The organism is Amycolatopsis pithecellobii (assembly GCF_009707865.1).
Lineage (GTDB): Bacteria > Actinomycetota > Actinomycetes > Mycobacteriales > Pseudonocardiaceae > Amycolatopsis_E > Amycolatopsis_E pithecellobii.
In genome coordinates this window covers 1-45598 of record NZ_WMBA01000062.1, presented here as the reverse complement: position 1 = coordinate 45598, position 45598 = coordinate 1, and the positions used below count along the sequence as shown (strand labels likewise).

43 protein-coding genes are annotated in these 45598 nt (G+C 67.1%); 21 read left to right on the top strand and 22 right to left on the bottom strand.

Annotated elements, in window-relative coordinates:
- Positions 1–33 precede the first annotated feature (33 nt).
- The 3 genes from ald to GKO32_RS30175 form a co-directional block, all read right to left on the bottom strand.
- On the bottom strand, positions 34–1149 hold the full coding sequence (ald, locus tag GKO32_RS30185; RefSeq protein WP_312868793.1) for an alanine dehydrogenase: 1116 nt from the start codon (positions 1147–1149) through the stop codon (positions 34–36).
- Positions 1150–1302: 153 nt separating this feature from the next.
- Positions 1303–2019 carry an MOSC domain-containing protein gene (locus tag GKO32_RS30180; RefSeq protein WP_154760302.1) on the bottom strand — a complete coding sequence of 239 codons (717 nt, stop codon included), beginning with the start codon at positions 2017–2019 and terminating at the stop codon, positions 1303–1305.
- Between the two features lie 19 nt (positions 2020–2038).
- Positions 2039–3553 carry a PucR family transcriptional regulator gene (locus GKO32_RS30175; RefSeq protein WP_154760301.1) on the bottom strand — a complete coding sequence of 505 codons (1515 nt, stop codon included), beginning with the start codon at positions 3551–3553 and terminating at the stop codon, positions 2039–2041.
- Between the two features lie 100 nt (positions 3554–3653).
- On the opposite strand from GKO32_RS30175, the gene metX reads away from it, so the two are divergent.
- On the top strand, positions 3654–4772 hold the full coding sequence (gene metX / locus GKO32_RS30170) for a homoserine O-acetyltransferase MetX (protein WP_312868792.1): 1119 nt from the start codon (positions 3654–3656) through the stop codon (positions 4770–4772).
- Positions 4773–4778: 6 nt separating this feature from the next.
- On the opposite strand, the gene GKO32_RS30165 is transcribed toward metX, so the two are convergent.
- Together GKO32_RS30165 and GKO32_RS30160 are read right to left on the bottom strand one after the other, a co-directional pair.
- Positions 4779–5252, bottom strand: coding sequence for a hypothetical protein (locus GKO32_RS30165; protein ID WP_154760300.1), 474 nt, complete (start codon positions 5250–5252; stop codon positions 4779–4781).
- A 47-nt stretch (positions 5253–5299) separates the two neighbouring features.
- Positions 5300–5884 carry an SACE_7040 family transcriptional regulator gene (locus GKO32_RS30160; RefSeq protein WP_154760299.1) on the bottom strand — a complete coding sequence of 195 codons (585 nt, stop codon included), beginning with the start codon at positions 5882–5884 and terminating at the stop codon, positions 5300–5302.
- 241 nt (positions 5885–6125) lie between these two features.
- Here GKO32_RS30160 and GKO32_RS30155 point away from each other — a divergent pair, with 241 nt between their 5' ends.
- From GKO32_RS30155 to GKO32_RS30130, 6 genes are all read left to right on the top strand, one after another.
- Positions 6126–6905 (top strand): SGNH/GDSL hydrolase family protein, encoded by a 780-nt coding sequence (locus tag GKO32_RS30155; protein ID WP_154760298.1) that lies wholly within the window; start codon positions 6126–6128, stop codon positions 6903–6905.
- 69 nt (positions 6906–6974) lie between these two features.
- A complete protein-coding gene (locus GKO32_RS30150) occupies positions 6975–8558 on the top strand; it encodes a carboxyl transferase domain-containing protein (protein ID WP_154760297.1) in 1584 nt (527 codons plus the stop codon).
- A gap of 19 nt (positions 8559–8577) precedes the next feature.
- On the top strand, positions 8578–10509 hold the full coding sequence (locus GKO32_RS30145) for an ATP-binding protein (RefSeq protein WP_154760296.1): 1932 nt from the start codon (positions 8578–8580) through the stop codon (positions 10507–10509).
- On the top strand, positions 10506–11657 hold the full coding sequence (locus GKO32_RS30140) for an acyl-CoA dehydrogenase family protein (RefSeq protein ID WP_154760295.1): 1152 nt from the start codon (positions 10506–10508) through the stop codon (positions 11655–11657). The genes GKO32_RS30145 and GKO32_RS30140 overlap by 4 nt, the downstream gene beginning before the upstream one ends.
- A gap of 141 nt (positions 11658–11798) precedes the next feature.
- Positions 11799–12626, top strand: a complete 828-nt coding sequence (locus tag GKO32_RS30135) for an SDR family oxidoreductase (protein ID WP_154760294.1) — start codon at positions 11799–11801, stop codon at positions 12624–12626.
- 23 nt (positions 12627–12649) lie between these two features.
- The gene (locus GKO32_RS30130) at positions 12650–13660 is read left to right on the top strand and encodes an alpha/beta fold hydrolase (protein WP_246244940.1); all 1011 of its coding nucleotides are present in this window, start codon (positions 12650–12652) and stop codon (positions 13658–13660) included.
- Between the two features lie 53 nt (positions 13661–13713).
- Here the strand turns inward: GKO32_RS30130 and GKO32_RS30125 are convergent, their stop codons facing one another.
- The 3 genes from GKO32_RS30125 to GKO32_RS30115 all read right to left on the bottom strand — a co-directional run bounded on the left by GKO32_RS30125 (position 13714) and on the right by GKO32_RS30115 (position 17495).
- Positions 13714–14925 (bottom strand): acyl-CoA dehydrogenase family protein, encoded by a 1212-nt coding sequence (locus tag GKO32_RS30125; protein ID WP_312868791.1) that lies wholly within the window; start codon positions 14923–14925, stop codon positions 13714–13716.
- 12 nt (positions 14926–14937) lie between these two features.
- Complete coding sequence (locus GKO32_RS30120; RefSeq protein WP_154760309.1) at positions 14938–16236, bottom strand: acyl-CoA dehydrogenase family protein; 1299 nt, start codon at positions 16234–16236, stop codon at positions 14938–14940.
- A gap of 77 nt (positions 16237–16313) precedes the next feature.
- Positions 16314–17495 (bottom strand): TetR/AcrR family transcriptional regulator, encoded by a 1182-nt coding sequence (locus GKO32_RS30115; RefSeq protein ID WP_154760292.1) that lies wholly within the window; start codon positions 17493–17495, stop codon positions 16314–16316.
- Positions 17496–17612: 117 nt separating this feature from the next.
- On the opposite strand from GKO32_RS30115, the gene GKO32_RS30110 reads away from it, so the two are divergent.
- Both GKO32_RS30110 and GKO32_RS30105 read left to right on the top strand, forming a co-directional pair.
- Positions 17613–18824 (top strand): acetyl-CoA C-acetyltransferase, encoded by a 1212-nt coding sequence (locus tag GKO32_RS30110; RefSeq protein WP_312868790.1) that lies wholly within the window; start codon positions 17613–17615, stop codon positions 18822–18824.
- A gap of 2 nt (positions 18825–18826) precedes the next feature.
- The gene (locus tag GKO32_RS30105) at positions 18827–20986 is read left to right on the top strand and encodes a 3-hydroxyacyl-CoA dehydrogenase NAD-binding domain-containing protein (protein ID WP_154760290.1); all 2160 of its coding nucleotides are present in this window, start codon (positions 18827–18829) and stop codon (positions 20984–20986) included.
- A 193-nt stretch (positions 20987–21179) separates the two neighbouring features.
- Here the strand turns inward: GKO32_RS30105 and GKO32_RS30100 are convergent, their stop codons facing one another.
- The 4 genes from GKO32_RS30100 to GKO32_RS30085 all read right to left on the bottom strand — a co-directional run bounded on the left by GKO32_RS30100 (position 21180) and on the right by GKO32_RS30085 (position 26511).
- The gene (locus tag GKO32_RS30100) at positions 21180–22748 is read right to left on the bottom strand and encodes an acetolactate synthase large subunit (protein ID WP_154760289.1); all 1569 of its coding nucleotides are present in this window, start codon (positions 22746–22748) and stop codon (positions 21180–21182) included.
- 11 nt (positions 22749–22759) lie between these two features.
- Positions 22760–24130 (bottom strand): FAD-binding oxidoreductase, encoded by a 1371-nt coding sequence (locus GKO32_RS30095; protein ID WP_154760308.1) that lies wholly within the window; start codon positions 24128–24130, stop codon positions 22760–22762.
- Between the two features lie 615 nt (positions 24131–24745).
- Positions 24746–25246 carry a DUF3830 family protein gene (locus tag GKO32_RS30090; protein ID WP_312868788.1) on the bottom strand — a complete coding sequence of 167 codons (501 nt, stop codon included), beginning with the start codon at positions 25244–25246 and terminating at the stop codon, positions 24746–24748.
- Positions 25247–25254: 8 nt separating this feature from the next.
- On the bottom strand, positions 25255–26511 hold the full coding sequence (locus GKO32_RS30085; RefSeq protein WP_154760287.1) for an aspartate aminotransferase family protein: 1257 nt from the start codon (positions 26509–26511) through the stop codon (positions 25255–25257).
- 61 nt (positions 26512–26572) lie between these two features.
- Here GKO32_RS30085 and GKO32_RS30080 point away from each other — a divergent pair, with 61 nt between their 5' ends.
- Both GKO32_RS30080 and GKO32_RS30075 read left to right on the top strand, forming a co-directional pair.
- Complete coding sequence (locus tag GKO32_RS30080) at positions 26573–28066, top strand: NAD-dependent succinate-semialdehyde dehydrogenase (RefSeq protein WP_154760286.1); 1494 nt, start codon at positions 26573–26575, stop codon at positions 28064–28066.
- On the top strand, positions 28063–29139 hold the full coding sequence (locus tag GKO32_RS30075; protein ID WP_312868787.1) for a tartrate dehydrogenase: 1077 nt from the start codon (positions 28063–28065) through the stop codon (positions 29137–29139). The genes GKO32_RS30080 and GKO32_RS30075 overlap by 4 nt, the downstream gene beginning before the upstream one ends.
- Before the next feature lie 100 nt (positions 29140–29239).
- Here GKO32_RS30075 and GKO32_RS30070 read toward each other — a convergent pair whose 3' ends face one another.
- The 3 genes from GKO32_RS30070 to GKO32_RS30060 are packed head-to-tail and all read right to left on the bottom strand — an operon-like array spanning position 29240 to position 31388.
- Positions 29240–29914 (bottom strand): GntR family transcriptional regulator, encoded by a 675-nt coding sequence (locus tag GKO32_RS30070; RefSeq protein ID WP_154760285.1) that lies wholly within the window; start codon positions 29912–29914, stop codon positions 29240–29242.
- Complete coding sequence (locus tag GKO32_RS30065) at positions 29911–30618, bottom strand: maleate cis-trans isomerase family protein (protein WP_312868786.1); 708 nt, start codon at positions 30616–30618, stop codon at positions 29911–29913. The genes GKO32_RS30070 and GKO32_RS30065 overlap by 4 nt, the downstream gene beginning before the upstream one ends.
- Positions 30619–30647: 29 nt before the next feature.
- Positions 30648–31388, bottom strand: a complete 741-nt coding sequence (locus GKO32_RS30060; RefSeq protein WP_154760283.1) for a maleate cis-trans isomerase family protein — start codon at positions 31386–31388, stop codon at positions 30648–30650.
- A gap of 153 nt (positions 31389–31541) precedes the next feature.
- Here GKO32_RS30060 and GKO32_RS30055 point away from each other — a divergent pair, with 153 nt between their 5' ends.
- The 4 genes from GKO32_RS30055 to GKO32_RS30040 all read left to right on the top strand — a co-directional run bounded on the left by GKO32_RS30055 (position 31542) and on the right by GKO32_RS30040 (position 34558).
- Entirely contained in the window at positions 31542–32459 is a 918-nt protein-coding gene (locus GKO32_RS30055; protein ID WP_154760307.1) for a D-2-hydroxyacid dehydrogenase, read from the top strand.
- 84 nt (positions 32460–32543) lie between these two features.
- Positions 32544–33941 carry an amidase gene (locus GKO32_RS30050; protein WP_154760282.1) on the top strand — a complete coding sequence of 466 codons (1398 nt, stop codon included), beginning with the start codon at positions 32544–32546 and terminating at the stop codon, positions 33939–33941.
- 33 nt (positions 33942–33974) lie between these two features.
- On the top strand, positions 33975–34175 hold the full coding sequence (locus GKO32_RS30045; RefSeq protein ID WP_154760281.1) for a hypothetical protein: 201 nt from the start codon (positions 33975–33977) through the stop codon (positions 34173–34175).
- The gene (locus GKO32_RS30040) at positions 34175–34558 is read left to right on the top strand and encodes a type II toxin-antitoxin system death-on-curing family toxin (RefSeq protein WP_312868784.1); all 384 of its coding nucleotides are present in this window, start codon (positions 34175–34177) and stop codon (positions 34556–34558) included. The genes GKO32_RS30045 and GKO32_RS30040 overlap by 1 nt, the downstream gene beginning before the upstream one ends.
- Positions 34559–34560: 2 nt before the next feature.
- Here the strand turns inward: GKO32_RS30040 and GKO32_RS30035 are convergent, their stop codons facing one another.
- Positions 34561–35910 carry a WS/DGAT/MGAT family O-acyltransferase gene (locus GKO32_RS30035; RefSeq protein WP_154760280.1) on the bottom strand — a complete coding sequence of 450 codons (1350 nt, stop codon included), beginning with the start codon at positions 35908–35910 and terminating at the stop codon, positions 34561–34563.
- Between the two features lie 61 nt (positions 35911–35971).
- On the opposite strand from GKO32_RS30035, the gene GKO32_RS30030 reads away from it, so the two are divergent.
- Both GKO32_RS30030 and GKO32_RS30025 read left to right on the top strand, forming a co-directional pair.
- Positions 35972–36964: a glutathione S-transferase family protein gene (locus tag GKO32_RS30030; protein WP_154760279.1), complete on the top strand. Its 993-nt coding sequence runs from the start codon at positions 35972–35974 to the stop codon at positions 36962–36964.
- Between the two features lie 50 nt (positions 36965–37014).
- Positions 37015–38655: a thiamine pyrophosphate-binding protein gene (locus tag GKO32_RS30025; protein WP_312868783.1), complete on the top strand. Its 1641-nt coding sequence runs from the start codon at positions 37015–37017 to the stop codon at positions 38653–38655.
- 3 nt (positions 38656–38658) lie between these two features.
- On the opposite strand, the gene GKO32_RS30020 is transcribed toward GKO32_RS30025, so the two are convergent.
- The gene (locus GKO32_RS30020) at positions 38659–39078 is read right to left on the bottom strand and encodes a VOC family protein (RefSeq protein WP_154760278.1); all 420 of its coding nucleotides are present in this window, start codon (positions 39076–39078) and stop codon (positions 38659–38661) included.
- A gap of 101 nt (positions 39079–39179) precedes the next feature.
- On the opposite strand from GKO32_RS30020, the gene GKO32_RS30015 reads away from it, so the two are divergent.
- Positions 39180–39374: a DUF2795 domain-containing protein gene (locus GKO32_RS30015; protein WP_154760277.1), complete on the top strand. Its 195-nt coding sequence runs from the start codon at positions 39180–39182 to the stop codon at positions 39372–39374.
- 1 nt (position 39375) lies between these two features.
- Here GKO32_RS30015 and GKO32_RS30010 read toward each other — a convergent pair whose 3' ends face one another.
- Positions 39376–40206 carry an alpha/beta fold hydrolase gene (locus tag GKO32_RS30010; protein WP_154760276.1) on the bottom strand — a complete coding sequence of 277 codons (831 nt, stop codon included), beginning with the start codon at positions 40204–40206 and terminating at the stop codon, positions 39376–39378.
- Positions 40207–40227: 21 nt separating this feature from the next.
- Positions 40228–41058, bottom strand: a complete 831-nt coding sequence (locus GKO32_RS30005) for a PaaX family transcriptional regulator (protein ID WP_166459782.1) — start codon at positions 41056–41058, stop codon at positions 40228–40230.
- A 519-nt stretch (positions 41059–41577) separates the two neighbouring features.
- Here GKO32_RS30005 and GKO32_RS30000 point away from each other — a divergent pair.
- Positions 41578–42432, top strand: a complete 855-nt coding sequence (locus GKO32_RS30000) for a DUF2127 domain-containing protein (RefSeq protein WP_312868781.1) — start codon at positions 41578–41580, stop codon at positions 42430–42432.
- Here the strand turns inward: GKO32_RS30000 and GKO32_RS29995 are convergent.
- Positions 42412–43521, bottom strand: a complete 1110-nt coding sequence (locus GKO32_RS29995; protein WP_312868779.1) for a DUF1015 family protein — start codon at positions 43519–43521, stop codon at positions 42412–42414. The genes GKO32_RS30000 and GKO32_RS29995 overlap by 21 nt on opposite strands.
- Complete coding sequence (gene pepE, locus GKO32_RS29990; RefSeq protein ID WP_154760274.1) at positions 43518–44234, bottom strand: dipeptidase PepE; 717 nt, start codon at positions 44232–44234, stop codon at positions 43518–43520. Before pepE ends, GKO32_RS29995 begins: the two co-directional genes overlap by 4 nt.
- 87 nt (positions 44235–44321) lie before the next feature.
- Between pepE and GKO32_RS29985 the strand changes: the two genes are divergently transcribed.
- Positions 44322–44747, top strand: coding sequence for a TIGR03667 family PPOX class F420-dependent oxidoreductase (locus GKO32_RS29985; protein WP_154760273.1), 426 nt, complete (start codon positions 44322–44324; stop codon positions 44745–44747).
- 27 nt (positions 44748–44774) lie between these two features.
- On the opposite strand, the gene GKO32_RS29980 is transcribed toward GKO32_RS29985, so the two are convergent.
- Positions 44775–45062, bottom strand: coding sequence for a helix-turn-helix domain-containing protein (locus GKO32_RS29980; RefSeq protein WP_154760272.1), 288 nt, complete (start codon positions 45060–45062; stop codon positions 44775–44777).
- 66 nt (positions 45063–45128) lie between these two features.
- Here GKO32_RS29980 and GKO32_RS29975 point away from each other — a divergent pair, with 66 nt between their 5' ends.
- A complete protein-coding gene (locus tag GKO32_RS29975; protein ID WP_154760271.1) occupies positions 45129–45398 on the top strand; it encodes a GntR family transcriptional regulator in 270 nt (89 codons plus the stop codon).
- The last annotated feature ends 200 nt before the right edge of the window (positions 45399–45598 follow it).

Here is a 45598-nt window from a genome sequence, read left to right as displayed (position 1 = left end):
GCGTTGCTGTCCAAGCACTTTGTTGTACGGCGTTTATTTCAGGGTTGTTTCTATTGGGGTGTGGGGGAGGGTGTGGGCGGTGGCGACTGGGGCGTTTGTCAGGGTGTGTTGGTGTGTGTTCAAGCCTTTTGCCAGGGACGGGTCTGTGGTCAGGGCTTGGTGCCAGCCTTTGTTTGCCAGGGCTTCGGCGTAGGGGAGGGTGACGTTCGTCAGGGCTTGGGTGCTCGTGTTGGGGACAGCGCCCGGCATGTTGGCGACGCAGTAGAAGATCGAGTCGTGGACTTCGTAAGTGGGGGCATCATGTGTGGTGGCGTGGGAATCGGCGAAGCAGCCGCCTTGGTCGATGGCGATGTCGACCAGGACGCTGCCTGGTTTCATGTGGCGGACCAAGCTGTTCGAAATCAGTTTCGGGGCCTTCGCACCCGGGATCAGGACGGCGCCCACCACCAAATCCGCTGCCACCGCGGCTTCTTCGATGGCGAACGGCGTTGAGGTGACCGTCCTGATGCGACCGTTGAACTCCTGGTCGATCTGACGCAGACGGTCCACATTGGTGTCCAGGATTTCCACATCGGACCCCAGACCCAGCGCCACCCGCGCCGCGTTCAGGCCGGCCACCCCGCCGCCGATCACCACGACCCGCGCCGGTCGCACCCCGGGGACACCACCGGGCAGCACACCACGGCCACCCGAGGGCTTCATCAACGCGTAGGCACCGACCTGCGGCGCCAGCCGCCCCGCCACCTCCGACATCGGTGCCAGCAAAGGCAAAGCGCCATTCGCAGTTTGCACGGTCTCGTACGCGATCGCGGTCGTACCGGCTTTCAGCAAGGCCTCCGTCAGGGGACGGTCCGCCGCAAGATGCAGATAGGTGAACAGGACCAGGTCGGAGCGCAACCGCGGATACTCCTCGGCGATCGGCTCCTTGACCTTCAACACCAGCTCACCCTCGGCCCACACCTCGTCCGCGGTGCTGAGGATTTTGGCGCCGGCTGCGGTGAAATCGTCGTCCGGGATGGCGGAGCCGACACCGGCACCGGTTTCGATGAAGACCTCGTGGCCATGACGGGTCAGGGCGTGCACACCGGCCGGCGTTATCGCCACGCGGTATTCGTGCTTCTTGATCTCACGCGGAACGGCGATGCGCACGGGGGTCTCCTGTTCAGTCGGGGGCATCCTGACCACCAAGGTGGTCCACCCGGACGGCGGTGTCATCGTGTGCCCACGACAATCCTCGCGCCGGTGGATAGTTCCCGCACGACAGCCCGTCGACGCATGAAATCCGCGTCCCAGCCGGGAAAGTTATTGCGGCTGCGCCCATACGGCGTCGCCGGCGCGGATCACCCCGGGCCGCGTGACCCGCATGATCAGACCGAACTTGTTCCCGTGCTGCTCGATCAGCCAGGTCTGGAGTTTCGGCCACCGTTCCCGCCCCGCCGGGTCCCAGCTCGGCACCGCGCAGCGCACGCACGGCCCGGCCCGGTCACCGACGACCTCCAGGATCACGTCGCCGACGGTGAAGGTGGTGCCCTCGCCCCATTCCTGCTCGGCGAACGCGGGCGCGTCCAGCCGCAGGTGCAGATTCGGCCGGAACCGGTCCAGTTCGACGCCGGCGCCCAGCTCGTTTTCGAGTGCGAGACGCGAGGTCTCGATCGTCACGTGCACGGTCGGCCCGCGGTCCTGCTGACCGTCCTCGGTCCGCAGTTCCACTGGCAGTCCAAGGGAATCGCTCAGCGCGGCGGGGAGCGCCGGGTCGCGCCACGACCAGGCCTGACCGTCCGGGCCGTACAGCGTCGGCGATTCCTCCGGGCTGCCGCGATAAGCGCTGCGCCACGACAACAGCTCCTGGTTCTGGCGCACCGTGAGCCTCTTGCCTTGCCGCTTCGGGCGCAGGTCGATCAGGGCGTGTGCGCGGTCGCCCACCATTCCCCGGTCATCGAACGGCGCGGCGCCGACCTGTTCGCCCCGCAAGGACTTGACCGGCCAGCGATGCAACTGCGCCACGGATCCCGAGAACATCCGCCCATGCTAAGGGGTTTCATGACCACCGAAGGGCCACGAGCTGTGTGATCAGAGCCAACCGCGTGTCCGGATCGTCCAGATCCACCGGCACCAGTTCCAGCAGGCGCCGGATCCGGTAGCGAAAAGTGTTGGGGTGGATTCGCAGCGCCTTCGCCGCCGACCGTGGATCGCCGGGGAAGCGGAGCCATTCGTACAACGTGCCGAGGTAGTCGGTGTGGTTGGCGACGTCGTACTCGCGCAGCGTCTGCAGCGGGCCCAGTTCCGTGATCCGTGCACTACCCGCCGCGGTCGCCGCGCGATGCAACACCAGCGCGGTCCACGCCCCGTCGTAGCTGCCGACGCCGCCCTGCAGCAGGCCGGCCCGGATGAGCCCCAGCATCTCCTCGGCCTCGGCGCGGGACCGGGTCAGCTCACCGAGCTCGACAGGGCTGCCCGCGGCAACGCGCGTCCGCAGGTCCGCCAGCGCCTTGCCCAGTTGCGGCCACGAGGAGTCCGGCACGATCGCATAGAGCAGGCCGGCGAGCTCGGTCGCGACCGGCCGCGGCCCGATGCCCTGCGAAATCCGTTCCAGCAGGGCCAAGCGCAGCCCTTCGCCGTCGGTGACATCACTGCCGCGGGTGTCCACGACCACCACCCGGTGCGGTTCCTCGGACAGCTCGAGTTCGGCCATTGCCTTGCGTGGCCCCACTTTTCCTTCGAGCAGCTCACGCAGCAGCTCCGCCGACGCGCGCCGCCGGGCATCCGCGTGCGCCCGCAGGCGCAACAGGTGCAGGGCGACGACGGGCGCGGTATCGGCGAACGCGGCCGCCCGCTCCTCGGGCACCGGGCCCGTCACCACCGCCCACATCGAGCCGAGCAGCTCACCGCCCATCCGGATCGGCACGATCAGCCGCGGCAGCGTGCCATCCTGTTGTGCGGGCACGAAAACCGTCTGCCGGCCACGGGAAAGCTCGCGGAACACACCCCGTGAGCGGAACCGGGCAAGCACGTCGTCCGGGATCCGGCGGCCCATGATCGTCGACACCCGCGCCGGGTCCGTGAGGTCCTGCCGCGCCGAGTAGGCGACCACGCGGGAGTTCGTGTCCTCGATGGTGACCGGCGCGTCGACCACGGACGCGACGACGTCGGCGAGGCGGAACAGATCACCCGAACCGGCGTCACCCACCGAGTCGTCGGCGTCGAGGACCGTCCGCAGCAGCCAGACCAGCTGCGCCCACGCCGTCCCCGCCTGCACCTCGACCAGCGCGATCTCCGCCGCCTTCGCCGCCCGCACGACGGACTGCTTCGCCGCGAGCGGACGCTTGAGCAGCACGGCGGCCGCCTCGCGCGACGCGCTGTGCGAGACGAGCGCGACCGCGTCCGCGGCGTTCGCCGCCGCGACACCGAGCACGAGATCACCCGCCGCGACGGGTACCGTCGCCCCCGGTTCGGCGATCACCACGTCGGCCACGGCCGGGCAGCGCTCGGGCAGCCACACGGCGTGCAGCAGCGTCGGGCCGACCCGCTCCACGACACTGCGGACTGACACCATTTCGGCAGCATACGGCTCGGCGGGTTTCAGGGACTGGGACGTTTACGCCGGTCGGCTCAGCCGGACTACGGTCGGACGCCATGTCGAGCAAGGCGGCTTCGTGAGCAGGGACCTCCCGCCCGTGACCGGTGCGTGGCGGCCGGGGGATCCGCCTGGCCGGCGCCGGTGGCTCCCCGTGGACGAGCCGTTCCGGTTCGAGGCCGGCGGCGAGTTGCCTGCCTGGGAGCTCGCGTACGAAACCTGGGGCACGCTGAACTCCGACGCGTCGAACGCGGTGCTGGTCGAGCACGCGCTCACCGGTGACTCCCATGCGGCGGGGGAGGCCGCGGCCGGGCACCCGACGGCGGGCTGGTGGGACGGGCTGATCGGGCCTGGCCGCGCGCTCGACACGGGTGAGTTGTTCGTCGTGGTGCCGAACATCCTGGGCGGCTGCCAGGGCAGCACCGGCCCCGCGTCGCCGGATCCGGACGGAATTCCTTGGGGCAGCAGGTTTCCGCGGATAGCGATGCGGGATCAGGTGCACGCCGAGGCGGTCTTGGCCGACGCGCTGGGCATCGAGCGGTGGGCGCTGGTGATCGGCGGTTCCATGGGCGGGATGCGTGCGCTCGAATGGGCCGTGACGCTGCCGGCACGGGTGGAGTCACTGCTCGTCGTGGCGGCGCCGGCGGCCGCATCGGCGGAGCAGATCGCGTGGGCATCCCCGCAGCTGCACGCCATCCGCTCCGACCCAGCGTGGCGCGGCGGCGATTTCTACGACGCGGCGCCCGGTGACGGGCCGCATCGCGGTCTCGGCATCGCGCGGCGGATCGCTCACGTCACGTATCGCAGCGAACTGGAGCTCGCGCGCCGATTCGGCCGCCACCGGCAGGGCGATGACGACGACCGGTTCGCGGTGGAGTCCTATTTGGACCATCACGCGGACAAGCTCGTCCGGCGCTTCGACGCGAACAGTTACCTGCTGCTCACCGAATCCATGAACACCCACGACGTCGGACGCGATCGCGGCGGCGTCGGGGAAGCGCTTTCCCGGATCACCGCCCGCACCGTTGTGGCCGGTGTGGACAGTGACCGGTTGTATCCGCTGTACCAGTCAAGGGATCTGGCGGCCGGCATCCTCCGCGCCGGCGACGCGGCGGTGATCTCCTCGCCGTTTGGCCACGATTCGTTCCTGATCGAGACGCCGCAGATCGCCGCACTCGTCAAGGGCCTGCTGAGCTGACCGGCTTCAGTCGGTGAGCGCGTCCTGCACCCAGTCGGGCACCGGCAGATCACGGTCGAGGCATTCGGTGGACAGCCGGATCGTCCACCGCAATGCCTGCAGGACGAGACTGTTCACCTCATCGGGCGCCGCACTGGTGAGGGCAATCTCCACCTGTTCCTGCGCGGCTTCGGTGTTGCCGTGCACCTCGGCGAGCAGCGTCCGGACGGCCGTGCGGACCGGGGGATCGGCCTCGTCGATCGGCACCTCTTCCCCGCTCTCGTCGAAGACCTGCACCTTGACCGGCGCGCTGCCGCCGTCACCGAGCACCGACACCATCGTGCTGCACTCCCCGAACAGCAGCAGCATCAGCGCGCGCATGTCCTCGGCCGACGACGGCGTCACCTCGTCGAGTGCTTCGTCGTCCCGCCCGAGCCGCATCGCGACAAGGGCACGCTGCGCCTTCTCCACGACGTTCCGCCCGGTAGTCACACACCCCATCAAACACCAGGAGCACACCGATCGCGCTAGTGGTAAATCCGGGTGACTCACGCGAGCGCGTGCAGAGCACCGAGTGCGAGCCTGCGCAGCAGGTCCGCCAGATCGGGTTCATCCAGGTAGCGGTTGTGAGGTGTCGAGTTGATCAAACCGAACACGGCGTGTGCGGCCGAGCGTGCCCGCCGTTCGCTCACCCTGGGTATGGCGTCGCGGATCGCCCGCACCCACACCTCGACGTAGCGCCGCTGCAAGGCGCGCACCTCCTTGCGATCCGAGTCGGTCAGGTTCGCGAGGCTGCGTTCCTGCACGGTGATCAACGACGGCTGGGTCAACGCGAACGTGACGTGGAAGTCGACCAGTTCGGTCAGCAGCTCCTCGGGATCCGTTGTCCGCTCCGCGCGCTGGGTGCCGCCGTCCAGCAGGTAGTGGCTGATCGAGTTCAGCATCTCGCCGAGCATCGCGTCCTTGCCGCGAAAATGCCGGTACAGCGCAGGACCGGAGATGCCGACCGCCGCCCCGATGTCGTCGATGCCCACTCCGTGGAACCCGTGCTGGGCAAACAGTTCGGCCGCCGCGGTGAGGATCTGCTCGCGGCGGCTTGCCTTCTCGCCGTTGACCAGGGGTGTGCCGGACATCCCGCCATGCTATCGGGCGCACGTTACCAATCCGACCGAAAGTAGGCGGATACGTTCCGCAGCCGACCTGCTCGTAGAAACCCGTTTCCGCCGTGGCTGCCGGCGGATTGGTAACCAATGGCGCAGCGCGACCGCTAACCTCTCGACCCTCTCATTACCACTTCCCGACTAATTACCGGTCCTCGTGAGCGAATGTCTTGCTACATCTAGATGTGGTTCGCCACTCACAGAAGGGCCTGAGATGTCCGTTCGTGCGGTCTTGAGCTCCCTCACCCTCGTAGTCGTCGCGTTGCTTGGCCTGACCACCGCCGCGGACGCGGCGACCGTCAGCTATGTCGCGCTCGGCGATTCGTACTCCTCCGGCCTCTGCGCCGGGTCCTACCTCGACTCGAGCAGCTGCAAGCGCAGCGCGAGGGCCTATCCCAAGCTGTACGCGAACGCCACCGGCGCCGCGCTGAGCTTCCAGGCCTGCTCCGGCGCCAAGACCACCGACGTGCTCAACGGCCAGCTCGGTGTGCTCAGCTCAGCGACGACGCTGGTGTCGATCACGGTCGGCGGCAACGATGCCGGGTTCGCCGGCGTCATGGAAAACTGTGTCCTCGGCGGCGAGTCACGCTGCCGCACGGCCGTGACCACCGCGGTGGACTTCGTCGAGACGACCCTGCCGGGTCTGCTCGACCGCGTGTACTCGGCGATCAGGAGCAAGGCCCCGCACGCCGCTGTCGTCGTGCTCGGCTACCCGCGGTTCTACAAGATCGGCGGCTCGTGCTCGGTCGGCCTGTCCGACACGTCGCGTGGTTACCTCAATGGTGGCGCCGATGCGCTCGATACGGTCATCGAGAAGGAAGCGGCGAACGCGGGCTTCACGTTCGCCGACGTCCGTCCTGCGTTCACCGGCCACGAGATCTGTTCCGGCTCGCCCTGGCTCAACAGCGTGACGTGGCCGATCGACGAGTCCTACCACCCGACCGCGACTGGTCAGGCGAGCGGCTACTACCCGACTTTCATCGCCGCTCGCTGAACCCTGGACAGCCATGTTAGTCACCGTTAACATCGTGGCGGCGGTTAACGACGACTAACATGGGCTGGGATGGACACACCGACGCTGACCACCGCGGTCGACCCGCGGAGTGAGAGTTACGCGCGCAACGTCACGGCGCACGCGGAGCTGGTCGAGGACCTGCGCAAACGGCTGGCGACCGCCAGGCTCGGCGGCCCCGAGAAGTCCCGCGCGCGCCACGTTGAGCGCGGCAAGCTGCTGCCACGCGACCGGGTGGACGCGCTGCTCGACCCGGGCTCGCCGTTCCTCGAACTGTCGTCGCTCGCGGCGAACGGCCTCTACGGCGACGAGGCGCCCGCGGCCGGGATCATCACCGGCATCGGCCGGATCTCCGGCCGCGAGTGCGTCATTGTCGCGAACGATGCCACGGTCAAGGGCGGCACCTACTACCCGATGACCGTCAAGAAGCACCTGCGCGCGCAGGAAGTCGCGCTGCACAACAACCTTCCGTGCATCTACCTCGTCGACTCCGGCGGTGCCTTCCTGCCGCGGCAGGACGAGGTGTTTCCCGACCGCGAGCATTTCGGGCGCATCTTCTACAACCAGGCCACCATGTCCGCTCGCGGTATCCCGCAGATCGCCGCGGTCCTCGGCTCGTGCACCGCGGGCGGGGCGTACGTCCCGGCCATGAGCGACGAGGCCGTGATCGTGCGCAACCAGGGCACGATCTTCCTCGGCGGTCCACCGCTGGTGAAGGCGGCGACCGGCGAGGTCGTCACCGCCGAGGAACTGGGCGGCGGTGACGTGCACGCCCGCCGGTCGGGGGTCACCGACCACCTTGCCGACGACGACGGGCACGCCCTGCGGATCGTCCGGTCCATTGTGGCCACTCTCGGCCCGCGCACCCCGCGGCCGTGGGAAGTCCTGCCCACCGAAGAACCAGCGATGGACCCGGAGCAGCTTTATGGTGTGGTGCCGACGGATTCGCGCACACCGTACGACGTGCGCGAGGTGATCGCGCGGATCGTCGACGGCAGCCGGTTCGCGGAGTTCAAAAAGGAATACGGCGCCACGCTGGTGACGGGTTTCGCGCATATCCACGGGCATCCGGTGGGGATCATCGCGAACAACGGCGTGCTGTTCTCCGAGTCCGCGATGAAGGGCGCGCATTTCATCGAGCTGTGCGACCGGCGCTCGATTCCGTTGGTGTTCCTGCAGAACATCAGCGGGTTCATGGTCGGTCAGGCGTATGAGGCCGGTGGGATCGCCAAGCATGGCGCGAAAATGGTCACCGCGGTCGCGTGCGCGCGGGTGCCCAAGTTCACCGTGGTCATCGGCGGGTCGTTCGGCGCGGGGAACTATTCCATGTGCGGGCGCGCGTATTCGCCACGGTTTCTGTGGATGTGGCCCAACGCCCAGATCTCCGTGATGGGCGGGGAGCAGGCGGCGTCGGTGCTTTCAGCGGTCCGCCGGGAAACCGAGGGCGAGGAAGAGTTCAAGGACGCCATTCGCGCGCAGTACGAGGAACAAGGCAATCCCTATTACTCGACGGCCCGGCTGTGGGATGACGGCGTGATCGATCCGGCCGACACTCGCACAGTGCTCGGGCTCGCCCTGTCCGTCTCGGCGAACGCGCCGCTGGAACCCGTCGGTTATGGCGTTTTCAGGATGTGAAGGGGCTGGGTTGACAGTCATGTTCGACACCGTTCTGGTCGCCAACCGGGGTGAGATCGCCGTCCGGGTCATCCGTACCTTGCGTGAACTCGGCGTGCGTTCGGTCGCGGTGTACACCGAAGCGGACGCCGACACGCGGCATGTGCACGACGCCGACACCGCCGTCCGCATCCCCGGCTATCTGTCCATTCCGGACATTGTCGAGGCCGCGCTGGGCACCGGGGCACAGGCGGTGCACCCGGGATACGGTTTCCTTGCCGAGAACGCGAAGTTTGCGCGTGCCTGTGCTGACGCGGGTCTGGTTTTCGTCGGTCCACCTGCCGAGGCGATCGAGGCGATGGGTGACAAGATCCACGCGAAGGCCACGGTCTCGGCCGCCGGGGTGCCCGTGGTCCCTGGTCTGTCCGATGTAGACGACTTTGCCGCAGCAGCCGCCGAGGTCGGTTATCCGTTGCTGCTCAAGCCTTCCGCGGGTGGTGGCGGTAAGGGTATGCGCCTGGTGACCGACCCGGCGGACTTGTCCGCGGCAGTCGAATCCGCCCAGCGCGAGGCCAAATCCGCGTTCGGTGACGACCGGCTGTTGCTGGAACGTTTCGTCACCACGCCGCGGCATATCGAGATCCAGGTGCTCGCCGACGCACACGGCACCGTGCTGCACCTCGGCGAGCGCGAGTGCAGTCTCCAACGGCGGCACCAGAAAATCATCGAAGAAGCGCCGTCGGTGCTGCTGGACGAGGCGACGCGGGCGCGGATGGGCGAGGCCGCCGCTGAGGCCGCGCGTTCGGTCGGGTACACCGGTGCGGGCACGGTCGAGTTCATCGTGTCGGACAAGGCGCCGGACGAATTCTTCTTCATGGAGATGAACACCCGGCTGCAGGTCGAGCATCCGGTGACCGAGCTGGTGACCGGGCTCGACCTCGTCGCCTGGCAGCTGCGGATCGCCGCCGGTGAACGACTTTCCCTTACCCAGCAAGACATCCGGCTCAACGGGCATGCGATCGAGGCGCGTGTCTACGCGGAGGACCCGGCGCGTGGCTTCATTCCCACGGGCGGCACCGTGCTCGCGCTGCGGGAGCCGGCAGGCGCCCGGGTCGATTCGTGGTTGCGGCCCGGCACGGTCGTCGGTTCGGACTACGATCCGATGCTGGCCAAGGTGATCGCGTGGGGGCCGGACCGGGCGGCCGCGTTGCACCGGCTCGACCGGGCGCTCGCCGACACAGCGGTGCTCGGACTGACGACGAACATTTCGTTTCTGCGCGCGTTGCTCGGCGATCCGGATGTCCAAAGCGGACAGTTGGACACCGAGCTCGTCGAGCGGCGACTGGACACTCTGGTGTCCGGTGGGGTTCCCGAGGAGTTCTTCGTCGCTGCGGCGCTCGACCGGTTGATCGGGCTGTTGCCGGTGAGCGATGTGGTGGACCCGTGGGAAGTGCCCAGCGGCTGGCGGCTCAGCGAGCGGGGCGGCGTCACGATGCGGTTGGAGGCAAGGGAATCCGGGGCACTGGTGCGGGTCGAGGGACTGCCCGATTCGGCCTCGGTCGTCGTCGACGACGGTCCGCCGGTCGAGGTTTCCGCGCGGCGCCAAGGGGACCGGCTGGACGTGCATTACGCCGGCGAGTTCCTGCGGTACGCGCGGGCCGGCGACTGGCTTGCCCGGGATGGTCGCGCGGTACTGGTCCGCGAACGGCCGAATCTCCTTGCCACACATGGAGAAACGAACGACGGTGGCCCGGTGGTGAGCCCGATGCCCGGTACCGTGCTGGTGGTGAAGGTGTCGCCAGGTGAGGTCGTCACGGCCGGCACCGCGCTGGTCGTGGTCGAGGCGATGAAGATGGAGCACACCGTGGTCGCGCCGGTCGACGGTGTGGTGCGTGAACTGCGTGTTCAGCCAGGCCAACAGGTCGCGCTGGACGAAACACTGGCCGTGGTGACCCCGGAGGCGGAACAATGATCGATTTCAGGCTGGATGAAGAATACGAGGCGCTGCGGAAAACGGTGCGGGATTTCGCGCAGCACGAAGTGGCGCCGGTGATCGGCGGGTTTTACGAGCGCGAGGAGTTCCCGTACGAACTGGTGGCCCGGATGGGGCAGATGGGCCTGTTCGGTCTGCCGTTCCCCGAGGAGTTCGGCGGGATGGGCGGGGACTATTTTGCGTTGTGCCTGGCACTCGAAGAGCTGGGCCGCGTCGATTCGTCGGTCGCGATCACGCTGGAAGCGGGTGTATCCCTTGGTGCGATGCCGATCTTTCGCTTTGGTAGCAAGGAACAACGTGAACGCTGGCTGCCGGCGTTGTGCTCCGGCGAGGCGCTCGCCGGGTTCGGGCTGACCGAGCCGGGCGGCGGATCCGACGCGGGCGCGACCCGGACGACGGCGAAACTCGACGGGGACGAGTGGGTGATCAACGGCAGCAAGTCGTTCATCACCAACTCGGGCACGGACATCACCCAGCTCGTCACAGTGACCGCGGTGACGGGGGAAGTCAATGGCCGCAAGGAAATCTCGGCGATCGCCGTACCGTCGGGCACACCGGGGTTCACTGTTGAGCCGAAGTACTCGAAGGTAGGCTGGAACGCGTCGGACACGCACGGTCTGTCCTTTTCGGACTGCCGGGTCCCCGCGGAAAATTTGGTCGGTGAGCGAGGCCGGGGGTACGCGCAGTTCCTTTCGATTCTCGACGAAGGCCGGATCGCGATTGCCGCGTTGAGTGTCGGCTTGTCGCAGGGTTGTGTGGACGAGTGCCTGCGTTATGTTCGCGAGCGCGAGGCTTTCGGGCACCAAATCGGGGCGTACCAAGCAATCCAGTTCAAGATCGCGGACATGGAGGTGCGGGCGCACACCGCCAGGCTGGCCTACTATCAGGCTGCGGCGAAGATGCTGCGCGGTGAGCCGTTCAAGAAGGAAGCCTCGATCGCGAAGCTGGTGGCCTCGAACGCCGCGATGGACAACGCCCGGGATGCGACGCAAATTTTCGGTGGGTACGGTTTCATGAACGAGTTCCCGGTCGGCCGGTTCTACCGGGACGCGAAGATCCTGGAAATCGGTGAGGGAACGAGCGAGATCCAGCGGATGCTCATCGCGAGGGAACTGGGCCTACGCTGAGCCCGGCGGCGACGCACTGCCCCGCGCCGTTCACGGCTTGCGGCGCCGCCGCGCGCCAGCCAAGCCGATCCACGGCGTTGCCACACAAGCCGTGCTGTGACATTGCTGGTAAATCTGTCCCGCTCGCGGCAGGATGGTGTCATGGCAAAGGAGCTGCGAGGCAAGGTCGTCGTGATCACCGGCGGTGCCCAGGGAATCGGCGCCACCACGGCGGCGGCGCTGGCACGCCACGGTGCGCGCGTCGCGATCGGTGACATCGACCAGGTGCTGGCCGAGAGAACGGCTGTGGAAGTCGGCGGGGACGCGATCGCCCTGCCGCTCGACGTCACGGACGCGAAGGCGTTCGCCGGTTTTCTCGACGAGGTCGAGCGGCGGCTCGGGCCCATCGACGTACTGATCAACAACGCCGGCGTCATGCTGCTCGGGCCGTTCGAGGACGAGGACGACGCGGCGACAACGCGGCAGCTGGAGATCAACTTGCACGCGGTCATCCACGGCACACGGGAGGCCGTGAAGCGGATGCGGCCGCGTGCCGCCGGGCATATCGTGAACGTGGCGTCGATGGCGGGCAAGGCTGGTTTTCCTGGCGCTGCAACGTATTGCGCGACGAAACATGCGGTGGTCGGACTGTCCGAGGCGGTACGGCTGGAGCTGCGTGGGTCCGGTGTGGACATTTCGTGTGTGATGCCGGCGGTGGTGCGCACCCATCTCGCCGACGGTGTGCTGGAGACGAAGATCTTCAAGTCGCTGCGGCCGGAGGATGTCGCGAAGGCGATCGTGGAAGTGTTGCGGGAGCCCAAGTTCGACGTGTTCGTGCCGAAGTCGCTCGAAGTCACCGGACGGATCGGGCGGCTCGTGCCGCGGTCGGTGTCGGAATGGTTCGTTCGCGCGGTAGGGGCGGACAAGGTGTTCGCGCAAGCGCGTTCGACGGCGCGCGCCGAGTACGAGACGAGGGTGCGGCGTTCTTGAGTGTTTCGTTGTCACCCGTGAGCCTGGCTGCTGCGGCGGCGAATGTGGTCGGCAAGGTTCGTGGCGGGCTCGCCGATCTGCGGTCGATGCCGCGCACGCTGATCGATCAGGGGCCGAACCGGTCGGTGTACCGGTTCCATGGCGAGTCGTCGGGTCCGCCGGTGTTGCTGGTGCCGCCTCTGGCCGCGCCGGCGCTGTGTTTCGACCTGCGGCGCGGGTGCAGCCTGGTTGAGCATCTGGTCGAGCAGGGGCGGCGCACGTATCTCGTCGACTACGGCGCGGTCGCGTTCTCCGACCGGCGGCTGGGGATGGAACACTGGATCGACGAGGTGCTGCCGCGGACGATCCGGAAAGTGAGCGAGGATGCGGGCGGGCAGGAGGTGCAGGTCATTGCCTGGTGCCTCGGTGGTCTGTTCTCGCTGCTGACCGCGGCGGACAAACCTGAGCTGCCGATCTCGTCGATCGTGACGGTGGCGTCGCCGGTGGATTTCACCGCGATCCCTTTGATGGCCCCGTTCCGTCCGCTGATCGAGATCACCGGTGGGTATCTGCTGACCCCGTTCTACCGGCTACTGGGCGGTGCACCGTCCTATGTGGTCGGTCGCGTGTTCTGGGCGGCGGGGATCGAGAAGGAGATCACGAAGCCGCTGGCGATCCTGCGGAATCTCGATGACCGGGACTACCTGGCGCAACTCGAGGCGGTGGACCGTTTCATGGGGCAGATGATGGCTTACCCCGGCCGCACGTTCGGGCAGCTGTACCACCGGCTTTTCCGCGCGAACGACCTGGCTGACGGTGCGCTCGATCTCGGCGGCCGGGTCGTGTCGTTATCGGGCGTGCGGGTACCGGTGCTGATCGTCGCGGGCGAAGCCGACACCATCGCCCCACGCCGCGCGGTCGAACGCCTGACCGGTTTGCTGCCGTCCTCGCCGAAGGTGGATTTCCACCTGGCCCCGGGCGGTCACCTGGGTGTCCTGACCGGCCGCCACGCGCGGACGACGACTTGGCCCCTTATCGACACTTTCCTGGGGTGAGTGGGCGGTCCCGCTGCGACCTGGCGACCGGGCGGATTCGGTTCCCGCACAGGCTATTTCAGCTCGGCTGACGTCTTCCCCAGCACCCGACGCGCCACAATGAGCTGCTGGATCTGTTGCGTCCCCTCGAAAATGTCCAGGATCTTCGAGTCGCGGGCCCACTTTTCCAGCAGTGAGTCCTCCGAGTACCCGAACGCGCCGGCCAGTTCGACGCACTTCAACGTGATGTCCACAACGGACCGTCCGGCTTTGGCCTTCGCCATGGAAGCCTGGAGTGAGTTCGGCTTCCGGTTGTCGGCCATCCACGCCGATTCCAGTGTCAGCAGGTAAGCCGCCTCGTAGTCGGCTTCCAGGTCCAGATAGGTGGCAGCTGCCGCGTGCTGGGTGTTCGCAGGCTTGTCGTAGTCCACCACCACGCCCGCCTCGCTCAGGATCCGTGCGGTTTCCTCCAGCGCCGCCCGGGCCACGCCGATGGCCATCGCCGCCACCAGTGGCCGGGTGTTGTCGAAGGTCTGCATGACCCCCGCGAAACCGTTCTTGGTGTCCACCTCCGGGGAACCCAGCAAGTTTTCCTTCGGCACCCGGCAATTGTCGAACCGCAGCACCGCCGTGTCCGACGCACGAATGCCCAGCTTGTGTTCCAGTCGGACGACCTCGAAACCCGGCGTTCCCTTTTCCACCACAAAGGACTTGATCGCCGCGCGCCCGGCCGATCTGTCCAAAGTGGCCCAGACGACCACCGCGTCGGCGCGCTGGCCCGAGGTCACGAAGATCTTCTCTCCATTGAGGACATACGAATCACCGTCCTCGACCGCGGTCGTGGTGATCGCCGCCGAGTCGGAACCGCAGTCGGGCTCCGTGATGGCCATCGCCGCCCACAACTTCCCGAACCGTGCCAGCTGTTCGTCGTTCGCGACTGACGCGATCGCCGCGTTGCCAAGGCCCTGCCGCGGCATCGACAGGAGCAAAGCCACGTCACCCCAGCACATTTCGATCGTGCCGAGCACCGTGCTCAGGTTCCGGCCATTGCGATTGCCGGAAGAGTCTTCTGTGGAAGATTCTCGCCGGACACCGGCCGCGCCCGCGCCGCCCTCGCCGGACGAGTTCAGCCCGTCCAGCACGGCGGCGAACATGTCCAGTTCCTTCGGATACGCGTGCTCGGCGCGGTCGTACTTGCGCGAGATCGGCCGCAGCACCTGTGACGCCGCCTGATACGCCTGGTTGATCAGCGCGCCGGCCTTCTTCGGTGGTTCGAGGTTGATCACGGCAAACCCTTTCTAGAGAAGGACGACACCCTCGGCGATGCCGATCGCACGCAGATCGCGGTACCACCGCTCGACCGGATGCTCCCTGGTGAACCCGTGCCCGCCCAGTAGTTGTACCCCAGCGCTGCCGATCCGCATTCCCTTGTCCGTGGCCAGTTTCCGGGCCAGCGCGACCTCGCGGGCATAGGGCTTGCCCTGCTCCGCTCGCGCAGCCGCGCGCAAGGTCACCAGGCGCATGCCCTCCAGTTCGATCGCGATATCGGCCACCGAGAACGCCACCGCCTGCCGGTGACTGATGGGCTCGCCGAACGCGGTCCGCTCGTTGACATACGGAATCACGTAGTCCAGCACGGCTTTCGCGGTGCCCGTCGCGAGCGCCGCCCAGCCCAGCCGGGAAAGCCGGACTACGTCGGCGTACATGTCCGGTGAGCCCAGCAACGCACCGGCGGGGACTTTTACCTTGTCCAGCAACAGTTTCCCGGTCGCTGCACCGCGCAGTCCCATCGCGGGCTCCGGCTCGATCGACAGCCCCGCCTCCGACGACTCGACGAGAAAAAGCGCCGGACAGCGTCCTTGTGACCCCTCGAGATCCGCGGACACCACGAACAGTTCGGCCTGCGTTGCGCGTGGCACCAACGATTTCACGCCGTCCAGCTGGTACCCCGACGGCGTGCGGCGGGCGCGTGTCGCCGGCTTGAACGGGTCGAACAACGGCCGCGCCTCGGCCAGCGCGAGGGCCGCGGCCGGCACGTTCTCGCCGACGAAGGCCGGCAGATAGTCGGCCTGCTGCTGCGCGTCGCCCCACAACACCAGCGCGGTGCTCACGGCGGACGGCGCCAGGACCGCCACCGCCAGCCCGAGATCGCCGTGCGCCAGCGCCTCCGCGATCAGCACGTTCGTCACGACGGACCGTTCGGCGCCTGCGCCGCCCAACTCCTCCGGAATACCGATAAGGCTGACGCCGAGTTCAGCCGAACGCGTGAGCAGGCCGTCTGGTGGGGACAGCCTCGCGTCGGCCTCGTCGGCGGCCGGGCGCAGCTGCTCGGCCGCGAACTCCGACACCGTCTCGACGATCATCCGCTGTTCTTCGCTGGGCGTCAGGTCGAACAGGCCCTTGTCGGCGGGCGTTGCGGGCCGTGCCGGTGAGCCGGACGCGCGCTTGCCGGAGAAGGCCCGCGACGCGGCGCCCGCCGCACGGAAACCGTTCTTCGTCGCCGCCCCAACCAGGTTCTGCACCGGGACGCGCAGGCCGGCCCGCTCCAGCGTCCTGCTGCCGGCGAGCTTGGTCAGTGCGGCGAGCCCGGCGCCCATCAAGTCCCGCTTTCGCTGGGGTGTTGCCACGTCGCGCTCCTTCGAACCATTACCTACTCGCCAGTAGGTTAACATGGTCACCCGAGATCGAGCACGGTACTGAGCAAGTTCTCCAGCTCGGCGGTGAGATTCCGGCGTGAGCTGATCCGCCGGGTGCGGACGAAATCATTCGCGATCGTCAGCGCCGCATGCACGGTGATCTTGGCTTCACGCTGCAGCAACGCGGGCTGCAGGGCGCACAGCAAATTCACCCAGCGTGCGACGTATTCGCGCTGGACGCGGAGTAGCTCCGCACGCTCCGCGTCGTCGAGATTCACCCCGTCGGTTGAGAACAACACGGCCAGCTCGCCCGGCCCAGTGAGGACCCGAACATACGAGGACACCAAGCGCCGCAACGCTTCCCGTTCGTCTGAGCTGCTGCGGGCGATCTCTTCGGCGGCGAACACGAGCCGGTCGTTGGCACGGCGGGCGATCGCGTAGATCAGGCTCGCCTTGCTGGGGAAATGCCGGTACACGCTCGGGCCGGCGATACCGGCGGCGGCCCCGATGTCCTCCATGCTGACGTCGTGAAAACCCCGCTGGCGGAACAGTTCCGTCGCCGCCGACAGCACCTGCTCGCGCCGTGAAGGGGTACCGACACCGAGCGTCCTGACGGGCTGGGGCAGCTCCGTCACGAGTGGCAGGTCCGCGCTGAGCACCCGCTTGGCCAACGCGGTGAGTAGCTCCACGAAACGACGTTTGCCCACTGTCGTGTGGTGCACGGACACGCTGCCGAACACGCTGAGTGCGGCCCAGCACAACAGCTCGGCGTCCTCGGCGTCGAGCTGTGGCCGCACCTCGAGCAGGACCTTCGCCCACGCGGTGAGAATTGCCGAGGACCGCTTGCCGACTTCGCGCTGGTCCTGCGGAGCGAGATGCCGGCCCTCCCAGCGCCACAGTGCCGCGATCTCCCGGCGTTCGACCGTGGCCGCGGCGACCCGGGCCAGAAGCTGGTCGACCTGCTCGCCGACCGGCTTCTCCAGCGTGGCCAGCGCGGCCGTGGTCTCGACTTCCATATCGCGTACGGCGGACAGCAGCACGTACGAGAGCACGGCCTGTTTGTCCGCGAAGTGGCGGTACAGCGCCGGGCCGGTGATGCCGGCCTCCGCGGCGATGTCGTTGATGCCGACCCCGTGGTACCCGCGGGCGCGGAACAGCTCGGCCGCGATTGCGGCCAGCTGGTTCCTCCGGTCGCCGTGGCGGCTTCGATGCTGCTGCATGGTGAGACCACTGTAGCGCGCTCACATCACCCCGCAAACGGTTGACACCTGCGGTTATGGGGGCAGTATGTTAGTGGCAATTAGCCAATTAGCTTGGACCAGGGAAAGGCCGTCGGTGTGAGCAACGAGGCATACATCTACGAGGCGATCCGCACGCCTCGTGGCAGGAACAAGGGCGGGTCCCTGCACGGGACCAAACCGATCGACCTCGTGGTCGGTCTGATCGAGGAGCTCAAGGCGCGCCATCCCGGGCTGGATCCGGCGAGGATCGATGACATCGTGCTGGGCGTCGTGAGCCCGATCGGTGATCAAGGCGGGGACATTGCGCGTGCCGCGGCGATGGCGTCCGGCCTGCCGGACACGGTCGCGGGCGTGCAGCTCAACCGGTTCTGCTCGTCGGGGCTCGAGGCGGTGAACCAGGCCGCGGCACGGGTTCGTTCGGGCTGGGAGAGCTTGATCATCGCGGGCGGCGTGGAGTCGATGTCGCGCGTGCCGATGGGCTCCGACGGCGGTGCGATGTACACCGACCCGGCCACGAACTACGACACTTATTTCGTGCCGCAGGGCATCGGTGCCGACCTGATCGCCACGATCGAAGGCTTTTCACGCGAGGACGTCGACCGGTTCGCGGTCCGCTCGCAAGAGAAGGCCGAGGCAGCGTGGTCGGGTGGGTACTTCGTGAAGTCCGTGGTGCCGGTGAAGGACATCAACGGCGTCACGATCCTCGACCACGACGAGCATCGCCGCCCCGGCACCACGGTGGAGAGCCTGGCGAAGCTCAAGCCGGCGTTCGAGACGATCGGCGAGTTCGGCGGTTTCGACGCGGTGGCGCTGCAGAAGTACCACTCGGTGGAAAAGATCGAGCACGTGCACACCGGCGGAAACTCGTCGGGCATTGTGGACGGTGCCGCGCTGGTGCTCATCGGTGACGAACAGGTCGGCAAGGATCTCGGACTGACGCCGCGGGCGCGGATCGTGTCGGGAGCGATCACCGGTTCCGACCCGACGATCATGCTCACCGGTCCCACACCGGCGACGAAGAAGGTGCTGGCGAAAGCGGGCCTGACCATCGACGACATCGACTTGTTCGAACTGAACGAGGCGTTCGCGTCAGTGGTGTTGAAGTGGATCAAGGACCTGAAACTGCCCGAGGAGAAGGTCAACGTCAACGGTGGCGCGATCGCGATGGGGCACCCACTCGGCGCGACCGGTGCGATGATCCTGGGCACCATGGTCGACGAGCTGGAGCGGCGCCAGGAGCGGCGCGCGCTGCTGTCGCTGTGCGTCGGCGGCGGCATGGGTATCGGCACGATCATCGAGCGGGTGTGAGCATGACCAATACCATCAAGTGGGACAAGGACTCCGACGGTATCGTCGTGCTCACTTTGGACGATCCGAACCAGTCGGCGAACACCATGAACGGTGACTTCCTGGAGTCCCTCGCGCAGACCGTGCAGCGGCTGGAGTCCGAAAAGGACTCGATCACCGGTGTGGTGCTCACGTCGGCGAAGAAGACTTTCTTCGCGGGCGGTGATCTCAACGATCTGATCCAGTTGAGGCCCGAGCACGCCGAGGCGATCACCAACAGCACCAACGAAATGAAGGCGTACCTGCGCCGGCTGGAGACGCTGGGCAAGCCGGTCGTCGCCGCGATCAACGGGGCAGCGCTGGGCGGTGGCCTGGAACTCACCCTGGCCACGCATCACCGGATCGTCGCGGACGTGCCCGGGGTGCAGCTCGGTTTTCCGGAGGTCACGCTCGGTTTGCTGCCTGGCGGTGGCGGTGTCGTCCGGACGGTGCGGCTGGTGGGCATCCAGAACGCGGTGCTGAACTGGCTGGCGCAAGGGCAGCGGCACAAGCCCGCCAAGGCGCGGGAACTCGGCCTGGTGCACGAGATCGTGTCTACTGTGGACGAATTGCTGCCGAAGGCCAAGGAATGGATCAAGGCAAATCCTGAGGCCGTGCAGCCGTGGGATGTCAAGGGTTACAAGATTCCCGGTGGTACGCCGTCGAATCCGTCGTTCGCGGCGAACCTGCCCGCATTCCCGGCGAACCTGCGCAAGCAGCTCAAGGGTGCGCCGATGCCCGCGCCGCGGGCGATCCTGGCCGCCGCGGTGGAGGGCGCGCAGGTCGACGTCGAGACCGCCAGCCTGATCGAGACGCGGTACTTCGTCAACCTGGCGATCGGGCAGGTCGCGAAGAACATGACGAAGGCGTTCTTCTTCGATCTGCAGCACATCAATTCCGGTGGCTCGCGGCCTGAGGGTTACGAGAAGTACACGGCGAAAAAGGTCGGTGTACTCGGGGCCGGCATGATGGGTGCCGCGATCGCATATGTTTCGGCCAAGGCCGGGATCGACGTCGTGCTCAAGGACGTCTCGCAGGAGGCGGCGGACAAGGGCAAGGGCTACGCGGTCAAGCTCGAGGAGAAAGCGCTTTCCCGGGGCAAGACCACGAAGGAGAAGTCGGACGCGTTGCTGGCGCGTATCAAACCGACGGCCAATCCGGCGGACTTCGCTGGCGTGGATTTCGTGATCGAGGCGGTGTTCGAGAGCCAGGAGCTCAAGCACAAGGTTTTCGGTGAAATCGAAGAGATTGTGAATCCGGACGCCGTGCTCGGCTCGAATACGTCGACCCTGCCTATTACGGGACTCGCGCAGGGCGTGCGGCGGCAGGAAGATTTCATCGGCATCCATTTCTTCTCGCCGGTGGACAAGATGCCGCTGGTGGAGATCATCCGCGGGGAGAAGACTTCGGATGCCACCCTGGCCAAGGTCTTCGACTACACTTTGCAAATCAAGAAGACGCCGATTGTCGTGCATGACAGTCGCGGTTTCTTCACGTCGCGGGTTATCGGCACGTTCCTGAATGAGGCGGTCGCTGCGGTCGGTGAAGGTGTCGAACCGGCTTCGGTCGAGCAAGCCGGTTCGCAGGCCGGTTATCCGGCGCCGCCGCTCCAGTTGATGGACGAGTTGACCTTGACGCTGCCGCGAAAGATCCGGCAGGAAACCCGTGCCGCCGTTGAGGCTGCGGGTGGCACCTGGATTGCGCACCCGTCGGAAGCCGTCGTCGACCGGATGCTCGACGAATTCGACCGCAAGGGCCGCTCCACGGGTGCCGGTTTCTACGAATACGCTGACGGGAAGCGGGCCCGTTTGTGGCCGGGGTTGCGGGAGGCGTTCAACTCGGGGAGCGGGCAGGTACCGTTCAAGGATTTGCAGGAACGGATGCTTTTCGCCGAAGCACTCGAGACGGTAAAATGTCTCGATGAGGGCGTACTGACCTCCGTTCAGGACGCGAACATCGGCTCGATCTTCGGTATCGGTTTCCCAGCGTGGACCGGCGGAGTCGTCCAATATATGAACCAGTACGAGGGTGGACTGGCAGGTTTCGTCGCCCGGGCCCGAGACTTGGCCGAGCGTTATGGTGACCGTTTCCAGCCACCGGAGTCCCTGGTGAAAAAGGCGGAAAACGGCGAAATTTTCGAATAAGCCGGGGGTAGAGGCGCCCTTCCACGGGGGGAAGGGCGCCTCTTTCTTTTGGGGGATGGGGAGAAACTTCAATCCGCCGCCGTGCAGCAAAAGGCGACCTGCCTCGCCGGCGGGCTGGCTCCGGGATGACTGGCCCAACGGGACGTCACCTTGTCGAGGTGGTCGAGTTGGGTGGCTTCTCAAGCCCTCTTCGCTACAGCAGCGAGGGGATTGCTGCGTCGATGAGGTGGGGACCTGGTTCCCTTATGGCGGCTTGGAATTGTTCCGCCAGTTCTTCGGCGGTGGTGGCCTTCGTTGCGGGGACGCCCATGCCTTCGGCGATTTTCACGAAGTCGATGTCGGGCCGGGCAAGGTCGAGTAGTTCGTTTGCCTTGGGGCCGTTGGGTTCTGCGCCGACTCGTTGCAGTTCCATTCGCAGGATGGCGTATGCCCGGTTGTTCAGCACAACCGTGGTGACGTTGAGGTTTTCCCGCGCCTGTGTCCAGAGTGCCGAGATCGTGTACAGCGCGCTGCCGTCCGCCTGTAGTGCGATCACCGGCCGGTCCGGGGCGGCGATGGCGGCACCGGTGGCGACGGGCAGGCCCTGTCCGATCGCGCCGCCCGTCAAGGTGAGTACGTCGTGCCGTGGGGCGCCTGCGGTTGCGGTCGGCAACAACAATCCGGAAGTGTTGGCCTCGTCGGAAATGATGGCGTTTTCGGGCAATAGTGCGCCGATCACGTCGACCCAGTTTTGCGGGGTGAGCGGACCGTTCGGCAGCGTGGGCCGGGCCGCTTCGTGCAGTACCGGCTCGACATCGGGTGCGATTTCGTCCGCGAGTGCTTCGAGTGCACCGACGATATCGTGGTCGAGTTCCGCGAGCGTGTGCACCTGCGCGCCTTCGGGCGCGAGATCGCTGGGTTTGCCAGGGTAAGCGAAAAACGAGACCGGGGTCTTCGCGCCCACCAGGACCAAGTGTTTCGTGCCTGCCAGCTGATAGGAAGCTTGCTCGGCAAGGTAACCAAGCCGTTCGAAGTTCGGCAGCCCCGCACCGCGTGTCAACCTCGCGGGAAAAGTTTCCAGGAACGGCTTCGCACCCGTCGCACTCGCGATACGGCTGGCCGCGCGCAAACCCGCTTCACCACAAGCAGGACCGCCGATCAGCAGCGCGACCTGCTCTCCCGAACGCAACACCTCGGCAATCGACGTTACCGCCGCGGGGGAAACGGCATGCGGTTTACGCGGCGGGATCGGCCCGACCACCGTCCCACCATCGCCCCACGAAATGTCGGCGGGCAGGACGAGCGTGGCCACGCGGCCGGGCGGGTCCATCGACGCGGCAACAGCCGCAGCCGCATCCGCGCCCACATCCGCGGCGCTGTCGGATTCCCGCGTCCAACCCTGCAGCCAACCCGTCAGTGCCGGGATGTCCGACTCGAGGGGTGCGTCGTATTTCTTGTGGTAGGTGGCGTGATCGCCGACGATGTTGACGATCGGTGTGTGCGCACGACGGGCGTTGTGCAGGTTTGCCAAGCCATTCCCCAGCCCCGGCCCCAGATGCAACAGCGTCGCCGCCGGCTTTCCCGCGATACGAGCATAACCGTCGGCAGCACCGGTCACGACACCTTCGAACAAGCAGAGCACGCCACGCATTTCACGTCCACCGGAGGCATCAACGCTGTCGAGCGCGGCGACGAAATGCATTTCCGACGTGCCGGGATTCGAGAAGCACACCTCCACCCCGGAGTCGACGAGCGTACGGATCAGGGACTGCGCGCCGTTCATGGTGCTCCTCATCAAAAAAGGACGCCGGGATTGAGTATGTCGGTGGGATCGAAAGCTTGCTTGATGCGCCGCATGAGCGCCAGCTTCGCGGGATCTTCCAGGTCGACGAAGTGCTGCCGCTTCGCCTGCCCGATACCGTGTTCACCGGAAATCGCGCCACCGCACGCTATGCCGGCGGCGAAGATGTCGTGCAACAACCGGTGCCGCTTGTCCGGGTCCTTGCAGAAGATCGCCAGATGCACGTTCCCGTCACCGGCGTGCCCGCAACCCACCGCGCCGGCCTCGGCGGCCAGCGCCAATTCCCGTGCCTTGGCGAGGAAACCCGGCATCTCCGAACGCGGCACGACGACGTCGATCACATCGTCGGCACCCGCCGCCTTCGCGGTCCAGAAAGCCTTTTCTCGCGCCTCGATGAGTTTCCTGGCCGAGCCGCCGTCAAGAACATAGACATCAGTGGCCCCGAGTTCGGCGAGTAGTTCCCCGGCACGCCCGGCATCGCCATCGAGCCGGTCACCGTCCCGGTTTTCCAATCCCACCACGAGATAGGCCTGCGTCGCCTGCTGGATCTCTTCTGGCACACCAAGAGACAGCTGTTCGTGGTAGGTGATCGCCGCCATCGTCAGATTGTCGATGTACTCGAGGATGTTCGGCGCCAGCCCGCTCGCCAAGAGCACCGGAACGGCTTCCATGACCTGCGTCAGGTCCCCGAATGGAGCGAGCAGCGTCGCGCTGTGCGCGAGCCGTGGGTAGAGCTTGACGATCACCTCGGTGGCGAGCGCGAGCGTGCCTTCCGAGCCGATGATCAGCTGAGTGAGGTCGTAGCCCGTGGAGACCTTCGACGTCTTGCCACCGGTGCGGATGATCTCGCCAGTCGGCAGAACCGCTTGCAGGCCAAGGATATTGTGGCGGGTGACGCCATACTTCACGGCCCGCATGCCGCCCGCGTTGGTGCCGACGTTGCCACCGATACTCGCGCTCAGCTCGCCGGGGTACACCGTGTACGCCAAGCCCACGGCGGATGTTTTCGCGTCCAGTTCCGCGAGCGTCACGCCGGGTTGCACGACCGCGACCTGGTTCGCGGTGTCGACCTCGAGCACCGCGTTCATCCGCTCGAACGAGATGACCAGCCCGTCCGCGCGAGGCCGTGCCCCGCCGGACAAACCGCTGCCGGAACCGCGCGCCGTTACGGGAACGTCGTGCTCGGCTGCCGCGACCAGCAACGCCGCAACCTCTTCGGCGGTGGCAGGTTTGGCCACGTGAGCCGGTTTGCGCGGGTCGCACGTGAGCGACTCGTCGTGCGCGTAGTCCTCGCTGACCTGGTCGCCTGTCAGCAGGTTGCGATCGCCGACGATCCCGGCGAACCGTGCCGCGGCGTCCTCCATGACGTGCACCCGCCTCTCCCGAACCACACTGCCGTTTGTCGCAGCGTAGTACGGCGCCGGTGACGGATGCCCGGGGAGCGAGCCGGCCTGCCTCGCGAGCATGCCGGCAAATACGCGCGGGGCCGGTCCGCGCCAATTCGTCCCGGCCCCGCAGTCAGGCTATTCGCGGATCAGACCAGCCAGCCGAGGAAATGCGCCAGGTGTGCCACGGCGCCGGTGAGAATGTCGTGGCAGTGGTGGTAGTAGAAGGCGTGCATTGGTGTTGCTCCTTAACGGAATCGATACTTGCGAATGTGCCCTTGCTTTCGAAAGCGAGCACGAGATTTCCACCAATGCCGATCTGTTGTCAACGAGCCTTCGGCGCATCAGCGGTACGCTGCCGCTGGGCGATGAAATCCTTTCAGCTTAGCGGCGTAACACTTTCGTGGATCTTGGTGGGGTTACGCACGGAACACACCCCACGGGCGGTAGTGCCACCCAGATCGGTGACATGCGACGATGGTGATCTTGATGCGACATCCAGGCGCCACGCGGTCCCGAACGAGTGAAAGCGTTGGAGCTATTGGTGATTTGGCTCAGTTCACACGAAGGGGTGACGGACACTCGGCGCCCCCGTCAGTTCGCCCGCGCGAAAGACAGCGTCTCGCCCTCGACCCCACGCAGCCACAGGTCCTGTGCCGCAGCCGCCATTTCGCTGAGGCCTTCGACAATCGTGGCGAAAACGTTGCCCGGAACCCAGCCGGCATCCCCGTTGATCAGCAGATTGTTTCGCCCGTAAAAAATTGCCAGATCGGTCGCGCCCTGATCGCTGTGCGCCTCGCTGGAATCCTCGTAACCGTATGCCGGATTTCCGATCTCCCACGCTTCGAAACCGAAATAAACGACATCGCCCGGAATGGGGGTCACCGTCGGATTTTCGCGACCCGGTTTCGGCTGTGCGAATGGCGGGACCAGCGTGTATACCTCGTTTCGCGCGTATTTCGCGTGATAGGCCGCACCGCTTTGCGGCAGCGCGTTCCAGACTGCCTCGCACGTGCGAGGTGCCTCCCGGTCCAGTAACACGGCCCGGCAGGACACGCCGCGCTTGTCGAGGCTGATAGTGATGTAGCGGGCCACGGTTCTCCTCAGTTCTTGGTGACGGCGGTGACGGTCTCGGCCCAGATGCCGAGCGCATCGTCGATCTGCTCGGCGCTGACCACCAGCGGCGGGATCATCCGGACCACGTTCATGTACGCGCCGCAGGTGAGCATCAGCAGCCCCCGCCGCGCGGCTTCCCGCTGCGCGGCCTGCGCGGTCGGGTTGTCCGGCTTGCCGTCGGCCGTGGTGAACTCCGTGCCGACAAGCAGGCCAAGGCCGCGCACGTCGCCGATTTCCGGGGTCTTGTCACCGATCAGCCTGGCGCCTTCGAGCAATTGCTGTCCGCGTGCCGCCGCGTTGGCGACGAGGCCCTCTTCTTCGATGACGTCCAAAGTGGCCAGTGCCGCGGCGCACGAAACCGCGTTTCCGCCGTAGGTGCCGCCCTGGGAGCCGGGCCACGCCTTGGCCATCAGCTCCTGTGATGCCGCGATGCCCGACAGTGGGAAGCCGCTGGCCAGGCCCTTGGCGATGGTCACGACATCGGGCCGGATGTCGAAGTGGTCGTGGCCCCAGAACTTCCCGGTCCGCCCGAAACCGGTCTGGATCTCGTCGAGGACGAGCAGGATGCCGTGCTCGTCCGCGCGTTCCCGCAATCCCTGCATGAATTCGGTGTTCGCGGGCACGTAGCCGCCTTCGCCCAGAACCGGTTCGACGAAGAACGCGGCGGTTTCGCCGGGCGAGCTGATGGTGGCGAACAGGTAGTCCAGCTCGCGCAGACAGAACTTCGTCGCGGTCTGCTCGTCCCACCCGTAGTGGTAGGCGTACGGGAACGGCGCGACGTGCACGCCCGCCATGAGCGGCGAGAAGCCCGCGCTGAACCGGGTGCCCGACGTCGTCATGGTCGCGGCGGCGACGGTCCGGCCGTGGAACCCGCCCTGGAAGACGATCACGTTCGGCCGTCCGGTCGCCTGCCGGGCAAGGCGAAGCGCGGCTTCGACGGCCTCGCTGCCGGAGTTGGCGAAGAACAGCGAATCGAGGCCGGGAGGCAGCACGTCCCCGAGGCGCTCGACAAGCTTGAGCAGCGGCTGGTGCATGACGGTGGTGTACTGCCCGTGGATGAGCTTGCCGATCTGTTCCTGTGCCGCACGGACGACCTTCGGGTGGCAGTGGCCGGTGCTGGTGACGCCGATGCCGGCGGTGAAGTCGAGATGCCGGTTGCCGTCGACGTCGTACAGGTAGGCGCCTTCGCCGTGGTCGACGACGACCGGAGTGGCTTGCTTGAGCAGAGGGGACAGCTGGGCCATGGAGCTACTCCTCGACGCGGTTTGGGGATGTGGGTTGTAGATTGTTGACAATATCCATAGCATGGCTCCCGACAAGGGCGCAATCGATGCGGAGGCGGACGTGAGCGAGACCAGTGTGGTCGAAGCCGTGCACAAGGAGTTGTTCATCGGCGGAAAGTGGGTGCCTGCCGCCGGAGGGAGGACGCTCGCCGTCGAAGATCCGGCCACCGCGACCAAGCTGTGCGAGGTCGCCGACGCGACACCCGAGGACGGTAAAGCGGCACTCGACGCGGCCGTTGCCGCACAGGCCGACTGGGGACGCACCGCGCCGCGCGAGCGCAGTGAAATCCTGCGCCGCGCCTACGAGCTCCTCAACGCCCGGGTCGAGGACCTCGGCCTGTTGATGACGCTGGAAATGGGCAAGCCGCTGGCCGAGGCGAAGGGTGAAATCGCTTACGCCGCCGAGTTCTTCCGCTGGTTTTCCGAAGAGGCTGTGCGGATCGACGGCGGGTACCAGGTCGCGCCCAACGGCAGCGGCCGGTTCCTCGTCACGAAGCAGCCGGTCGGGCCGACCTTGCTGATCACACCGTGGAACTTCCCGATGGCGATGGGTGGGCGCAAGATCGGTCCCGCGATCGCCGCCGGCTGCACGATGGTGATCAAGCCGGCCGAGCAGACCCCGCTGTCGATGCTCGCGCTCGCCGAGATCCTCACCGAGGCGGGGCTGCCCGCCGGGGTGCTCAACGTCGTCACCACCTCCGACCCCGGCGGGGTGATGGAGCCCTTGATCCGCGACGGCCGGGCCCGCAAGCTGTCGTTCACCGGGTCCACGGTGGTCGGTCGCAAACTGCTGGAACAGTGTGCGGACAAGGTTTTGCGCACGTCGATGGAGCTCGGGGGCAACGCGCCGTTCGTCGTGTTCGACGACGCTGATCTGGACGCGGCGGTCGACGGCGCGATGCAGGCGAAGATGCGCAACATCGGCGAGGCGTGCACCGCGGCCAACCGGTTCTACGTGCAGCGTGGTGTCGCCGGCGAGTTCGCGCGGCGGCTGACCGAGCGCATGTCCGCGCTGCCGATGGGACGTGGCACCGAACCGGGCGTCGTGGTCGGCCCGCTGATCGACGAAGACGCGGTGCGAAAGGTGACCGAACTGGTGCGGGATGCGACCGAGCGCGGGGCGAAGGTGCTCACCGGTGGGGCCACTGTGGACGGTCCCGGCCACTTCTACCAGGCCACCGTGCTGACCGACGTGCCGGGCGACGCGCGGATGGCCGCCGAGGAGATTTTCGGCCCGGTGGCGCCGATTTCCGTGTTCGACACCGAGGAAGAGGCGGTGACCGCCGCCAACGACACCGAGTACGGCCTCGTCAGCTACGTCTACACGAACGATCTCAAGCGCGCGTTGCGAGTGTCGGAGAACCTGGACGCCGGGATGATCGGGCTCAACCAGGGCATCGTGTCGAACCCAGCCGCGCCGTTCGGTGGCGTGAAACAGTCCGGGCTCGGCCGCGAGGGCGGTGCCGTCGGGATCGACGAATTCCTGGAGATCAAGTACGTGGCGGTCGCCCTGTGAGTGACTACCGCATCGCGAGCATCCCCGGGGACGGCATCGGCGTCGACGTCCAGATCGAGGCTCGCAAGGTACTCGACCGCGCCGCGGGGCAGTACGGATTCAGTCTACAGTGGACAGAATTCGACTGGAGCTGTGAACGGTTCGCCACGTCCGGCACGATGATGCCGGACGACGGGATCGAGCAACTCGCCGGCTTCGACCAGATCCTGCTCGGCGCGGTCGGATTTCTGGGCGTGCCCGACCACGTTTCGTTGTGGGGCCTGCTGATTCCGGTGCGCCGGGCGTTCGCCCAGTACGTGAACCTGCGGCCGGTACGACTGCTGCCCGGCACGACTTCCGTGCTCGCCGGGCGCGGGGCCGAGGAACTGGAAATGGTGATCGTCCGCGAGAATTCCGAGGGCGAGTACTCCACGATCGGCGGCCGTCACGGCTCGGGTGCGGGTGAGTTCGCCGTGCAGGAGTCGGTGTTCACCAGGGTCGGCGTCGAGCGGATCATCCGGTACGCCTTCGAACTGGCGCGAACTCGTTCAGGGAACGTCGTTTCGGCGACCAAGTCGAACGGGATCATCCACACGATGCCGTTCTGGGACGAGATATTCGCCGAGATCGCGGCCGGCTACCCGGATGTCCACAGTGAACAGTGCCATATCGACGCGCTCGCCGCGCGCATGGTGCAGCAGCCGGAACGGATCGATGTCGTGGTGGCGTCGAACCTGTTCGGTGACATCCTGAGCGACCTCGCGGCGGCGGTCACCGGCGGGCTCGGCATGGCGCCTTCGGGCAACATCAACCCCGCCCGCGAGCACCCCTCGATGTTCGAAGCGGTGCACGGCAGCGCGCCGGACATTGCGGGGCAAGGGATTGCGAACCCCGTGGCGCAGATTCTCGCCGGGTCGATGCTGCTCGAGCATCTCGGTGAGCTCGACGCCGCGCGGGCCGTGTCCACGGCGGTCGAAAAGGTACTGGCCGCAGGCGAAGTGGCGACGCCGGACCTCGGCGGCAAGGCGACGACCGCGGAGTTGGGTACCGCGATCGCGGACGCTCTCGGCGGTTACCAATCCGACCGAAAGTAGGCGGACACGGTCCGCAGCCGGTCTGCTTATAGACACCCGCTTCCGCCGTGGCTGCAGTCGGATTGGTAACGAACGGCACAGTAGGGATCAACCAGCCTGCTCACGCGAGCAGGCTGGTTCCCGGTGCGAGGCGGCCCACCGCGTCTTCCATATGGGATTCCAGCAACGGAATCGCGCGGTGGTGCCGGCCCGCGCGGATGGCTGCCGTGAGCTCCCGATGTTCGGTGACCCGTTCCTCGTCCTCGCCGTAGGTCAACCGCAACGCGGACACGCACATCCGCGTCTCGATCAGCAGCGTCCGTGACATCCGCAGGAGCCGCTTGCTGCCGGCCGCCTCCACCAGCACTTCGTGAAAACGGGTGTCGGCGGCGGAAACCGCGTCCCAGTCCTCGATTTCCGTCGCCGCGGCCATTTCGTCCACCACCGCGTCGAGCAGATCCGCCGCCTGGGCCCGTGAATCCCGCTTGAGGATGCGGAGCAGCGCCGCGCGCTCGATCGCGAGGCGTGCCGAGTAGATGTCCTGGACGTCCTCGGGCTCCAGGTCGATCACGAACAGCCCGCGGTGCCGCTCGCTGCGCAGCAACCCTTCCGAGACCAGCCGCTGCATCGCTTCGCGCAGCGGCCCGCGCGACACCTGGAATTGGGCGGCGAGTTCGCTTTCACCGAGCTGAGTGCCGGGCGGCAATGAACCGTTCATGATCGCCTCACGCAGCTGGCGGGCGATGATCGCGGCGGTCGATTCCCGGTTGACCGGCTCGATTTTGGCTATGGTCATCTGAAAAGTGCCCCCAGTGCAGCGGACTCGGGCACTTCGCCCGCCAGGCGCAGACCTTCCCAGATGGTGACCTGGTTGGCCGTCAGTACCGGCTTGCCGAGTCGTTCTTCGATGGTGTTGAGCACATCCAGTGTGCGCATTGCGGTATCAGGGATGAGCACCGCATCGGCGTCCGGATGATCATGGCTGACCGCGAGCTCGATGACGGCGTCCGGCGAGAGCCGGCCCACCTCGGCCGCGGTGTCGATGTCCTCACTGGACATCGCGACGATCTCGATCCCCGCCCTGGACAGGAATTCGACGAACAACTTCGCCACGTCGTCGGGATAGCTCGCCGCCACCGCAACCCGTTTCAACCCCAGCTTTTCCGCCGCCCGCACAAAGGCGAAGGACGTGCTCGACGCCGGTTTGCCCGCGGCGGCAGCGAGTTTCTCGACCTGCTCGTGTGCCCCGTCCCACTGGTACACGAAACTGCCGCTCGTACAGGCCCAGACCACGGCGTCCGGTGTGTGCTCGGCCAGCAGCGCGGCACCGTCGGCGAGCCGCCGCTCGCTGCCCAGGTCGAGCAGCTCGGGTACCGCGTGCAGATCGGTGCCGTAGATGTGGGCGACCGGCAGCGCGTACCGGTCGCCCAGCAACCCTTCGGCGAACGGGTAATCGTCTTCCGCGGCGTGATCCGGGTAGATGAAACCGATCGTCGGCACGTGACCTCCCGTGTAGGTTGTCGACAATCCTACGATACGTCCTTGAGCCATTTTCCGGGACCGACGATGGGCAGCGCCATCCTTTTCAGGCAGGCCCACATGGTCAGCTGGTTCGCGGTCAGCACCGGCTTGCCGAGCGCGGCCTCCAGCGGCTCGATCAGATCGTAGGTCGGCAGGTTCGTGCAGCTGACGAAGATCGCCTCGGCGTCGGGATGGTCGGCGCTGAAAATGCGCTCGGCGATCGTCCGGTAACTGACCTTCCAGATGCCGCCACCGAGCCCGAGATGTTCGCTGGACAGCGTTTCCACGTTCATCTCGGCGAGGAAGTCGTGCAGCTTCCCGGTCAGGTCCGCGTCGTACGGCGTGATCACCGAGACGCGGCGCACGTCCAGCTGGTCCAGCACCTCGGCGAGCGCGCCCGACGTGGTCACCGCCTCCGGGGCGCCGGCGTCACAGATCGCCTTGCACAGCGAACGTTCGTAGTCGATGCCGTTGACGAAGCTGCCCGAGGTGCACAGGTACGCGACCACCTCGGGCTCGACGTGCAGTACGTCGCGTGTCGCGGCAGCCAGGTGCGCGCTGTTGCTGACCAGCTGCGCCATTTCCATGCTGACCGGTACCGGCTCGTACGGGGTGCGGGCGAGGTGCAGTGACACCTCCATCGGTACCCAGCGCCAGAGCTCGCGCTCCAGCGCCAGGTCGAACGGCGCGATGACGCCGATGCCCCGCTGGGCCAGCGGCCCGTCGAAGGCAGGGAAGTCCAGATCCAAGGCTCGGCTCCGAAGGTAACGCTCTGGAAGAAGGCCTCCGGGGTGGACCCTCGGATTGTTGACAATCATACGAGCGGCTCATACCGTGTCAACGTGATCGGGCCGAAGACAACGGTGTTGACCGTGCTATGCGGTGACCAGCGTCCCCCGGACATGGACTCCATCGAATCCGCGGCGGACGTTCGTTACACCGATGAAAAGGGCCTGGCTGAGGCGCTGCGCGGAGCCGACGCGCTGTTCGTCTACGATTTCCTGTCCGGCGCGGTGCCGGCTGCCTGGCATGCCGCCGACCGGATCCGGTGGGTGCACATCGCGAGCGCCGGGGTCGATCCGGTGATGTTCCCCGAGCTGCGGGACAGCGAAGTGATCTTGACCAATTCGCGTGGGGTGTTCGACAGCTCGATCGCCGAGTACGTGCTCGGCGTGGTGATCGCCTTCGCCAAGGATCTGTCACGCTCGCTGGACCTGCAGCGCGAGCGCCGGTGGCAGCACCGGGAAAGCGAACGGGTCGCGGGCCGCCGTGCGCTCGTGGTCGGCACCGGCCCGATCGGGCGGGCGATCGCGCGGCTGTTGCGGGCCGCCGGCATGCCGGTGTCCGGGATGGGCCGAAGGGCCCGCGACGATGACCCGGATTTCGGGACGGTGTACGCCTCCGCCGATCTTGTCCGGGTGCTGCCCGAGTTCGACTACGTGATCGCCGTCGCGCCGCTGACCGAGCAGACCAAGGGACTGTTCGACGGGGCCGCGTTCGCCGCGATGAAGCCGACAGCGCGGTTCGTCAACGTCGGTCGCGGTGAACTGGTCGTGACGAGCGATCTGGTCCAGGCACTGCGGGACGGCCGGATCGCCGGGGCCGCACTGGATGTGTTCGAGACCGAGCCGCTGCCGTCCGACCATCCACTGTGGACATTGCCGAACGTGCTCGTCTCGCCGCACATGTCGGGTGATTTCGCCGGCTGGCGCAACACGCTGGTCGAGGTGTTCGCGGACAACTTCGAACGCTGGCAGACTGACCTGCCGCTTCGTAATGTCGTGGACAAACAGTTGGGCTACGTGCCGTCGGGGCACTGAGGAGGCAGCGGTGAGCCACAATTGCGCAGCCTGCTTGCCGGTGCCGAGCGGGTGCGGGTGTCCCGCAGGATACTGAGGAGCAAGATGAGCACCCTGTTGACGGCGAGTGAGCTCGTCGCTGCTTACTCGACCGGTGAGATCTCGCCGGTCGAGGCGACCGAGGCCGCCTTGCGGGCGATCGAGGAACGGGACGGTGAAGTCAACGCCTTCTGCCTGGTTGACCGTGAGGTCGCGCTGGAAGGCGCGAAAGCGTCGGAAACCCGTTGGCGGGAAGGGAATCCGATCGGCTGGCTCGACGGGGTCCCGACGTCGATCAAGGACATGTTCCTCACCAGCGGCTGGCCCACACTGCGTGGCTCCACCAGCATCGACCGGAATCAGCAGTGGGATGTCGACAGCCCGGTCACCGCGCGGCTGCGCGAAAACGGCCTCGTGCTGCTCGGCAAGACGACCACCCCCGAGCTTGCGTGGAAGGGGGTCACCGACAGTGAACTCACTGGTATCACGCGGAATCCGTGGGACACGTCGCTGACTTCCGGTGGTTCCAGCGGTGGTAGCGCGGCGGCGGTCGCGGCCGGGATGGGTGAGCTGTCGGTCGGCACCGACGGCGGCGGCTCGGTGCGGATCCCGGCGGCGTTCTGCGGCATCGTCGGTCTCAAGCCGACACACGGGCGCATCCCGCTGTACCCGGCGAGCCCGTTCGGCCCGCTTTCGCACGCCGGGCCGATGGCGCGCTCGGTCGACGATGTGGCGTTGCTGCTGGACGTGCTCGCCCTGCCCGATCACCGTGACCCGGCGGCACTTCCGCCGCCGCTGAGTGCCTATCGCGAAGCGGTGCGGCGTGACGTACGCGGTCTCATCGCGGCGTTTTCGCCGACGCTGGGTTACGCGCACGTCGACCCGGAGGTCGCGCAGCTCGTGCGGTCGGCGGTCAACGCGCTCGACGACGCGGGATTGCGGATCGAGGAGTCCGACCCGGGTTTCGCGGACCCGAAGGACGCGTTCGACGTCCTGTGGTCAACCGGCGCGGCGCAGTGGCTCAATACGTTCCCGCCCGGTTCTGAGGACAAAGTGGACCCTGGGCTGCGGCGAGTCTGGGAGCAGGGCAAGACTTTCTCGGCCGCGGACTACCTGGCGGCCACCGCGGAGCGGGCCGCGCTGGGCATCCTGATGGGCGAGTTCCACACCCGGTTCGATGTGCTCATCACGCCGACCGTCGGCATCCCGCCGTTCGAGGCCGGGCACGAGGTACCGCCCGGCAGTGGCATGTCGAGCTGGCCGGAGTGGACGCCGTTCACCTACCCGTTCAACATGACCCAGCAGCCGGCGATCAGCGTGCCGGTCGGGATCACCGAGAGCGGCTGGCCGGTCGGCTTGCAGATCGTCGGCCCGCGGCACTCGGACGACCTGGTGCTGGCCGTGGCGAAGCTGGTGGAGGAGATCCGCCCGGTCCGGCTGAGCAGGCTCGCCCTGGGCGGCTAGCCGGGTAGGTACCTGATTTGGTACCTTCGGTGTATGACGGCGCTCAACCTGCAGTTCACCGACGAGGAGATGGCTGACCTCCGCTCGACCGCCGAGCGCGAGGGCAGGTCGCTCAAGGCGGTGGCGCATGACGCGGTGGTGTCGGTCGTGTCCTCCCGCAAGCACCTGATCCGCGAGGCCGCGGCCAGGGTCGCCTCGATCAGCGAGGAGCTCAACGAGCGACTGGCGCGGTAGTGCACGAGCCGTACTACCTCGACGTCGAGGATGTCCTGACGGCGACTCGGTACGCGGCAGGCGGTCCGGTCGAAGTGCGCGACTTCGGTCTGCTCGCGGCGGCGGTCGCGCGCCCGTCGGCGACCGTTTTCGGGCAGGACGCCTATCCGGATCTGTTCACGAAAGCCGCGGCCCTGCTGCATTCGCTGGTACGCAACCACGGTCTCGTCGACGGGAACAAGAGGGCCGCGTGGGCCGCGGCGTGGGTGTTCCTCGAGGTCAACGGGGAACGGCTGGGCGCGGGGCTTGATGTGGACGCCGCGGAGAAGCTCGTACTCGCGGCCGCCACGGGTGACGTCGAGGTGCCGGAGATCGCGGCCGGATTGCGTACCTTCGCCGGTTAGCCCTACGCGGTCGCGACTTCGAGCTCCGTCAGCGCGGTGTCGAGGTGCAGCAGCAGCCGTTGCAGGTGGGGGACGCTGCGGCGGCAACCGGTGATGCCGAAATCCAGGTTGTCCCCGTTGCTGGTCAGGGTGATGTTCAGCGCCTGCCCGTCCAGCAGCACCGACGCCGGGTAGATGCCGTCCAGATGCGCGCCGTTCCAGTACATCTCCTTGCGCGGGCCCGGCACGTTCGAGATCACCAGATTGAACGGCGGCCGCGTGCTGGTCACGACACCCGGCACCGTCGAGATGCCCAACTGTGCCACGTTGAGCCCCGACAACAACAGCGTCTGGAGCGGCGTCAGCTCCTTGAAGATCCGCTTCGCATCACGCGTCGACTGGTAGATCGTCATCAACCGCGCCGCCGCGTCGGACTTGTCGGTGCCCAGATTGCACAGCATGGCCCCGATCTGGTTGCCGCTCGACTCGCCTTCCGTCTGCTTGCGCATCGACACCGGCACCATCGCGATCAGCGGCGCATCGGGCAGCGCGCTCTGCTCGATCAGGTAATCGCGCAACGCACCGGCGCACATCGCGAGCACGACGTCGTTGCGTGAAGTCCCTGTTCTCGCCGCGATCGCGCGCACCCGCGACAGCGGCCACGACTGCGCGGCGAACCGCCGGGCCCCGCCGATCGGGACGTTGAACATCGTGCGCGGCGCCTGCATCGGCAACGTCAAGGTGTGCTCGCGGAACGCTTCGTTCGCCACTTTGACCGCGGCCGGCGCGACACTCGCGAGCTGCTGCAACGTTTTCAGCATCGACGGCAGGCCACGGGACGGCCTCGACTGCGACTCCCGCCGTGACCCCCACGGCGGGGGGCACGCGCGATCGTCCGGGTCCTCACTCAACGTCCCCTGCAGATGGCGCAGCGCGGAAACCCCGTCCAGCAACGCGTGATGGATCTTGCTGAACATCGCGAACCGGCCGTCCCGCAGGCCTTCCACGAGATGGATCTCCCACAGCGGGCGATGCCGGTCGAGCAGGGTGCTGTGCCACGCCGACGCCAGCTCCAGCAGCTCACGAATCCGGCCCGGCTGCGGCAGCGCCGAGTGGCGGAAATGGTAGTCGAGATCGATCTCCGACTCCTGCGTCCACGCCAGATAGCCGGCTGTGTTGACCGGACGCGCAGGTCGGCGAAGGAACAACGGCGGGACGTCGTCGGCCTTCAGCAGATCGTCGCGCAACCCGTGCAGGAAATCGTCACCGGCACCATCGGGTTTGCGGAACAGTTGCAGGCCACCCACGTGCATCGGATGTTCCCGGCTTTCGACGAGAAGGAACATCGAGTCGGTGAAGGGCATCAGTGCCATGGGCGGCCGCCTCTCATGCCGGAGTCACGCACAATGCTAGGCGCGTGCCTACGCTGGTGGTATGGCAGATCCAGAGAGTGGGCGGTTTGTCCGGGCACCGAACCACTTCGCCGCACGCATCACCGCGGACGGGCAGGACGGCTGGCCGGCCGAGCCCGGCCGCTACCGGCTCGTGGTGAGCCGGGCCTGCCCATGGGCCAGCCGCGGTCTCGTCGTGCGCCGGTTGCTCGGCCTGGAGCAGACCATTTCGGTCGCCGTCGCCGACCCCATCCAAGACGAGCGCAGCTGGCGGTTCACCCTGGACCCGGACGGCCGGGATCCCGTGCTGGGCATACGTTTCCTCGCCGAGGCATACCACGCGGCCGAGCCGGACTACGACGGCGGCATCAGCGTGCCCGCGGTGGTCGACATCCCGAGCGGGCGGTTGGTCACCAATGACTATCCGCAGATCACGCTCGACTTCTCCACCGAATGGACGCGATATCACCGGCCCGGCGCGCCGGACCTGTATCCGGAAAAGCATCGAGACGAGATCGACGAGGTCAATCGGACGGTGTATCGCGACGTGAACGCGGCGGTGTACGAAGCCGGTTTCGCGTCGAAGCAGCCGGCCTACGACGACGCGTATTCGCGGCTGTTCGTCGAGCTCGACAAATTGTCCGAAAGGCTTTCCCGGCAACGTTTTCTGGTGGGCGATACGATCACCGAGGCTGATATCCGGTTGTTCACCACCCTCGTTCGATTCGACGCCGTGTATCACGGGCATTTCAAATGCAACCGGCACAAGCTGACCGAGCTGCCGGTGCTGTGGGCATATGCTCGTGATCTGTTCCAGACCCCTGGATTCGGTGACACGGTGGACTTCGACCACATCAAGCGCCACTACTACCAGGTGCACGAGAACATCAACCCGACGCGAATCGTGCCGAAAGGTCCAGACCTGTCGAACTGGGCCACGCCGCACGGTCGCGAGTCGCTGGGCGGGCGCCCCTTCGGCGACGGGACGCCGCCGGGGCCGCCGCCTGCCGGCGAGATCCTGCCGCCGCAGTGGTAGCGCGTGTGACCGTGTCCGCCTGCTTTCGGTCGGATTAGTAACCTGGTCGGGTGAACAAGACCGGCGCACAACACCTCGTTGATGTGCTCGCCGAGCTCGGTGCCGATGTCGCGTTCGGCCTGCCCGGTGTGCACAACCTCCCGATCTGGGAAGCCCTGGCAGGCAGCGGAATCCGGCTGATCGGGGTCCGGCACGAGCAGACCGCGGGGTATGCGGCCGACGGGTACGCGCGCGCGACCGGCAAGCTCGGGATCGCCATCGTCACCACCGGCCCTGGCGCCGCGAACACGCTGGGCGCGGTCGGCGAGGCCATGGCCTCGGCCTCGCCGGTGCTGGTGGTGGCCACCGACATCCCGTCCACACTGCGCCGGCCCAACCTGGTCCGTGGTGTGTTGCACGAAACCAGTGATCAGGCGGCGATGTTCGCTCCGGTCACGAAGGCGGCGATCACCGTCGACTCGCCGGCCGAGATCGCGCCGGCGATCGCGCGCGCCGCACGGCTGGCGCGGGAACCGCAGGCCGGACCGGTCTACCTCGGCATCCCTACGGATTTCCTCAGCGCGGAAGCGGAACGCGCACCGGACACCGATCTGACGGAACGGTTCGCCGCGGTCGACATCGGCGACCTGGACTACGCACGCGCCTTGCTCAGCGGCGCGGAGCACCCGGTCATCTGGGCAGGCGGTGGCGCGGTCCGAGCCGAGGCGGGACCGATCATCGGTGAGCTGGCCGAGCGGCTGGCCGCACCGGTGCTCACCACGTTCGCCGCACGCGGACTCGTGCCACCCACGCATCCATGTGCCGCGCCGACGCCGGTGCACGCCCCGGAGGTCGGCGCGCTGTGGGACGAGGCCGACGTGGTGCTCGGCGTCGGCACCGATTTCGACGGGCTGATGACGCAGAACTGGCTGATGCCGAAACCGCCGAAGCTGATCTCCGTCAACATCGACCCGAAGGACGCCGCCAAGAACTACCAGCCGGACGTCACGCTCGTCGGCGACGCGCGTGACGTGGTGAGTCAGCTGGTCACCGGCCTGGCGCCACGCCCCGGGCTGAGCGAACTGTCCGACCGGCTGCGCAACCTCGGGGAGCTCGTGCGCAGGCGAATGCGCGCGGACGAGCCCCAAGCCGCGGATTTCCTTGGCACGCTTGAGGAAACCCTGCCCGACGGCGCGGTCGTCGTGGCCGACATGTGCATCGCCGGGTACTGGGCAGGCGGCTACCTGCGGGCGCGGGCGCCGCGCCGGTTCGCCTACCCTATGGGCTGGGGCACGCTCGGCTTCGGTTTCCCGGCGTCATTGGGCGCGGCGGCCGGCGAGGCCTCTCGCGTGGTGTGCGTGAGTGGCGACGGCGGTTTCCTTTACGGCTGCGGTGATCTGGCCACCCTCGCACAGGAGTCGCTGCCGGTGACGGTGATCATCGTCGACGACGGCGGGTACGGGATGCTGCGGTTCGACCAGGACCGCGCCGGTGTGCCGCACCGTGGTGTGGACCTGCACACGCCGAACTTCGTCGGCCTGGCCAGGTCGTTCGGGGTGCACGCCGACGAGGTCAAGGGCTTCGGCCGCGCCTTCCGCCGGTTGCTGGGGGAGTTCGTGCGCGCCGACGAACCGAATGTGCTGGTGGTGCGAGCGACCATGAAGCCGCCGCTGAACACCTCACCACGGTGGTACCGGGCGATCGGCCGCTGAGGTTCACTGCAGACACAGTTCGTTCCCCTCCGGGTCGGCCATCGTGACCCAGGTGTACGGCCCCTGCTGCCCGCGATGCAGCACAGTCGCGCCCAGCCCGGTGAGCCGCTCGACCTCCGCCTCACGCGCCTCGCCGACCGCGATGTCCAGGTGCACGCGGTTCTTGACCTTCTTCGGCTCGGGTACCAGCTGGAACAGCACCCGCCGCCCGGACTCCGGATGCCGGATCGCCGCGCCCACCTTCCACACGAGGGCTCCGCGATATGTCGTGGTGTCCTCCTCGCGCGCATGCCCTTCGGCGACCATGCGCCGGATGAACTCCTCGTTGCTCGGCTCGACGTCCCAGCCGAGGGCGTCGGCCCACCAATCGGCCAGCTTGTGCGGGCCGGCACTGTCCACAGTGACTTGAAAGTCGTATGCCATGCCGCGACGCTAGCGCGACCCACCGACAATTTCGGGCGCGCTGCGCGAATGGCCGGGATGGGCATGGGTATGCCGGGCCGTGAGTGAGGAAGGCGCACAGCATGGCCGGTAACCCGAATCCGATTCAGATGCAGAAGTTCCTTGCCGGCGTCGACTATCCGGCAAGCCGCGACGACCTCGTGGAGCACGCGAAATCGAAGGGTGCAGACCAGGAGACCCTCGAACACCTCGAGCAAATCCCCGACCGTACCTACGACGGGCCGAATGCGGTGAGCCAGGAGTTCTCGGGTACCTGATTCACCTGCCGGAAAGGTGTTCCAGGAGCATCCCGGTGAGCACCTCCGGCACCTCCTCGGGCACCCAGTGGCTGACGTCTTCGAGCATCTGGAACGAGTACGCGCCGGTGACCCACCGCTCGGTGCCGGTGGCGGCGGTGGACCCGAACGCGACGTCCTCGGTGCTCCACACGTACAGCGTCGGCACCTCGATCTTGCCGATCTGGCCGGCGGGCCGCGACGCGCGATACCAGTTGAGCGCGGCGGTGAGCGCACCCGGCTCGGACAGGCGCTGGATGTACTCGTCGACCCGGCTCGGGCCCACATGCCTGTCGAACATCCGGCGCAGTGCCGCGCCGTTCTCGGCGAGCATCTGGCGTTCCGTGCCGTGAGCACGCCAGGCCTGCAGGTACTGCGAGCGCAACTGCTGGTCCTCGTCGGCATGCAAGGCCTCGCCGAGGGCGCCGGGGTGCGGCGTGGAGACGACGCTCAGCGTCCGCAGCCGGGCGGGGTGCTCGTTCGCCGTCCACCACGCGACCACGCCGCCCCAGTCGTGCCCGACGAGATCGAACTTGCTCCAGCCGAGTTCGTCGGCAATCGCCACCACGTCACCGACGAGTTCGCTGATGCCGTACTCCGCGGCGTTCTCCGGCCGCACGCCCGGCGAGTAGCCACGCTGATCCGGTGCCACCGCGCGGAAACCACGGTCACCGAGCACCGCCACCGTGTAGTCCCAAGCAATCGCCGCCTCCGGGAAGCCGTGTAGCAGCAGGACGGGCCGCCCGTCAGCCGGCCCGGCGGCGATAGCGTCAAAGGACCCGGCCGGGGTGGCAATGCTCAGATGCTCGGTCATGGCCGGAACTCTAACGGGAAGTCAGGCCGCTTCCTCTTCGGTAGTCAAAAGATCCCAGTGTTCTTGCGCGAGCACACGCCATTCGACGTGCTTGCGGTGGAACAACTCGGCTGCCTGGACACCGCTCCAGTTCGCCGGCAGCAGGCTGACCGGCAGTTGCGGGTCGAGGAACGGGAAGCGGCGCCATTCGTGGACCAGCCGCGTCTGGGCGTGCAGCGCCTCGTCGCCGGTCGCCGGCTGCAAGCCGGTGAACTCGTCGATGAATCCCTCGTACCGTTCTTCGAGTGCGGTCAGATCCCAGGCCCGCGAGACCATGGCGTCCTGGTCGCCGATCTGGCCGTACGAAGCCACGAATGACATCGCCTCGCGGTCGAGGCCGAGTTCCCGCACGATGCTCGCGGCCTCGTCCTGCCTGCCGGCGTCGGCGCTGATCCACACCCCGGGTGTCGGCGAGCCGAAACCCGCCCATGTCAACCGGGTGCGCAGGCTGTGCCGCAGATCCCGCTTGGTTTCGGGCACCGACACCAGCAGCATCAGCCACCGGCCGTCCCAGGCGTTGCGGTCTCTGCCGAAACCGTAGATGCGCGCCGCGCCTTCGGTCAGCAGCCTGCGGCCCGGTGCGGTGAGCGACCACCGCACGCGCCTGCCGACGCGTTCGGACACCAGCCAGCCTTCGGCAGCGGTGCGCGCGAGTGCCTGCCTCGCCGACTTCTCCTCGACACCGAATACGGCGAGCACGTCGACGAGCGTCGAGGTCCACACCGGGCGCCCGCGGGGAAGCACGAATTCGCCGAGCAGGGTCGTGAGCAGCGAGCGGGCGCTGGTATGGCTGACTTCGCGTCGCCTGCTCATCCTGGGACGCGCAGCGGCATCCCCCATCAGCCGTCACCTCCCTCGCCGGCGGGGTCAGTTCATCCACGGTATACCGCGGGACCACGGCCGACTGCGGCAGGCTGGCACGTCAGGGCAGGATATGCGTGAATTCTTTGCTGCGCCTCGACAGGAATTCCACGTCGGGGAAATCCTCGGCCCAAGGCTCGTGAATAATCCATTCGTCTCGGGCACACTGGCCGCAAAGCGGCCTGTTGTACATGTCGAGACACCATTCTTCGTGCACAGGTGTCTGTTCACGGGGGACCAGACACGCGAAACACGTGTCTCCGGGGCCGAAATCAGTGCGAGGTGCCATGATTACCATCCGGTTTTACTCGGCTACCTGCAGCATAGGGGCTCCGGGGTGACGGAGCCGATAGTCGTCACCGGAATGTAGCAAACTCTCGATTCGCCTATCGAAACCTCATCGCGTTGCAATTTGCAGAATTAATTTGGCCCACCGCCTCGGCGACGAGCGCCTTGTCCTAATCTGCGACGGTGAGCAGCGAAGAAGAGCTCCTTGCGCCGCCCGGCGCCGGGCCTCGGCGTGGCCGGCTGCACTACGAGTTGCTGGGCTGCGCCCGCGGCGGGCACCACCTCGTCGGCCAGGACGCCGCGCGGATCCGGCCCGAGGACGCGATGGTCGTGCGCGAAGGGGGTGGCCTGCGCTGGCACCGGTGCCTGCGCTGTGACGGCTGGATCCCGTTGCCGCCGCCGGACAAACCCGGCCGCGAGCACGTGCCGGGCCCGGACGAGGTCGACGTGCCGTTGCGCGGCAAGCCACTGCGCGACCGCTATGTCCTGCGGCTCATCGCGCTCGACCGGATCCTGCATTTCGCGGTGCTCGGGGTGCTGGCCGTCGCGATCTTCGCCTTCGTGCACGAGCGGCAGACGCTGAGTGGCCCGTTCTACCGTTTCGTCGACGCGCTGCAGGGCGCGCTCGGTGGGCGCACCGGCCGCACCGGCACCGGCCTGCTCGACGAGGTGACGAAGGCCCTCAACGCCCGTCCCTCCACGTTATGGCTGGTCGGCGCGGTGGTCGCGGGGTACGCGATACTGGAGGGAGTGGAAGCGGTCGGACTGTGGCTGGCGAAGCGCTGGGCGGAGTACCTGACCTTCGTCGCGACCACGGTGCTGCTGGTGCCCGAGATCTACGAGCTGTCGATCCGGGTGAGCGCACTCAAGATCGTCACCCTGCTGATCAACCTCGCGGTCGTCATCTACCTGCTGTTCGCGAAGCGGCTGTTCGGCATCCGCGGTGGCGGTCGCGCCGAGGCACGCGAACGGGCGCTCGACACCGGCTGGCCCGCGCTGGCCAGGGTCCTGCCGGGGTCAAACCTGGGCGATCAGTAGACCACTGCGGGGTTTGGGTGTGAAGTAGGTGCTCTTGCGTGGCATCAGCCGCCGCTGCTCGTGCACCGCCAGCACATCGGCGAGCGGCACCGGGGCCAGTTGCACGATCGCGTCAACGTCCGGACCAGGGTCGTGACCCTCGGGCAGGACCCGGACGTGCGGGCCCTCCGGGTCGAGGCCGAGCGCATCCGCCAGCAGCAGGTCTTCGACGATCCCGTGGTCGAACCAGGGCAGCGGGCCGTCCGGCTCGGGCAGTTCGACCACGAGGCCGCCGGGAACGGTCACCGTGCCCGGATCTTTCGGCGGCTCCGGGTTGTCCACCTCATGCACGGTGAGTCCGGCCCGACGCCAGGCGGCCGTGAGGTCGCCCATGGTCAAACCGGTGCCGGCAATCGACCGGTGAATGGCGCCGATGTGCAGCTGCGGGCCGGCGGTGACGAGCGCCAGCAGGTCCACTCCGGCGGCCCTCGCGGCAGCGACCCGGTGGTTGCCGTCGGCGACCAGCAACGGCCGCTTTCGCACGACGGCAAGCAGTTCGTCCTGCGCCGTGCCCGGGCCGATCAGCCAGAGCCGGTGACCATCCACAGTGGACACAGAGGTGGGGCGTCCCGCAACGGCTTCGGTGGCGGCGGCGCTCAGCTGGTCACCAACGCCGGCCGGCACCAGCATGGCGGCGCTGGTCGCGCGGCCGAGCCCGGTCAGCCTGGCCGCGTGCTCGCGCACGAGGTCCGGGTAGACCTGCTCGCTATGCCGTACCTGATCGCCGACCGCGGCCGGGTCGATCAGGCACAGCACGCCGATCGCCCGCCCCGCCACTTCGTAGACCGCGACCACGTCAGACACCTGGCGGTAGGACGTGGAAAGGAGCCGGTCCAGCATGTGTCGCGCGTCGGGAAGCATCTCGGTGAGGGACCGGCCGCCTGCCCCGGGTGTGCGGTGCGGATGCTGCACGGCCAGCAGACTGGGGCCCGACGCCCGTGCCAGGGCGGCCGTGATCTCCGCCGGCTCGCCGAACCGGTCCACGTCCGGACGGGACATCGGGTCGTTGACCACCCAAGCGGTCTCGAGCGCATGCGCCCAACCGGTCACCGGTAGCGGCCCATGGTTTCGAGCAGCGCGCTGAGATCGGTGCCGGAGCTGATTTCTTCGGGCTTGGCGCCACGCCGGAACAGGCGTGCGCCGGCGGCGTCACCGCCGAGGGTGAGCGTGGCATCCTCCCGGCGCAGCCAGGTGCCTTCCCGCATGCCGAGTACGGGCACGTCGTTCTCCTCGAGAAACTCTTCGATCCGTTCCTCGCGAGTCTCGCCCATATGCGTGTCGCCGTCGACCGGGTCGAGGTAGTGCGGGTTGATCTGGAACGGCACCAATCCGGTCGCTTCGAACGTCGTCGGCTGGACGATCGGCATATCGTTGGTCGTCCGGATCGAGGGGCAGGCGACGTTCGTGCCCGCACTCGATCCAATGTAGACGGTCCCGTGCGTGACCCGGTCCCGGATCGGGGCCAGCAGTTCGCGTGCGTAGAGCTCGCGCAGCAGGCGGAAAGTGTTGCCACCGCCCACGAACACCGCCTGCGCGGAATTGAACAGCTTGATCGGATCGTCCTGATGTGCGCCGAGCACTTCGACCCCGTACGGTTCGAGCGCGGCCGCGACGTGCGCGGTGTAGCCGCCGTGATCGGCGAGCGCGAACGGCACGAACAGCACTCGCCGGACTCCGGTGAGCAGGTCCGTCAGCGCATCCGCGGCGTGTTCGAGATACCGCCTGCCCGGGGCGGTCGAGTTTGACAGCAACAGCAGGCGCATCAGGCATGACTATCACGGACGCTCGGGCAGGGGTGAGCGGAGTGAGTGTGACCACAACGGGTTGCGGTCGGTGGCTAGCCTGGACATATGACTGCGCTTCCTGATCCGGGAACTCCGTTCGGTGCCCAGGTGCGGGCCCGGCTCGACAGCGAGATGATCATCTGGTTCGCCACCGTGGGCGCGGACGGCACTCCCCAGCCGAATCCCGTCTGGTTCCTCTGGCAGGACGGTGCGCTGCTGGTTTTCAACCGGCCCAACGCCAAGCGGTTGTCCCATATCGAGCAACGACCGCAGGTGTCGCTGCACTTCAACAGCGACAAGGGTGGCGGGTCCGTCGTCGTGTTCACGGGGATGGCGAAGCGGATCGAGAATCACCCGAAGCCACAGGAAGTTCCGGAGTATGTGGCGAAATACGGCGAAGCGATGAAGCGGATCGCCGGCGATGTGACGTCATTCGGCGAGGCTTACCCGATCGCGGTGCGGATCGAGGTCGAGCGAGTGCGCGGCTTCTGAGGCCTTCACCGGGGGAGGCGTGTCGCCTCAGCGATCGTCGAGCAGGTCCGCCGGATGCGTGCCGAGTGCGTCGGCGATCCGGAAAAGGCTGTCGAGCGTGATGTTGCGCGGTGGCCGCTTCTGCGGGTCTTCCTTGCGCTTCGGCTGATCGAGCCGGGACCGCTCGAGCTCCGCGACGACCGAGCGTGACACGCCCGCGCGGTCGGCCAGGTCTTCCTGGCTCAGGTCCTGGTCGCGGCGGATCTTCCGAATCCGGCTCGCGAGCGCGCGCAACCGCGAATCGAGCCCGTCGTCTCCCACTTCCTCGTCGCTCATCAGATCATGAGCTTAACCCTCGTGTCCGGCGCGACAGATTGTTCTCTTCGTGATACTTTTTGTCCTATGGAAATTGATCGCGAAGCCCCCGGTTATCTCTACGAGGCGCTGGCCAAGCTGCTCGCCGCCCAGATCGAATCGGGCGAGCTGTCCCCGAACACGCCGCTCCCCGCCGAAGGGCAGCTCGCCCGCAAGTACGGTGTCTCGCTCGGCACCGCCCGCCACGCGACGCGGCTCCTTCGCCAGCGCGGTTTGGTGGTCACCGTGAAATCGAAGGGAACCTACGTCGCACAACGGGATCGCGAGCCGCCCATCTGCTTATGGAGTGCGGCCTAGCTTGAGTTTTAACCTGTTCGGCGTGGTCGGGGGGTGACCGGTTTGGCTTTCGTGGTCGTGGTCGCGGTGACGATGTGCACGTCGTGGCGGTCGGCGGGTTGCAGGTTGCGGCGTCCGGCTGGTCGGCCGGGGCCGGGTCGGGAGGGTTTCGGTGCACTGGCTGGACAGCCGGCCTGTGGGCGCAGGTTCCGAAACCCGCG

Coding starts and splice junctions, on each gene's coding strand:
- pepE (WP_154760274.1), bottom strand. CDS start 44,234: ATGCGCCTGCTGTTGCTGTCAAACTCGACCGCCCCGGGCAGGCGGTAT.
- GKO32_RS30105 (WP_154760290.1), top strand. CDS start 18,827: ATGACCAATACCATCAAGTGGGACAAGGACTCCGACGGTATCGTCGTG.
- GKO32_RS30140 (WP_154760295.1), top strand. CDS start 10,506: ATGATCGATTTCAGGCTGGATGAAGAATACGAGGCGCTGCGGAAAACG.
- GKO32_RS30030 (WP_154760279.1), top strand. CDS start 35,972: ATGGCAGATCCAGAGAGTGGGCGGTTTGTCCGGGCACCGAACCACTTC.
- GKO32_RS30115 (WP_154760292.1), bottom strand. CDS start 17,495: ATGCAGCAGCATCGAAGCCGCCACGGCGACCGGAGGAACCAGCTGGCC.
- GKO32_RS30165 (WP_154760300.1), bottom strand. CDS start 5,252: ATGGGGTGTGTGACTACCGGGCGGAACGTCGTGGAGAAGGCGCAGCGT.
- GKO32_RS30145 (WP_154760296.1), top strand. CDS start 8,578: ATGTTCGACACCGTTCTGGTCGCCAACCGGGGTGAGATCGCCGTCCGG.
- GKO32_RS30055 (WP_154760307.1), top strand. CDS start 31,542: ATGGACTCCATCGAATCCGCGGCGGACGTTCGTTACACCGATGAAAAG.
- GKO32_RS30045 (WP_154760281.1), top strand. CDS start 33,975: ATGACGGCGCTCAACCTGCAGTTCACCGACGAGGAGATGGCTGACCTC.
- GKO32_RS30085 (WP_154760287.1), bottom strand. CDS start 26,511: ATGGCCCAGCTGTCCCCTCTGCTCAAGCAAGCCACTCCGGTCGTCGTC.
- GKO32_RS30155 (WP_154760298.1), top strand. CDS start 6,126: ATGTCCGTTCGTGCGGTCTTGAGCTCCCTCACCCTCGTAGTCGTCGCG.
- GKO32_RS30010 (WP_154760276.1), bottom strand. CDS start 40,206: ATGACCGAGCATCTGAGCATTGCCACCCCGGCCGGGTCCTTTGACGCT.
- GKO32_RS30080 (WP_154760286.1), top strand. CDS start 26,573: ATGGCTCCCGACAAGGGCGCAATCGATGCGGAGGCGGACGTGAGCGAG.
- GKO32_RS30020 (WP_154760278.1), bottom strand. CDS start 39,078: ATGGCATACGACTTTCAAGTCACTGTGGACAGTGCCGGCCCGCACAAG.
- GKO32_RS30015 (WP_154760277.1), top strand. CDS start 39,180: ATGGCCGGTAACCCGAATCCGATTCAGATGCAGAAGTTCCTTGCCGGC.
- GKO32_RS30100 (WP_154760289.1), bottom strand. CDS start 22,748: ATGAACGGCGCGCAGTCCCTGATCCGTACGCTCGTCGACTCCGGGGTG.
- GKO32_RS30050 (WP_154760282.1), top strand. CDS start 32,544: ATGAGCACCCTGTTGACGGCGAGTGAGCTCGTCGCTGCTTACTCGACC.
- GKO32_RS30175 (WP_154760301.1), bottom strand. CDS start 3,553: ATGGTGTCAGTCCGCAGTGTCGTGGAGCGGGTCGGCCCGACGCTGCTG.
- GKO32_RS30135 (WP_154760294.1), top strand. CDS start 11,799: ATGGCAAAGGAGCTGCGAGGCAAGGTCGTCGTGATCACCGGCGGTGCC.
- GKO32_RS30180 (WP_154760302.1), bottom strand. CDS start 2,019: ATGTTCTCGGGATCCGTGGCGCAGTTGCATCGCTGGCCGGTCAAGTCC.
- GKO32_RS29985 (WP_154760273.1), top strand. CDS start 44,322: ATGACTGCGCTTCCTGATCCGGGAACTCCGTTCGGTGCCCAGGTGCGG.
- GKO32_RS30035 (WP_154760280.1), bottom strand. CDS start 35,910: ATGGCACTGATGCCCTTCACCGACTCGATGTTCCTTCTCGTCGAAAGC.
- GKO32_RS30070 (WP_154760285.1), bottom strand. CDS start 29,914: ATGACCATAGCCAAAATCGAGCCGGTCAACCGGGAATCGACCGCCGCG.
- GKO32_RS29975 (WP_154760271.1), top strand. CDS start 45,129: ATGGAAATTGATCGCGAAGCCCCCGGTTATCTCTACGAGGCGCTGGCC.
- GKO32_RS30150 (WP_154760297.1), top strand. CDS start 6,975: ATGGACACACCGACGCTGACCACCGCGGTCGACCCGCGGAGTGAGAGT.
- GKO32_RS30160 (WP_154760299.1), bottom strand. CDS start 5,884: ATGTCCGGCACACCCCTGGTCAACGGCGAGAAGGCAAGCCGCCGCGAG.
- GKO32_RS30095 (WP_154760308.1), bottom strand. CDS start 24,130: ATGGAGGACGCCGCGGCACGGTTCGCCGGGATCGTCGGCGATCGCAAC.
- GKO32_RS30120 (WP_154760309.1), bottom strand. CDS start 16,236: ATGGGCGCCGGGCTCGCCGCACTGACCAAGCTCGCCGGCAGCAGGACG.
- GKO32_RS29980 (WP_154760272.1), bottom strand. CDS start 45,062: ATGAGCGACGAGGAAGTGGGAGACGACGGGCTCGATTCGCGGTTGCGC.
- GKO32_RS30005 (WP_166459782.1), bottom strand. CDS start 41,058: ATGAGCAGGCGACGCGAAGTCAGCCATACCAGCGCCCGCTCGCTGCTC.